The sequence below is a fragment of the Dorea sp. genome (assembly GCF_977044405.1).
The window spans coordinates 115,343-164,536 of record NZ_CDRRQK010000004.1; the positions used below are offsets into that span (position 1 = coordinate 115,343).

A 49,194-nucleotide genomic window follows, 5' to 3' on the forward strand; every position below is an offset into this window, starting at 1 on the left:
TATGTGTAGCCTTAGGATCGATAACTTTATCGTAGCATCCTTCTGTACATCCGATACAACGACGGATATCACATTCACGTCCTTCTTTTGCTTTGTTACACCATTCTGCATCTGCAAGCTGTGCACGTCCTACAGCGATCATGTCAATGTCGCCATCTTCGATCAGCTTATTAGCAAGTTCTGGCATATTAACACGTCCAACACCAATTACAGGAATGTTGATTGCTTTTTTGATCTTTGCGATGTTTTCCATATTGAATCCTGGCTCCAGGTTATATGGTGGTACTTCGTATACGGTTGCAAGACTTCTTGCATTACCTCTTGATAAGTCGATTGCATCTACTCCGGCTTCTTCTGCCCAGTTAATGAACTGGATGGTCTCTTCTACAGTTGTAACCTTTGGAAGCATCTCATCTACTGCATCCAGACGCATCAGTAATGGCATGTCTTCCGGCATATTTGCACGCATCTCACGGATGACTTCAAGATTGAAACGGCAACGGTTCTCAAGGCTCTGGTTACCATATTCATCTGTACGTGTATTCAGTGATGGGTTCATGAATTCGTGTGGCAGATATGTATGTGCTCCGTGGAGCTCCAGTGCATCGAATCCAGCTTCCACTGCAAGTTTTGCAGATGCTCCGAACTGTTTTATGATCTCATGGATACGTTCTACTGTAAGTGTCTCTGGAGTTTCCAGTTTATTTGTCTTATCAAAGAAGTCCGCTGGTACAAAACCGCCGTGCCAAATCTGTACGGCTGCTTTTCCACCATTATCATGGATTGCTTTTGTTACTTTCTTAAGTTCGTCTCTGTGATGCTCATTGTAAAGTCCGAGGTACAGATAAGCATGACATTCTGGACAGATAGATACAAGCTCTACTATATTTAATCCACATCCGCCAGCTGCTCTTGCTGCGTGATATGCAGGCAGGTCATCTGCTACGTCGTGTTTGTTCTTTACCAGCTTTGTGTTCATACCCGGAAGTACGATTCTGTTTTTCAGTTCCAGTCCTCTTAATTTAATAGGTGAAAACAATGCATCATAACTCATTTTCGAAATCATCCTCTTTTCTTTCGTTTTTGTAATTGAAGCCATTGTCCCGAAGATCGGTCCGGTCAGGTACGGGAATTTCTGCCGGTGCTTGCGGAACGTATCTGTTTTACGGTAGTAAATCATTTATATCAGCTTTAATACTGTCTTTCGAAAAGCTTGTCTAAATTTTAACATGTACATATTGCCCATGTCGGAACAAAACAAGAATTATAATGCACAAACAATGTACAAAAAATCAAATTTTCCTGTCACAAATCACTAGTTTTCTTCTGTTTTATTTCATTTCCTGTAGTGAAATTCAAAAAAATGTCTGTATTTTCAGAAGTAATTTCTCATGAATTTCTCAAAAAATGTAGATTATTTAACAAAAAAATGTGAAACATGCCACTCCTTGTTCGTTTATACTTAAACGCAACAGATAAATTTCACAAAAATGTTCAGGAGGAAATAAAATGATCACAGATATGAAAAACGCAAAGCTTTTCAGTCCATTAAAGCTCGGAAAAACAACTTTAAAGAACCGTATCGCAATGGCACCGATGAGCATGCATTATGAAGCAACTAACGGAACTGTACCAAAACAGCTGGCAGATATCTTCGTACGTCGTGCAGAAGGAGGAGCAGGCTACGTAGTAATCGACGCTGTAACCGTTGACCATAAATACTGGTATATAGGAAAAACTACAGCACTTGATAAGGATTCACTGGTACCACAGTTTGCAAAATTTGCAAAACGTGTCACAGATGCAGGAAGCGAACTGATCCCACAGATCATTCATCCAGGCCCGGAATCCATCTGTGCCATGAAGGGAATCACACCGATCGGACCATCTGTCAATACAAATGCAAATGGTGATGTATCAAGACCTGCTACTATTAAAGAAATCCAGAAAGTCATCAAACAGTACGGACAGGCAGCACGCCGTGCAGAAGAAGCAGGATGCGGCGGTATTGCATTACACGCAGCACATGCTTACATGCTTCCAGGTGCATTCCTCTCTCCACTTCGTAACAAACGTATGGATGAATACGGTGGAACCATCGATAACCGTGCCCGTCTGATCCTTGAGATCATCGAAGAATGTCGTAAGAACGTCAGTCCAGACTTCCCGATCATCCTTCGTATCTCTGGTTCTGAGCGTGTAGCAGGTGGTAACGGATTAGATGAAATGTTATACCTTGCTCCAAAATTTGAAGCAGCCGGTGTTAATATGTTAGAAGTATCCGGTGGTGTTCAGTATGAAGATATGCAGGATATCATCCCTTCACACAGCCAGAAGATCGGACGTAACGTATATGAAGCTTCTGAGATTAAGAAAGTTGTTAATATCCCGGTATTCGTTGTAGGTAAGATCAACGATATCCGTTATGCAGCTGATATCGTAGAGCGTGGACTTGTAGATGGTGTTTCTCTTGGACGTCCATTACTTGCTGATCCAGACCTTCCGAACAAAGCATACGAGAACCGCTTTGATGATATTACTCCATGTGCATCTTGTGGTGGACGTTGTATCACACCAAAGGATCCTACACATCCGGTATGTCAGTGCCACATCAACCCACTGATCGGTCATGAATATGACTATCCATTCAATCCGGTTGATGAACCAAAGAATGTTCTGGTTATCGGAGCCGGCCCTGGTGGAATGTACGCTGCTGTTATTGCTGCTGAACGTGGACATCACGTAACTGTATGGGAGAAGAAGAACCAGGTTGGTGGTCAGCTTGCACTGGCTGTAGTATCTCCAGGAAAACAGGAAATGTGTAAATGGCTCTCTCACCTTACATACCGTGCAAACAAAGCCGGTGTTACATTTGAATTCAAGAAAGAAGCTACTGTAGAAGCTGTAAAAGAGTTCGCTCCGGATGCAGTTATCGTAGCAACTGGTGCAAGACCATTTATCCCACCATTTATCAAAGGTCTTACAGACTACCCTGTAACTACGACACACGACATCTTAAGCCGTAAAGTAACCGTACCTAAGGGAACTGTATGTATCTTAGGTGGTGGAGAAGTTGCCTGTGAGACAGCTGAGATGCTGATGACAGATGCACGTCCTGCTTCATTCGTTCAGACAGGAAGCATCGGTGATGTAGAGGTAACTATGGTAGAGATGCAGCCACAGCTTATGACAAATGTATGTCTTCCAAACCGTAATATCCTGATGAACAGCCTCCGCAAGGAAGGCGTTAAGACATATGTCAATGCAAAAGTACTGGAAGTTACTGATCATGATGTTAAGATCCAGCATACAACAGACGGTAGCGAAGAATGGCTCAAAGGATTCGACCACATCGTTGTTGGTATGGGATCAAGAAACTACGATCCACTCTCAGAGGAACTTAAGAAATTTGTTCCTGACGTAAGAGTCATCGGTGATGCAGTAAGAACAGGTCTTGCAAGTAAAGCACTTCATGAAGGATACTTTGCAGGTTACGAGGTTTAAGATCTGCAACACAGGTCCATATAAAATCAGAAGAAAACATAATCTTCAAAATAAAATATTTGCACAAATATATAGAACGATTCGTCTGACATAACGAATTCCTCCCGGTGATCACGGTCTTTATCTGTAACATTTACAGACAGATGGCCGTGATCATCTTTATATACAGATATCAGCCGGCATCCGGATCTCTGGGTGCAGTTTTTCCATATCTTCTACTCTGGCGTTTCGTATAAATATACACTTTTCCTAAGAATACACACCATTATACGGGATTATCTGTGAATCTTTTCACGTTCCGCATTGATTTAAAATCTGGTTTATGATAGTCTATAGTTAACTTATTGTGTTGTTATATCAGGAACAAAAATGCAACGTTTCTGTATTAGATAATTTTAGGGAGTGACTATTAACTTTGAAAAACAAAATTCGTCCTTTATGCGAAACTCCAAGAGACGGCATCTTCTGTGGACCGGACAAATATCTGAAGCTGCAGGAACATATCATTACAGGGGAAATGTTCCCAGTCATGGAGTTTGACAGCTACTTTATCCTCGTCAGGGAAGGACATGGTAGTTTTATTATTAATGGAGAAGAATTCTCAGTACAGCCAGGCTGTGTATCGTGGATTCAGTCTTCCCAGGTACTTACTATCTGTCCAGCATTTGGCGAGCAGTTAAAGATCTGGGTCTGTTCCTACGATTACCAGCTTCTGAGCTACTATTCTTTCAGCAACATTGCTCCTACCAAGGAGCTTGAGATTGTCAACAATCTTCCTGTGATCGGACCTGCCGGAGAAGAAGTAGAACAGATCGGGCATCTCTTTTCCCAGTATCGAAAATTAAGCAAAAAGAATACACATGGTTCCGCAATTATCCGCAGTTCCTACCTTAGAAGAATCGAACTGCTCTATAACCGTTTTGCCCGCAGCATGAAAGCAAAATACAAGTTCAGTTCCCTGCCGCTCAGCCGCAAGGCGAGCCTTTATATTGCAGTTCACAGCACATCGAACCTGACACTTTCCGATGTGGTAGGTGCAGTTGCACCGTCCGTCAGTGAATCCGCACTGAACCACGCACTGCTTGTAGCAACCGGACTTAACTTTAACCAGTATCTGAACCGGATGCGATTATTGCTTGCCATGTCATATTTCCTATATGACAGTCTTCCGTTTGACTACATCTCGTCCATATCGGGATTCAATATGGAGATTACTTTCTTCAGACGCTTTAAAGCGATGACCGGTATGACCCCTCAGACATACCTCAAACGGATGTTAAGTGACGGAAAAGACGGTCACGTATACCGCGGAACCATTATGAACGAGACACTGATCTCTGCGATCAGCTATCTATATGAAAATATGACAGAAACAGTTGACGCCGAAACACTTACAAAAGAACTGTATACTTCCGAAAATATCCTGCGCGTTCAGTTTAAAAACCGGCTGAATTCCAGTTATAAGCAGGTATTATCACAGTTCCGTGTCCGCTATGCAGAAGCACTGCTTACCACAACCCATCTGCCGACCATAGATATTGCGATCGAATCCGGATTCGGTTCTGACCGTACAATGGCAAGAGTCTTCTACAGCATCAACGGAATGTCACCTGGAGAATTCCGCAAAAAACGGAAACTCTCAGAAAAAAAAGACAGGTAAGCCAGCTGCCTGATTCTAGATTACGTTACAACATTACATACAAAGTTATACATATAAAAGAAGGTCAAAAAGAAAATGGCAAAAGATACACAACCATCAGGCGATACCGATAATAACATATCGCAAGATCCAATATCCAGCCGTACCGTATTTTCCGGTGCGCATGATTACTTTATTAATAATGTGCTGCCTGATAACATTCAGGCTCATATAACCAAGATCCAGGCTCCTACTTCTTATGCCAACAACCGCGATCAGACATTCATCCTGGTCCGTTCCGGCAAAGGGAAAGCCCTAATCAATGGTGTAGAATATAACTTAAAACCGAATACACTAATCAACCTCGGACCATTTCACCGTTACCGTTTTCTTCCATCTAAGGAAGCACCTCTGGAAATTGCCGAGGCACGTATGAACAGCAGCACTTACGTATACATGATTGCCAACCCTTATCTGAAATGCGAGCAGATGGTCGTTCCATCCCAGCCTCCGGTTGTGCACTTGAGCGGGTTATCTGCACAGATTGCCAACCAATCCATGGATGGGCTTCTCTATGAGGCAAAGAATAAATCCTCAGATCAGATTCATCTCTGCTTCTGCTATATGATGGATTTTCTCGGAATCATTACGGATCAGATGCCAAAGGAATATTTTTCTCCAACTGAAAAAATAGAGAAAAAGACAAAAACAGAACAAAAGATAGAGAAAAAAGATAAAAAGAAATAGCCCGATCTATCGGAAAGAGCAATTTTTTAACAAAGTTTTTTAGCACAAAAAAGTCTCTGCAGATATTCATTCTGACGGAGACTTTCTTTTTATTTTTATTCTTTTTAGATACTTTGTATACATAATCCGCTCATTTTTCACTTTGTCGGTCGTTTTGACTATAAAATGTCACTTTTTGTCTTTTCAAATAGTAGAAAAAATGAACTCCTAACCCGTTGACACGATTAAAATAATGTTAAAATATTATCAGTCATTGAGTTGACGTATCGGTAGTAAATTTTTCGAAGGAACGGGAATCCTCCGGAAAAGACGTAGAAACTCAAAGCAATTTATAAAGTAAGAAAAAGGAAGGGGATTCTAAACATGTTTGAAAAAGAATTCGAAGGAAAAGTAGTATTAGTTACAGGTGGTAGCCGTGGTATTGGATACGCAACAGTAAAAGCTTATCTTGCAGCTGGCGCTAAAGTATATTTCTTAGGAAAAGAAGGCGAAGACTTTACAGAGCAGATCGCTGAATTAAAATCTATCAATCCTGACTATGACTTCGCTGTAAAAGCAATCGACCTTTGCGATTATAAAGCAGCTCAGGAACTCTATGCTGAGATCGAAGAAAAATGGGGAAGACTTGATGTCCTCGTTAACAACGCTGGTACAGACAGCAGTGTTCCAATCCACAAAATGAAACAGTCTCAGTGGGATTATGTTATGAACACAAACTTAAAAGGTATGTTCAACCTTACAAAATATGCAATCAAATACCTTAAGAAAACAAAAGGATGCATCGTTAACACAGCTTCTGTAGCTGGTATCTACGGAGCAGGATGCGGATGCCCTTATCCAGCTTCAAAAGGTGGAGTTATCGCATTTACAAAATCTATGGCTTGGGAGCAGGCTTACGCAGGAATCCGTTGCAACGCAGTAGCTCCTGGAGTAATTGATACAGACCTTCTTGCTACAATTCCTCCATTCGCTAAGAAGAACCTTGCTAAGGGAATTCCGCTTCGTCATATCGGAAAACCAGAAGAAGTTGCTAATGCTATCCTCTTCCTTTCTTCAAGTGCAGCATCTTACATCACAGGTACTGTAATAAATGTAGATGGTGGATACATTCCAGCTAACGTAGCTAACTAATATTAATTAAAAATCGGAAAAAACAATGGATTGCCGGTCGTAATGCTTCCGGCAATCCCTATATCAATAGGATAAATATCTTGGGGATACTAAAGGGGGATAGTGACCGTGAATACCGCACACTTTAATATATTTAACACTGGTGAAGATAGTTTTTTTACGCCTGGAAGGCAGCTTGCGAATATCGCAAAAGTAAAGCCGGATGCTCCGGCCGTAGTATATATTTCACCGGAAAATAAAGAAACGGTTATGACGTGGCATGCCCTCGAAGTCCTTTCCAATCGTATCGCATGGTACCTTATGGAGCAGGGAATCAAGCCTGGTAAGAGCGTCATTGTCGCTCTTCCTAACATTCCGACACACATCGCACTGGCTTTTGGAATCTGGAAAGCGGGCGGATGTTATGTCCCAATCTCTAACAGAGTTCCAAGACGTAATCTTTTAGAGATCTGTGAATGTGTCGCACCTTCCCTGGTTGTTACCAACCGTTGGAAACCAGATAATTATCAAAGTCTTAGTTCGTCTGAACTAAAAAGTATAAGTGAAAATTATCCGGAAGATATGCCGCCCGACATTCTGGCAATTCCTAACCTTGCCAACTGTTCCGGCGGTACATCCGGTAAAACCAAAGTCATCGAACAGAATATGGCAGCCGGCGAAAGCGACGAAGGTCTTAAGACCTGGTTCACCATCTCCGGTATGCGCTTTGAGATGCGCCAGCTCCTTGCCGGTCCTCTCTTCCACGGCGCTCCGCACTCCGTAGCATTTAACGGACTTTACTGCGGAAATACATTATATATGCCTTCCTGCTTTGATGCAAAAGCAATTGTGGCACTCATTAAGAAATATCAGATTGAATATGTACAGATGGTTCCAACTCTCATGCAGCGTATCATCCGCCTTCCGGATTTTCATCCAGAAGACTTAAGCAGTCTGGAAGTCTTCTGCCACACCGGTGGTGTCTGTTCCGCAGACCTTAAGAGAAAATGGTTCGACATTCTCTCACCGGAAAAAATATATGAAATCTATTCCATGACAGAATGTGTCGGCATGACCTTCATCCGCGGGGATGAATGGCTTACCCATCAGGGAAGTGTCGGACGTATGCCATGTGGGCATATCTCCATAAGAGATGACGCAGGAAACGATCTTCCAACCGGCCAGACCGGAGAAATCTTCATGTCCTGGGGACCAAATATGCCAAAAGTTGAATACAAAAATATCGCCCCGCTTAAGAGTGATGAACATGGGTTCAAAAGCGTGGGTGACATCGGATATGTAGATGATGAAGGCTATCTTTATTTTAAGGACCGACGAAGCGACATGATCGTAACCGGTGGTGAAAACGTATTCGCTGCCGAAATCGAAGCAGTCCTGAAAAAACATAAGAAAATAGACGATGCTGTAGTTGTCGGACTTCCCGACAAAGAATGGGGACACAGGATTCATGCATTTGTAGAATCCAATGAACCAGTCAGTGATAAAAGTCTTATAAAATTTGCACTCAATTATCTGCCTCCTTACAAAATACCAAAATCATTTGAACACATCGACCATATTCCACGTAACGAAAGTGGAAAGGTTGTCCGCAGTAAGATGGTAGAACAATATTTACAGAAAACTTCGGAATAGTGTTCTTCTTCAATTACGAAAGGAGAAAAACATGGAGAAAAAGAAATTCAAGGGCTGGGGCGTCCTTGCTGCTGCCTTTATTATGTCATTCATACCTACAGGAATCATGAGCAACTGCTTTTCGCTGTACATGGCTCCGGTATGTAATAACCTTGGTTTCAGCAACACAAGCTGGTCTTTAGTTAACCTGATTGCCTCTTTCGCCAGTGCTATCGGTGCAATGGTGATTGCAGGAATGTATCAGAAGAAAAATATGAAACTTACCATGACCATCGTCACGATCGGTACCTGCCTTTGCTGGGTAGTTGCAACATTCTGTACAGCAATCTGGCAGTTCTATCTGGTATTTGCCCTGTCCAATATCTTTATGGCAGGTCTTACACAGCTTCCAATCTCTATGCTTGTTACAGCATGGTTTGAAGATAAACGTGCAACAATGATGTCTATCGCCTACGCAGGCGGCGGACTTGGCGGAGCCGTATGGTCACCAGTTATTTCCCACTTTATCTCAGCAAATGATACAGGTTGGAAAACTGCTATGATCTTCTCTGCTGCAGTAGTTGCAGTAGTTATGGTGCTGACAGCACTTTTCCTGGTAAAACGTTCTCCTGCAGAGTACGGAACAGAGCCTTACCGCACAGGTGAAGGTGAAAAAACTGCAAAAACAGAAGAGAACTCCGGCGCATGGATCGGTGTATCTAAGAAAGTAGCTACAAAATCCGGCGCATGGTTCTGTGTTATCGGTGTTGTTATGTTCACAGGTATCCTCTCAGCCGGTGTTACAACTCACGTACCTAACTTCGTAACATCTGTTGCACAGGATGGTGGTAAACTTCAGGGAACTGTCCTTTCTGTATACTCTATCGTATCTATCATCGGTATGGTTGCAGGTGGAGCCCTCATGGATAAGATCGGTATCCGCAAAACAGTTCTCGGAGCAGCTGTCCTTGTTATCATCGGATTAGCAAGCCTTTATGCTTACTCTGTAAGCGGTACTGTAATGCTTGCGTTTGGATACTCTATCTTCTTCGCGATTGCTATGTTCCTTCCTAAGGTACTTCCGGCAGTCCTGATGTCAAAAGTATTCGGAACAAAAGATTACGGCGGAATCTATGCATTTGCCAACTTATTCTTCCTGATCGGTGCAGCCTTTGGTTCTGTACTTACATCAATCATTCAGGGAATCGTTGGATACGGAATTACATGGATCGTCTACATGTTCGTAGCTGTTGCACTGTTCTTATGTGTATCTGGTGCATTAAAAGGCGGCGAAAAACTGCAGGAAAAATATCCTCAGGGCGATGAATAATGATTACTGTCTACGCAGTAACATGATTTTACAAAAAACGAAATATGTCACATATACATTTCAAATAATATAAGAAAGGAAATATGAGATGAAAGAAATCAACAACAAATTAACTCAGAAATTTGGTGAATATCCAGCATTTGGTGTTCTCCAGGGTGTAAAAGTATTCGTGACCGGAACAAATATTGCTGGACCATTCGCAGGATCTCTGATGGCTGAAATGGGTGCTCAGGTACTTCAGGCAGAGGCTCCAACAATCGCGTGTCAGACAAGAGGTACTCTTTCATGGTCTCAGAATCACCGTAATGAATACTCTATCACAGTTAACACAGCTAAGAAATCAGGTCAGAAGATCTTCTTAAAATGTATCGAATGGGCTGACATCTGGATCGAAGCAGGACGTCCTGGATCATACGCAAAACGTGGTCTTACAGACAAAGTTTGCTGGGAGCACAACAAAGCCCTGACAATCGTACACGTATCTGGATACGGACAGTTCGGACCTTCTAAAGACAAACCTTCTTACGACGTATCCGGACAGGCAATGGGTGGATATATGTACATGAACGGTGTATCTCCTACATCCGGACCTATGAAGGTTAACCCTTATCTGTCTGACTACATTACAGCATACAATGCTTGTATCGTTGCATTATCAGGATACATCAGTGCACAGCACACAGGTGAAGGTGATTCCTGCGACGTTGCCCAGTATGATACTATGTTCCGTCTGCTTGATAACTATCCGGCAAACTGGTTCAACAAAGGATACCCGAAACAGGGTGAGCCTGTTCCATACCGTACAGGTAACAAGAGTGATATGGCTTCATGCTTCTCATTCTATGATACAAAAGACGGCGGTGCTATGTTCGTAGCTATCGTAGGTCAGGGACCTGTAAAACGTGGATACCCAATCATTGGTATGGGTAAACCTGGTATAACAAAAGGAATTCCTAAGAACTGTACAGGATTCCCTCTGTTCGATCCACGTGGGAAGAAAGCTGATGAACTCTGTGCTAAGTTCTGTGCAGAGCGTACATGTGATGAACTGGAAGAAATCTTCAACAAAGCTGCTATTCCTTGCCAGAGAGCTTACGGACCAGCAGACATCGAGAAAGATCCACAGTATGAAGCACGCGAGAACATCGTTGAATGGGAAGATCAGTGCTTCGGTAAGATGAAAGGTATCGGACTTACAAACATCTTCAAGAAACATCCTTCACAGATCGTTGCTTCTGCTCCTTGCTTCGGTGAACACAACCGTGAGGTTCTGGAAAACTTCGGTTATACAGATGAAGAGATCGATGAACTGTACAAGAAAGGTGATCTGGTTACATGGACTCCTGCTGATACAGCTAAAATTAAGAACTTCGTTGAGTGGGGATTCTTCTGGGATCCTGAAAATCAGGCTAAACGTATTGGACTTGATTATACTCCGAAGGCTGATAAATAAGATAATAATTGAAAGAGCTGCTCTTAAAAAGGGCAGCTCTTTTTTATTCATTATGACCTCTCATGTCGTGACTGGCTACAATAGTATATTAATTAAATGCTTCTTGTATACTTCTTAAGCCACTCCTGCTCTTCTTCATTAAGATACGGAGCGATTACTTCATATACTTTCGCATGATAATCATTCAGCAGTTTCTTATCTTCTGCTGTCATGATATCCGGATTGATCGCATCCAGATCCATCGGAATCAGTGTGATTGCTTCGAAGTACATAAACTGACCGTATTCGTTCAGTGTTCCCTTTCTGGTCAGGAGTTCGTTCTCCAGACGGATTCCGTGGGATCCTTCGATATAGATTCCCGGTTCGTCCGTGATGATCATGCCTTCCTGTAAAACTTCTGTCTCACCCGGACGGAATTTCCAGCGGAATCCTGCAGGTCCTTCATGGATGTTAAGAAGGTATCCGACTCCGTGTCCTGTACCATGGTTGAAGTTTAAGTCTCTATCCCAGAATGGTTTTCTTGCAAGAATATCAAGAACCATACCTGTAGATCCTTCCAGGAATTTTGCGCTTCCAAGCTGTAAGTTACTGATTGCAACCAGTGTGAAGTGGTCTTTCATGATCTGTGGAACTTCGCCGAGTGCATAAGTTCTGGTAACGTCTGTGGATCCTTCGTAGAATCCGGCTCCTGTATCAGTTAAGAACAACTGGCCTTCTTTTAACTCTACATCCGTCTCAGGTGATGATGTGTAGTGTACGATCGCACCGTGTTCTCCGAACGAAGAAATTGGCTCGAAACTTGGACGGATGAAGTTACCCATCTCTGCACGGAACTCATCAAGTTTATCAGATGCGCTCATCTCTGTGATCTTCATCTTGCCGACATTTTCTTTTAACCATTTCATGAATCTTACATGTGCGACACTGTCTTTGATCTGTGCTTTGCGGATATTTTCGATCTCAACCGGGTTTTTGATCGCCTTCATAAGAATTGCCGGATTTCTCTTTTCTACTGTCTTTACATTTTCCGGAATATTATTGAACAGTGCATAGTTCAGTTTTCCAGGGTCGATCATTGCAACCACGTCGTCGCCGAATTTCTTCACGTCATCGTAAATGTCGTTGTATGGGTGTAAGTTTACACCGTCTTTTGCAAGTTTTGCTTTTAACTCTTCATCTAATTTTCTCTCATCGATATACAGTTCGAAACTGTCCATTGTGATGATTCCGTAAGATAATACCAGTGGGAAGAAGTCGATATCATTTCCACGGATATTCAAAGTCCAGCAGATGTCGTCAATGGTAGATACAACGTGTACATTTGCTCCTGATTCTTTCATCTCTTCACGGATTCTTGCAAGTTTGCTTTCTACAGTCTCTCCGGCATATTTTACATCCAGATCAAATGCAGGCTCTTCCGATAATGCCGGGCGGTCCTCCCAGATTTCATCGATTAAATCTACCTGATAATTCACTTTCGCATTATTTTTCGCTGCGATTGCTGCATATCCTTCACCTTCGCCAACGGATACCACTCTTCCGTCAAATCCAAGAGTCTCTCCTGCCTGCAATACCTCTTCGATGTATGCATTCATCTCCGGTACTCCAGGCTCGCCCATCTTCATAAGTTCTACAGTTGTCCCCTCTAACTGTGCTGCTGCCTGGATAAAGTAACGTCCGTCTGTCCAGAGCCTTGCCTCTGTCTTAGTGATCACAGCTGTTCCTGCTGATCCCGAAAATCCTGTGATGAACTTTCTCGCTTTGAAATGTTCCCCAACATATTCACTCTGATGGAAGTCTGCAGTTGGTATTACATACACATCAATGTTCTTTTCTTCCATACACTTACGCAGTGCGGAAAGTCTTTCTGGTACTGTCATGTTTTTGTTCCTCCTTGATATATACAGTGTATGGATATTATACCGCATTTCTTATAATTAATCTTCTATTAATATAGATAATTTTTCTTATCCCTCATAAATAATTTTACTCATGCCATAACGTAGAGAACTTGTCACCGCCCGGCTTTTCCAAGCTCCACCATCACCGGTGTAAGTCCTGCAATATTCCAGCCCTCGAAGCTGATCATACATAATGCCCGGAATAATAATTTCATCGTATCAGATTCTTCCGTCTGATCTGCATGATACATTTTTGCCGCTATCTGATAAACAGCCATCAGAATCGCATTCTTGAATGCCCCGGTCTCTTCGGATTCTTTCCACAGATTCTCCATATCATAGTCATCCGTGTTGCCGCATGGTGCCGCACAGGTTACACATCCCGGTGAGACTGTATATTTTTCATTTCTTACTTTTTCAAGCATCTCACTCATATCAAAGAGACTTGCCGACCAGTCCCCGCCCATTGTAAGGGCTTCTAAGAATACCCGGTTGGTGTTCTCTGTCTTTTCGTTATTCTCACAGGTTCTTGCAAGACCGATAACTGCACCCGTCAGTTTTTGTCTGATTTCTTCTGTCATGATTCTATTTCCCTCGTTCCCCAAATTGATTTTTTCTATCTCATCTTTATATGTGTTCTTTTATATGTTATTTCTGTGTTTTTGCGGTATTACAAAGATAAATATCATCGAACTCACAAACAACAAAAACGGATAAAACAGCTTCGGCATAATCTGAAAAGCCGAAAGATTATATCCCAGCTCACTCGCCGCTGATATCGCTACCAGCATCTGTGCTCCATAAGGAATGATTCCCTGGAAGATACAGGAAAATGTATCGAGGATTGAAGCTGTCTTTCTCGGTGTGATTCCGTATTCTTTTGCCATATCCTTTGCAATCGGATTTGCCATAACGATTGCTACGGTATTATTCGCGGTTGCGATATCCATCGTTCCGACCAGAAGTCCCATACCAAGCTGACCGCCTTTTTTTCCTTTGAATACCTTATGGATTCCTGCAAGTAATGCATCAAACCCGCCATACTCACGGATCAGTGCGCACATAGCCGCTACCAGGATTGCTACCATACTCGTCTCGAACATTCCCGAAGCTCCGGATCCCATATTCGCCAGCAGATCTGTCGCTGCGATGTGTCCGCCCGCAAGCATAATAGCCGAACCAGACACAATCCCAATCAAAAGTACCACAAATACATTCACTCCAATGATTCCACCGATCAGAACCAGCACATATGGAATAATCTGCACTAAGTTGTAAGACTTACTTACACGTCCTGCGATATCCGTCTGAAATGAAAGAACCAGGATCAACACCAGCGTTCCAACCGCCGCCGGAAGTGCAATACCGAAGTTCTCACGGAATTTGTCCTTCATCTGGCATCCCTGCCCGTTACATGCCGCAATTGTTGTATCCGAAATAAAAGAAAGGTTATCTCCAAACATCGATCCTCCCATGACCGAACCAATGCAAAGTGCCATGTCAAATCCAGACGCCTTAGACACAGCCACCGCAATCGGCGTAATCAATGTGATCGTTCCAACCGAAGTTCCCATAGCCACAGACACAAAACATGCTACAACGAATAATACCGCCACCGAAAATTTTGCCGGAATCAGCGACAACATAAAATAAGCCACACTCTCCGCACTGCTTCTTCCAACCACACCGACAAACGATCCGGCTGTCAGAAAGATCAGAAGCATCGTAATAATATTCTTATCCGCAAGTCCCTGCGCCATAATTCCAAGCTTCTCATCAAAACTCACCTTCCGGTTCTGAAGACACGCCACCAGAATCGCCGCAAGAAATGCGATAATAATCGGGACATTGTAGAACCCCATCGGAATCTTCATCACATATTCGAATAAAATTCCAAGCCCCAGATAAATACACAAAAACACACTAATTGGCAGTAGTGCAACTGCATTTCCTTTTTTCATTCTTTCTTTATCCTCTCATTCTTTTCACACCAGATATCCATAAACATATCCGGTTCTACTTCCAACTATTTTTAACTCAAGATCATATTTCCCAGTATTTCTGCGTGTATCAGAAAAACAATTTCTTGATTTTCTCTCTTCTTTTAACCAATACCTCCAAGAATAATACCAAGAATTAATACTATAAAACATACTGGAACATAGAAATATTTACACACCGTATAATACCATGATACATACGGTTCTTCTCTTCCTTTATTGACCTGTTTTTCCACGAATGCCTTACCACATACCCAGAAGAACATGATACCCGCAAGTCCCGCTCCCAGCGGACAGATGTAGATAGATAAAAGATCCATCCAGTCAGATACAATGCCCTGGATCAGAAGCGATACGATCACACCTGCGACTCCCGTCAATGCACATGCCGGCACTCTTCCAAGCTTTAACCTCTCCTGCACGGTTGCAATCGGAGCTTCATACAAATTGATCAGTGAAGTCATACCCGCAAGCAATACCGCTACAAAGAAGATGATTGCGATCAGCCATCCTCCCGGCATTCCCTTGATCAGATTCGGAAGAAAGATAAAGAGGAGCCCCGGTCCTCCCTGATCCAGCTGTGCTCCTGTTGTCGCCATCGCCGGAATGATTACCAATGCTGCTAACATTGCTGCTATCGTATCAAAAAATGCAACTCTTCCCGCAGATGCCGGAATATCTTCTTCATCAGACAGGTAAGAGCCATAGATCAGCGTTCCATTCCCCGCTACCGACAGCGAGAAGAACGCCTGGCCAAGTGCGAAAATCCATGTCGTCGGATCTGCAAAAGCCTTCGGATCTACTCTGAAAATGTAACGGTATCCTTCGCTCGCTCCAGGCTGAAATCCCACATAGATTCCAAGGATTACAAACAGCACGAAGAATATCGGCATCATGATCTTATTAGCTTTTTCAATTCCACTGCCGACTCCAAGCATCAAGATCAGCATACAGGCCACAAGTGCAATTACCTGCCATATATTATTGCCAAACGCTGATGCCATCTTACCAAACGCAGCTCCAAATTCATCTACATTTTCCGGACGGAGCGTTGCCCCGGTAAATGTCCCCACCGCATATCGTAAGATCCATCCCATCACAACCGTGTAACCGATCGCCATGGCAAGTGAACCAAATACCGGTATCATTCCCAGTGCCACCCCGGCTTTTCTCTTTCCTTTTTTCTCACAGGCAATTCCAAATGCATCGATCGGTCCGGACTTCGCTGCACGTCCAAAGCTCATCTCACCGATCACACCAGTAGATCCGATCAATATTACAAATATAAAATACGGAATCAGAAATGATCCTCCTCCATACAGCGACACTCTGGTCGGAAACATCCAGATATTTCCCATACCGACCGCAGAGCCGATACAGGCACAGATGAATCCCCATCTGCTGTTAAATGATTCTCTTTTATTCATAATTTTTCCTCTCTGCCACGGGGACGGTTCTTTCTGGCTTTTTTACTGTCCCTTCCGGCTCAAACATTCCATACACATGGTTTCTCTATTTTACCATGATAAGCAGTGAGCGTCAAAAAAATAAGGCAGGACCACCTGCCTTATTTTCCATAATCTATATCTTAAATGGCATCCAGCGCATTAGAAATATCCGCGATCAGATCTTCCTTATCTTCCAGTCCCAGACTGATACGGATCAGCTCTGCCGGTACTCCGGCCTCCTTTAACTGCTCATCTGTCATCTGTCTGTGTGTAGATGTTGCCGGATTCAGGCAGCATGTTCTTGCATCTGCCACATGCGTCTCGATTGCTCCAAGTTTTAAAGTCTTCATGAAAGTAGATGCTGCTTCTCTTCCACCTTTTAATCCAAAGGATACAACACCGCATCCACCATTTGGAAGGTATTTCTGCGCTCTTTCATAATATTTATCAGACGGAAGTCCGGAATAGTTCACATATGCTACCTTTGGGTGTGCTTCCAGGAATTCTGCAACTGCCTGACCATTCTCTACATGTTTTGGCATACGTACGTGCAGGGACTCCAGACCAAGGTTTAAGATGAATGCATTCTGCGGTGACTGCATAGATCCAAAATCACGCATCAGCTGAGCGGTACACTTTGTAATGAATGCACCTTCTTTTCCGAATTTCTCAGCATAAGTAATTCCGTGATAGCTCTCATCTGGTGTACAAAGTCCCGGATACTTGTCTGCATGTGCCATCCAGTCAAACTTTCCACTGTCTACAATTGCCCCGCCAAGTGCTGCTCCATGGCCATCCATATACTTTGTCGTAGAATGTGTCACAATATCTGCTCCCCACTCAAACGGTCTGCAGTTAACCGGTGTCGGGAATGTATTATCTACGATCAGCGGTACGCCATGTGCATGTGCCACTTTGGCAAACAATTCAATATCCAGTACTGTAAGCGCCGGATTGGCAATTGTCTCTCCAAACATTACCTTCGTATTCGGCTTGAATGCTTCATTTAACTCTTCTTCTGTTGCATCCGGTGATACAAATGTTACATCGATTCCCATCTTTCTCATCGTCACATCGATCAGGTTAAATGTTCCTCCGTAAATAGATGAAGATGCCACGATATGATCTCCACATTCACAGATATTAAATAACGCAAAAAAGTTCGCTGCCTGACCGGATGAAGTCAGCATAGCTGCTGTTCCACCCTCCATCTCTGCAATCTTGGCTGCTACTGTATCATTTGTTGGATTCTGCAGTCTGGAATAAAAATATCCGGACGCTTCCAGGTCGAATAATTTTCCCATGTCTTCGCTGGTTGCATATTTGAATGTTGTTGACTGTACGATTGGAACCTGTCTCGGCTCGCCATTTCCCGGAGTGTAACCTCCCTGTACGCATTTTGTTCCCATCTTGTATTCGCTCATAATTTTTCCTCCTTGATGCGTGCTTTTTTCATGCATTTCAAAAACATACCTTTTTAGTATACTTTAGCACTGTGAGGATTATTTTTCAAGACAGATCATTAGTTTTCTCGTAAAATATATTTAAATATCTTTTATTTTATGATATACTCGCAATGTTGCCGCCCTCTATATTGGCATAGAAAAACCGAAGGTATTCCGGACCTTCGGTTTTTTGTTACCAATGAAAGATAACATCATATCATTTTGCCTATTGGCATTATAGCATATGTTATTTGGTAATACAATATGTATTTATTTAATTATATATAACAAATACTTGCTAATTTATCGTCTTCTCAAACTTATCATCCTCTGGCGCTGTATCTTGACCGAACCATTTTTTACTAAGTTTCGTGAGTGTTCCATCTGCTTTCAATTCTTTCAGCGCATCATCCAGTTTCTCTCTAAGCCCTTCCTGGTCTTTTGGAAGCACATAATAAGCATACAGATTATCTGCAATCAGTTTTGCTTCATCCTCTGGTATCTCATTTGCCTGGATATCAAGGTTGTATTCATCCTGATATGCCTTATACATTGCCACATCGATAATCGAGAAATCCAGTTCTCCTGACTCTACTTTCTTAAGACCTACAATTGTATCACTTTCAGTATAGTTCAGATCAATTGCCTGATCCGGATTCTTCTCATTCCACGCCTCGATTGCTGTTGTAATACTTACGCCAGCTCCTCCCTGTGTCTTCTTTCCTGCAGCTTCTTCAAATGATGTAATCGGGGTAGTTCCTTTTTTCGTTACAAATACATATCCAATCTTATCATATGGATAAGAATATAAGTATGATTTACCTCTTTCTTCATTATAGGAGAAGTTATTTACACCTAGCTGGTATTTTCCACTGTTCAGTCCTGTAAATACCGAACCGAAATCGGTCGTCTCGATCTTAAGCTTATAACCATCAATCTTATCAAAAGCTGCTTTCAGCACTTCAATATCATATCCAGTTATATCATTATTATCATCTACGAATACATACGGTTTTGGATCCCCTCCGGTTGCTGCGGTAATTGTTACTTCTTTTTTTGATTTATTATCTGCTTTCTCTGCAGATACCTTTTTTCCGCATCCGGTTGCCGATACTCCGATTACTGCTGCCAACGCGATTGCGATGATTCCATTCCATCTTTTCATATCTGTATTTTCCTTTCTTGCTTATTCTTTTATCTTCTGCCCTTTATTTATGAATCAAAAATTTCTGTCCCGGTGTCTTACTTAACTTTCTACGGTTCTGTGGTTCGGACCATTTCTTTTCAAAGTCCGCCTCATTCCAGAATCTCTCATTATACGGTATAAATGCACCTTTTGCAGGCTCTTCCACTCCATAATCTCTTGCCAGATCAGCCAGATAAGTATTATGTTTGAAAGCTGGTATTTCATACAGGTCTCTGCTATATTCCCACAGGTTTTTATATCCACGAAGTCCCTTCTCCACAGGTCCTAAGAACCGGTAATAGCAAGTCTCCAGTCTTACAAGCGTTACAAAAAGCCGGATATCACTGTCTGTCACATAATCACCGAACAGGAATCTCTGTCCTTCCAGACGTTCCTCCAGATAATCCAGTCCACTAAAGAAATCAGCAGCGGCTTCATCATAAGCTTCAACCGATCTTGCGAACATCATCCGGTAAGTACCGTTATTGATATTCGGAAACAGCCATTCATTCAGTCTGTCAATTTCATCTCTCAATTCTTCCGGATACAGATCCGGTGCTCCTTCTTTCTGGAATTCTTTGAAATTCACTTCAAAATAATTCGTCAGATGATGATAATCATTATTCACTACTTTCTTTGTCTTCAGATCTACCAGTGATGGAACCGTTGCCCTTCCGGTAAATCCTGGTAATGCATTCTCATAGAACTCATATAAAAATGTTACTCCCGTCTCTGGATCCGGACCATCTACTGCTGTTGGAAGTTTCCATGCATTTGTTTTTCCGTTAAATTCACTGTCCACAATATCTGCTTCAATCGCATCCTCCAGTCCGAGAAGCTCTCTTACAATCGAAGCCCTGTTAGACCAGTGGCATCCTTTCGCCCAGTAAAGTTTATATCTTCCTGCTTCTGCTTTTAACTCTCCTTCCTTCTCTCCAAATGGTGTCGTAAACAGATTTCCCTGACGGATAAATCTTCCTCTTTCATCAATCTCATTTTTTACATTTGCTTTATATTCACTCATCTTTTATCGCCCTTTCTGGATTGTATTGGTTCTTATTTTTCTCTATTTTCCGTATATCCCCTGATTTCGGGTAAAAAAATAACAGCTACTGTATTCAACAGCACCTGTTCACTCGTCATAGTTCTTTCCTGGTGATCAATCTCAGATCTGAGCATCTCTATCTCTTCTCTCAGGAGTATCTGTTGCATACGAAAAATAAGCTCTATTCTTTTTATCAGACATACAGCAACAACAACACATCATCATCATATTTTTGTCCTTTCCTGTTATTGTTAAATTTCTCATATCAATTCCTCCTTTTCTTATCTTTCTAGTATGTTTACTAGGTTTTATGGGTCTGATTATATTCCAAGTCATTCGGTATGTCAAGTAGGTTTTTGTAAATATTTAGTAAAAACTCTTGTAAAAAAACCTCGCACTAACTGTAATGCGAGGTTTCTTCATATACTAATTTATCAATAACTGATTTATACACGCTCTATGCCTGTTCAAACTCCTTAAGCTCTTTCTCCTTCTCATCCAGATACTTCTTCCATGCTTCTGAATCTATAAATGGATTCTCACCCGGATGCTCCAGCATATATCTTCTTTTATTCAACAAATCTACATTTGCCGTATGATTTCCCATAAAGATATCCACTTTCTGATCCCTTACGCTTGCAAGAGACTGATGATATTCTTTTCTTGCCTCGAATGCTGCATCCCCAATCTCTTTCAGATAATCTGCCTGCAAGGTATTGAATCCGAAACCACCATAATATCCCACACGTTTCTTCTCATTTCTATCTGTCACATCAAAGAAACATGCGATGCAGCCCTTGGTATGTCCCGGAACCAGATGAAATTCTATCTCTGTATTTCCAAATGTCAGAACATCTCCTTCTTTGATGGCTACATCTACATCAAACAACTCGTCCATACAGTTTCCACTCTCCTGGATCAGCGCAAGTTCCGGATTTTCATGAAACATCTTCACATCCGGTTCTCCCATATAGATTTTTGTGTCAAACATCCGCTTAAAGAAGTTCACTGCTCCGAAATGATCTGCATGTCCATGAGATAAGATAATCCACTTTACATCAGCCGGATTGAATCCCATCTCCCAGATGGACTGAACCAGCATTGCAGTGGCTCCGCAGTTACCCGCATCAAACATAAGGAGACCTTCCCCTGTATCTACAATATGTACACATACCCAGCTATCCCCTACATAATAGAGATTCCCGTAGATCTGAAATGGTTTTACATATCTTTCTTCCTGATTCATCCAGAACTTTCCGGTTCTTTTTTCTGATATTGTTTTCTTCTTTTTTAAGTATTCCTGGTAATCTGATTTTATAGACATATTTTCCCGCCTTTCCATCAATACATCTCAAATCTCATTGTTCGATAAATTTATGTATTATTTTTTCATATATATAATACTTGTTTTCTATAAAATTATAATTTTTTTAGAAAAAGCTGTAAAATCGTGGGGTATTTTACAGCTTTCTATCATCAGATACTCTGAAAGGACTTATAATAATATTCCTTACAGATAATGCGGCAGATATAACGCACGACAGGAAGTATAAGAATTCTTATACTTCCGGGTCGTGGTGCAAAGATCCATTCATGGAAACAAACTTAATTTATACAGATCCTTACACATATATAATTAGATTAGAAGAGGAATGCCAGTGAGCTGGCAGTAACTACCACGATTAATATGATTAATAATGGTCCGCCGATCTTAACGAAATCAGAGAATTTATATCCTGCCGGTAAGATCTGCATATTAACAGCTGTTCCGTAAGAAGTTGCAATTGCAAGGTTAGAACAAGCTGCGATTACGATAACCCATGGAATTGGGCTGATACCAAGTGATAATGCCATTGCAATACAGATTGGGCTTAACATTGCTGCTGTTGCATTATTTGACATGAAGTTAGTAAGTACACTTGTAAGTACTGCGATTACGATTGTCAGAACTACTACGGATGCATTCTTTCCACCGAACAGATTCAATACTGCATTAGCGATAAGCGCTCCACCACCGGATACATCAAGACCTGTTCCAAGTCCGCCGATACCACCGATTGTGATAAGTACATCCCATGGAAGTTCTTCGTATGCTTTCTTTACCGGAAGGCATTTTGTTCCAAGTACGATAACTGCTCCGAGCATTCCGATTACACCGATGTTAAAGTGATTCTTGAATGGCTCAAATCCACTTACTACGAAGAGGAAGATGCAAAGGATCATTGTAAATGCTGCGATATTACCTTTTTTCTTTGTCACTGCATCATCTTCATTTTTCTCCTCCACTACAGGAGCATCTGCATACATATTTCCAACGTTAAAATCAGGACTTTCTGGTTTTAATACTTTTTTCAGTAATGTATATCCGATTGTTCCCCAGAAGATAACCTGTACGATAGCTGCCGGGAGCATGATCTTTGACATGTCAAACATTCCAAGACCATCTTCGTATCCTTTGTATCCCTGAAGCACTGCATTAGCTGCAAGCTGTGATGTAGAACCTACCAGTGTACAAGCTCCTCCAATGATGGCTGCTGTACCTGCCGGGAAGATTACCATCTTAGATCGGATACGTCCGTTAGATCCTGCTGCTACAACAGCAATCAGTGGCATCCAGATAGCAACGGTTCCGTTGTTACTCATGAACGCAGACATCAGACAGCATACTGCACTGACTGTGACAATAAATCTTCTCTCTGTTTTAGCCAGAAATGAATTGCCGATTCTGTCGCCGATTCTCTGTGCAACTCCGGTTTCAAAAAGGGCCGCACTTACGATACACATACCTACTACCATTGCCCATCCCGGTGCACTGAATCCGGCATACACTGCCGAAAGATCCATCTCCGGAATGAAGATTCCCATTGCTACGGAACTTCCCATTGCCACAACGCTCATTGGCAATTTGTTCCACATAAATAATACAATTGTAATTGCCGCAATTATAATTGCAATAACACTCGAACTCATAATTTTCTCTCCGTTTCCCCACTTTTTTTATCTGTCGTTATACTTCAGCCCATTCTGCATCTTTCCATTTTTCATGATCATATACAGATTTATCTGCTACGAATGGCCATTTCTTTCCTTCTGTCACTGCCAGGCATCCTTTTACACACATCTGCGCCATCTTAATAACTGCTTCTCTTGTCTGTGCTGCAGAGTGTGGACTTACGATCAGGTTCGGGCAGTTCAGAAGTGGGTCATCTGTTTTTGGAGGTTCGTTACAGAATACATCTGTTCCTGCACCTGCGATCTCACCTGCTTTTAATGCCTCTACCAAGTCAGCTTCATTGATGATTCCTCCACGGCTGCAGTTGATGATAAGAGCTGTTTTCTTCATTTCTGCAAGCTGTTTCTTCCCGATCATATTTCTTGTCTCATCTGTTAATGGTACGTGGATAGATACCACATCACTTGCTTTTAACAGATCCTCATAGTTTTCATAGTATACAGCTCCGTATCCTTCTACCTGCTCTTTGGAAAGGAATGGATCATAAGCCGCAACTTTCATTCCACATCCTTCGCAGATCTTTGCCGTCTCACGTCCGATTGCTCCAAGTCCGAGGATACCAACTGTTTTTTTCTCCAGTTCAAATGCTTTTTTTGCCCCGCGGATTTCCCAGTTACCTTTGCACATTTCCTGCTGTGCTTCTACAAGATTCTTAGACAGTGCGAACATCATTGCTACTGCATGTTCTGCCACACTTCTGTTATTGGCTCCCGGTGTGATAACTACCGGAATTCCATGTGCGGTTGCTGTCTTTACATCAACCGAATCATAGCCTACACCTGTACGTCCGATTACTTTCAGATTCGGGCTGTTCTCAATTGCATGTCCGTCACATTTTGCAATTCTTACGATCAGTGCATCCGCATCCTGCATTTCAGCCAGATAATTGTTCGGATCCTGATTGTCTGCTACATAGATATCAGCAACTCCATCCAGCATCTGTAGACCTTCCGGGCATACTGCCTGCGTCATTACAAATTTCATGTTCTTTTCCTCCATCTTATGTCAAATCCATCGTAATTAATTCATGCCTTTTGCTTTGTTTTCTTCCAGTACTTTTGCTAATGCTTCTACACCTTCATCACACAGATAGTTGAATGGTCTGCGGCAGTCTCCGACTGGATATCCAAGCATCTTGACAGCTTTTTTCACTACTGTGTTTGGATTGCCGTATTTGAATACTGCACGGAAGCTTGCGATGGATTCCTGAGCAGCTTCTGCTTCTTCGATCTTTCCTTCTTTGAAGAGGTTATAGATAGAAGATAACACATGTGGATATACGTTAGAGCATCCTGCGATTCCGCCAAATCCGCCTTCCTTCAATGATGGAAGGATCAGAGAATCATTTCCTGATAATACATAAAAGTCTTTCTCAAGATCCTGTGTCTGATGAATATAAGCTTTTAAATTCTCCCAGTCTCCGCTTGAATCCTTTGCTCCGACGATGATATCAACATCTTTTGCAAGTTTTGCAACTGTTTCCGGAAGGAGTTTGTTACCTGTACGTGCTGGAATATTATAAAGCACGATAGGAGTATCTACATGTTTTGCAACTTCTACGTAGTGATCATATAACTCTTTTTGAGATGCAACTGCAAAGCTAGGTGTAATAATCGACAAAACATCTGCTCCAAGTTCTTCTGCTTTTTTACTCATGCGGATTGTGTCTGCAGTTGAGATGCATCCGGATCCTGCATATACCGGAACTCTGCCTTTCACCTGATCTATTGTTGCTTCCAGTACTTCTACTTTCTCAGCTTCACTTAAGATATATCCTTCACCATTTGTTCCGAATGGGAAGATTCCGTGTACCCCACCATCGATCAGACGCTCAATCTGATTACGAAGTTCTTCTGTATTGACACTTTCATCTTCTTTCATAGGTGTTAAAATTGGTGTAATGATTCCTTTCAGTTCTACTTTTTTCATGATAAGTTCTCCTTCCAATGTTTTCATTTATTATGCTTTTTTAATTACTTTTTCAGCAATCCGGCATAAGATATCTTCTGTTCCGAATCCTCCGGATTTTGAAATTACCTGTACGCTTCTGCCCCCGCTTACGATACTTGAGACAACCACTCCCTGTTCAATCTCACACAATGGTTCAATCTGTGTACAGCCAATCTTTTTCATATATCCCATCAAGGTATCTCCTCCTGTCATCAGGATTGTGACATCTGTCTTCTGGCTGACAATCTCGTCTACGATACATCCATGAGAATCTGATATTCTGAATCTTACTGATTCCTTTGGAATCTGGTGTACTTTTAAGAACTCTTCCTTTGTATCATCCTGATCAAAGGTATCAACAATTACTTTTTTCTTTTCCCTGCAAAGTGCCACTACCGATTCCATGAAGTGCTTTCCTGCAGCCGTTTTATAATACTCTGGTATCAGCTTTTGCTCCATCGTCAGATGGATTCTTTCAAAGCCTCCATTCTTCTGTGCATATTCAACCTGTTTTTCTGTAATCTTATTCAGGCTTCCACATGCAACATACATTCCCTGTGTCTGTTTGAACTTCTGTTCCTTATTTCTTTTTAACTTAATTTTTTCAACCAGCCGGTCCGCAAGCCCTGCACATCCTGCAACTAATTTCAGATATTTCTTTTCCAGAAGTTCATCCAGCCTTCTGTCTATATCCTCTGTGGTAACGGTGTCACACACGATGATACGAGACTCTTTTTCCTTAAGTTCCGGAACAGATTCGTTACTCTGTATGCTTACAACATCTATCGTACTCTGTTCATTTATGATATCTGGTATGTATGATTTTTTCACCGGTTCAAACGGATCATTTCCAAATACACTGTTTTCTAACAATTCACCATCAATATAGTGCATCCCGTTCTTTGTAATTCTATGAATCTCCGGATATCCAGGAATGAAAAATACATTTCCTTCTTCTGCCGCATCCGCAACTGCTTTAAGCTCTGCTCCGATATTTCCACGAAGTGCGGAATCTGTCTTTTTAAAAATGATTCCGATTCCTTTTGAAATTGCCCATCGTGCAATACTTTGAACCTCCAGATACGCTTCCTCTTTAGACAATGGTCTTGATTCACTGTCTATTACAAGAACTTCTGTGTCTGTTTCGATCTCATTATCCTCTATCCTGGTTTTGGTAAAAATTTGTGTACTGATTCCCCGTTTTTTAAACTGGATTCCAGTATCCAACGCACCGGTAAAATCGTCTGCAATAATCAACAGTTTTACCACGTCTTTACCTCCTGCTACTCCTTGTTCTCCGCAAGACGGATTGCATAATCTATGGAATTTACAAGACTGATCTGATTACACTCACCTGTCCCTGCAAGATCAAATCCTGTCCCATGATCTACGGATACTCTGATGATCGGAATTCCTAATGTTACATTAATTCCTGATACTGCATCCCATTTTTTCAGTTCTTTATTATATTTAAATCCTTCTACCTTCAGAGGAATATGCCCCTGATCATGATACATCGCAACCACTATATCATACCATCCCCCAATTGCTTTTGAGAAAATGGAATCCGGTGGTGTCGGTTTCTTTTCCGGGATATTAATTCCTTCTGCAAGTGCTTCATCGATTGCAGGCTGGATTTCTTCTATCTCTTCCACACCAAACATTCCGTTTTCTCCACAGTGTGGATTTAATCCCGCCACTCCGATCTTCGGTTCTTTGATTCCGATTGCTTTACATGCATTGTTGGCAATTCTGATACATTCAAGGACTCTTTCTTTTTTCACTCTGTCGCATGCCTGTCTAAGTGATACATGCGTCGATACATGTACAACTCTCAGGTCATCGTGTGCCAGCATCATGGTATATTTATTCGTGTGTGTGTAGTCTGCATAGATCTCTGTATGTCCGGAATAATGATGTCCTGCCATGTTGATTGCTTCTTTACATATGGCATTGGTTACCGTTGCATCGATTTCATGTTTCATTGCAAGATCAATAACTTTTACAACATACTGGAAAGCCGCTTCTCCACACATCTTAGATACTTTACCGTACATATGCTTTTCCATATCTACCAGCTTCATATCATATACATCAATTGTTCCGAATTCGAACAATGCATCTTTTACATCCTGTACTGCGTGAATCTTGATCTCCTTTTCTTTTCCAAGGATCTTTACTGCCTTTTCCATACAGTTTGCATCACCGATAATAACCGGTCTGCATCTGTCATACACGGATGGATCTGCGAGTGCTTTTACAGATATTTCGGATCCGTTTCCCGCAGGATCGCCCATTGTAATTCCTATGATTGGTTTCTTTGCCATTGTCCTCTTCCTTTCATTACTGTCTGATTATTTTAATACTTTCAGATAGATCTCACGGATATCATCCAGTGATAATTCTTTCATATTGTTAACAAGAAGTCTCTTTTGATCACTTCCTGCCTGTACCAGGAAGTCAAGATCTTCCATCTTTACCCCAAACTCATTTAAGTCTGTCGGAATATTTGTTACTTTTACGATGTCCGCAATCTGTTCAATCATGTAATCCGCTTTTTCATCTACGCTCTTTGTTGCAAGTTCCGGGAACACTCCGTCACATAATTCTGCAAGTCTTTCTTTACATGCATCTTTATTGAATTCCATTACATGGGCAAATAAAATTGCATTTGATACACCATGTGCAATGTGATACTTACCACCTAATGGATAAGACAATGCATGTACTGCTGTTGTTCCGCTTCCTGTGATTGCCACACCACCGTAAAATGCTCCAAGCATCATATTACTCTTTGCTTCCATGTTATCTGCATCGTTGTAAGCTTTTCTGATGTTGTGGAAGATCAGCTTTGCACCTGCCATTGCATATGTATCAGAAAATGGTGTTGCTTTCTTTGATGTAAAACATTCTACTACATGAGCTAAAGCATCTACTCCTGTCGCTGCAATGATGGATTTTGGAAGTCTTCTGATCATCTGTGAATCCAGGAATACATAATCCGGAATCATATTATCATTTACAATTCCTTTCTTTGACTGTTCTTCCGGGATTGCTACGATAGCATTACAAGTTGCCTCTGATCCGGTTCCACAGGTCGTTGGAATCATCAATGTCTTTATCTGTTTTTCAGCAATCCCTGGATCTTTGAGAAGATCTTTAACTGTGTAAGAAGCACCTTTTAATACGCTGCAAAGCTTTGCTGCATCCATGACGCTTCCTCCACCAATTGCAATGATGAAATCTCCTTCATACTGATCGGCTTCATCCATAACTCTTTCTACATCCTGATAAGCCGGTTCCGGAGTAAGATCATCAAAGATCTTATATTCTGCATCTGTCGTATCAAGAATCTTAGTCAGTACATCCAGAAGACCTGTTGCTCTGATTCCTTTGTCAGTGAATACCATAATCTTCCTTGCATGCTCTTTTTCGATGATGGATGGAACATTTTCAATGCATCCTTCTCCTCCGCAAGTGTATGATGGGATTTTAATCTGATAACTCATTTTTATTCCTCCTGTGTTTTATTTTGAAACATTTTGTTTGTTATTTGCTTTCTTCTTCTATATAATACTTTCTTTTTATCCCTCTCTCAATTTTATTTTCTACTTTTTTCGTTTTATTTTGAAACTTTCTACATATTTTTCCGTTGCATTTTGAAACAGTTCATATTACAATCATATATAATGATGTGAGTGACATGGGTAAATTTCCCCCGCTCACGGATTTATCCGGATTGCGAAAGCATATCAGGCTCTTTATAAACACATACCCCAGGCAATATACAGGAGGATTTTTTATGCAGAAAACCAAAATACTTGCCGTCGCTCCTTATGAAGGAATGGCTGATGCAATCTCTGCCATTGCCCAGACACGCGACGATATTCAGATGACCGTCCAGATCGGTGATTTAGATACCGGAAGAAAAATTGCCATCGAACTGGCGCATAATAACTATGATGTCATTCTGTCCCGTGGTGGAACCGCCGAATTGATACGTTCTACCGTCGAACTTCCGGTCATTGACATCCCGATCTCTGTCTATGACGTCTTGCGTACCATCAAGCTGGCAGAAAATTACTCTGGCAAATTTGTCATCGCCGGTTTTTCTTCTATTACAAACTGCTCCAGAGTGCTCTGCGATCTGTTACAGTATGATATAGATATCATTACATTTACCAATGAAAGCGACGCCAGGCCTTCACTTCGTAAGGCCATGAAAGATGGATGCACCCTTGCATTATGTGATATGGCAGGATCAAAAGCTGCACAAAGCCTTGGAATGAATTCGCTTCTTATCTCATCCGGCACAGAAAGCATCACATCTGCAATTGAAGAGGCAATCAAACTCGTACATTCTTCTCAGCATGTACATAAGCAAAAGGATCTCTTCCAGGCACTTCTCTCAGATGAAGAACGTGAATTCCTGATCTATAATCCGGCCGGCACTTTATGGTTTTCAAGTCTTGCTGATGATGACCGCAACATTGCTCTTATGAATCTGGTACAGACTTATCTGAAAGCATTCTTAAAAGTTCCGGATCAGACGGTAACCAGACAGATCCGCGATAAAGTATATATCCTTACCAATCGTCATCTGATCTATGACGACCAGAAATATACCGCTATAACCATCCGCCAGCAGGAAGCGTTATTCTCCGAGGAAAGCTCTGCGGTCATGATCTATAATCATCTTGACCAGTCACCTTCTGATTACTCCGGCGAATACAGCAGTTCACATCAGATTGGTAATACGGCCCACCTGATTCAGGAGTATTCCCAGAATAATCTCCCAGTATTGATCGTAGGCGAACCTGGAACAGGAAAAGACAAGATTGCCAAACAGCTATATGAAAATGGACTGTATAATTCTGCCCCTCTTTATATCATCAACTGCGAACTGATGGGAGAAAGAAAATGGAATTCTCTGCTGAACAATGACGATTCTCCTTTTACAAGTGTCGGTACTACTATCTATATCAAGAACCCGGGTGCGCTTTCTAAAAGTCAGCTTGATAAACTCTTTTCCTATATCGAGAATTCAAGACTGACAAAAAGAAACCGAGTCATCTTCTCTTTAACACTTGATAACACTACAGATTCTCAGGAGAACTTATGCCGTTCTTATCTTGAAAACAAATTATGCTGCCTGACCTTAAGACTTCCGCCTCTGCGCGAGCGTATTCAGGATCTTCCAAGTATTGCTGCCCTTTACATTCACCGCATGAATGTCTCTACAGGCAAGCAGATCATCGGCTTTGAGACAGAAGCCATGGAACTTATGAGCGCATTTTCCTGGCCACATAATCTTGATCAGCTGCATCATATTATCAAAGAACTGGTCATTGTAACAAAGACACCTTATATTACCTGTCAGGATGTAAAAGATGCCCTGGAAGCCGAGCCTGATCATAAAACAGACGATGCTACATCCGGTTTTGATTTTTCAGGAACACTTGACGAGATGAATTACCAGATCATCCAGATGGTTTTAAGCGAAGAACACGGCAATAAAGAAAAAACCGCCAGGCGGCTCGGCATTAGCCGAAGCACGCTCTGGCGGATCTTGAAGAAATGATAATTAATTATTGAAATGTCATATTTACTCAATCGCATTCGTCTCGATTACGAATTTCACATTTCCATCCATGGCATCATCTCTGCCGCTGAATGTATTATATTTGCAGTCATCAGAAGTCAGGACATCGATTCTGTCAAGTACGTCACCGAATTCATCTTCTACGGTGCTCTTTAACTTACTTGTACCTTCTTTATCGAATTTGTCCATTCCGTCTGCCAGTTCTCTGGCACCTGACTGAAGTTCGGATGCTCCACTTCTGAGTGCGCTGCTGTTTGCTGCAAGTGTTGCAGATCCGGATGACATCTGGCTTCCAAGAGTATTCAGTCCACTTGCGAGCTGGTTTGTTCCACTCTGAAGAGTGTTCACACCGGCTACCAGTGTCGGGCTGTTTTCTTTTAATTTGTTTGCTCCACTTACAAGTGAAGTATTGTATTCTCCCAGCTGTGCAAATCCTTTATTCAGTGCTGTGATTCCCTGGATTGCTGTCGGGAACTGTGTGGATGTTGCCTGATTGAGCTGTGCAAGGTTGCTGTGGAGTGTTCCGACTGCTCCGTTTAATCCCTGCATTCCTGCATTTAACTGATCTATGCTTGCTGTCAGTGTATTTAACTGGCTTGCCTGTGCAAGCACTCCTTCTGCCTCTTCGATACTCTTTAACTGAGCCTCTAATTCTGGAAGCGCTGCCTGCAGTTTTGGAAGTGCAGTCTGCAGTTTTCCTGCGTTTTCGATGATTGTATTGGCATTTGCTTTTAATGTTTCTGTATCAATCTGTGGCATTGCGCTTGTATCTACACCTGTCAGTTCACTTAAGTTCTGAACAGAATCCGTAGAACTCTTTGCAGAGTTCAGTGCGCTGATCGCACTCTGTAATGCTGCTGCCTCTGCAGAACTCTTATCTTCGATTGCGTTATATTTTTCTGTCAGTGTTGCAATAGAGCTTGCAATCTGTGCAGAGCTTGCGGATGCTGTCTGTTTTGCGTTCTGGATGATCTGGTTATCCTGTGCTACTGTTGTGTTAACACTTACGCATGCCTGCTGAATGGCTTCCTGTGCACCGTCGATGCTGTCTAATGCTCCCTGCATATTCTGAAGTGTTGCTGCAATCGTTGTGATCGGTCCTGCAATCTCGTTCTGAAGTGTATCGCCAAGTGCCTTTGTCTCTTCCAGAAGTTTATTTCCTGTTGTTACCATGGAATCCACCTGGCTCATCAGCTGTTTGACTTCTTCGGTTCCAAGCGCAGCCTTTAACTGGGCTGTTCCGGCTGCCAGTGCCTGGGATGCTGCCTGCAGGTCTTCTGTCTGGCTTCCTTCACCATCTGTTGCTGCTTCTAACTGTGCTACTGCACTCTGTACCTGTTTCAGTCCGGCACTTAATTTGTTCAGTTCAGAAGCACCGGCTGCCAGCTGCTGTTCTCCTGCCACGTAGCTGTTCACTCCATCTGCAAGTGTATTCACTCCGCTTGTATAATCCTGTACGCCTTTGACTACCTTATTCACACCATTGACGTATTCTGTTACACTTCCACTTAACTCTCCGCCAGCTCCTAAGTATTTCTGGATTCCGGCATTTAATTCATCCACACCGTCTGTATAGCTGTTCACTCCGTCTGCAAGTGTTCCTGCTCCATCTGCGAGAGTGTTCGAACCGCTTACCAGTTCCAGTGCCGCATCTTCCAGCTCATCCAGTGAATCCTGTAACGAATCCACATCCACGATACTATCCATATCTACATCGTCCAGAAGATCGGACATTGCAACGGTATAAGTAGATGACATGGTAAAATCTGTCACATCCGCTTCGATGTTCAGACTCTCCGGAATCGTTACTTTATCTGTCACATCATCACTTAAGTTCAGGCTGTCTTTTAATCCAGGCATTCCAAATCCAAGTACGATATTCTTATTTCCATCGGATACGATCTTACCGTTATCAATTGTTACATTACTGAATGTCTCATTCGGAAGGATCATTCCTGTCATCATGACAAATGGTGTATAGACTTCTGTCTGTTTTCCGTCTACGTCGACGGTCTTCTTCTCGTTATTCTTATAATCTACCGTAATCTTCAGATGTCCACTCTTACCTTTTAATTCAGACGGTTTTACTTTTTCCCCGTCCAGATAATAAGTCAGTTTTACAGATACCGGCAGCTTCTCCTTCGATGTTCCCTGATAGTAAATGTCTTCGCCATCTGTACTCCATGTAAGCTTATCTCCATCTGCAGTATAGGTCTCATCACCTTTTACGTTCTTGATATTTTTCAGATTACTTTCATCTGTAAGATCTCCTGATACACTTCCGGAATTCTTAAGCCAGTTGGAAACAGTGATCTTCGATGTCTTACCGGTTGCCTTTGCATTTACATATACGGTTTCTTCTTTGGAAACGGCGTTATCTGCGGTTCCATCTGCTGCCAGAACCGGTGTTACTCCCATCATTACGGACATTCCAACTGCTACAGATGCTGCAATTTTTCGTTTCATTTTTCTATTCTTATTCATAATTTCTGCTTCCTTTCTTCTCTTTCCTTTTTACGCTTTGCTCTTTGCTTTGCTTCCAAGAAATCCAATGGAAGTTTTGCAGATTAACTTGTCAAATATCATGAACATTGCCGGTAATACCAGAAGAACTACTACCATACTGATAATCGCTCCTCTTGCAAGCAATGTACAGATCGAACCGATCATCTCAACCTGTGAATAGCAGGCTACACCAAATGTTGCTGCAAAAAAACTAAGTCCGCTGCTGATGATGGATGGCATGCTCGTTTTATGTGCAATGCTGATTGCTTCCATCTTCTCTTTTCCAAGACTTCTTTCCTTCTGATATCTCGTCGTCATCAGGATCGCATAATCAACGGTTGCTCCAAGCTGGATCGCACCGATTACGATACTTGCCACGAACGGGAGGCTGATTCCCCGATAATACGGGATCGCCATATTGATCATGATTGCAAATTCAATAACAGCTACCAGAATCACCGGCAGTGAGATTGATTTGAAAATGATCAGGATGATGACAAATATTGCTGCGATCGAGATAATATTTACATTTACCAGATCGACATCTGTAACATCCTGCAAATCCTTCATCAGAGGTGCTTCTCCGATGACCATTCCGGATTTGTCATATGATTTTACAATCTTATCAATCTTCTTAATCTGTGTATTGACTTCATCCGTTGCAGATTCATATTCCGTACTTACAAATGCAAGCTCATAATCTTTACTCTGCATCATCTTACGGACATCCTTTGGAATCATGGAATCAGGTACGGTAGGCCCGATCAGTGTGCTCATGCTGATCGTCCATTTTACACCTTTTACTTTATCCACTTCTTCGAACATCTTCTGTTTTTCTTTAGCACTCATGTTCTTATCCATCATGATAATGTGCATGTTACTTGTTCCAAAATCATCTTTTACTTTTTTGATTGATACATTACTGTTCAGTGTGGACGGTAATGAATCTGCAATATTGTAATAGATCTTTGTATGATTATTTCCATATATTGCCGGTAGTAATAATACAAGGAACGCTACAATCCATACTTTATAATGCTTTGTAATAAATGCTGACGGACAGTCCATGTTGCTTAAGAGCAGTTTGTGTCTCGTCTTTTCAATCGGTTTGTCAAATACAAGGATCAGTGCCGGAAGAATCGTTACACAACAGATAACTCCAATCACAACTCCTTTTGCCATTACAATACCAAGGTCACGTCCAAGGGCAAATGTCATAACACACAGTGCAATGAATCCGGCTACTGTAGTTACGGAACTTCCGACAACTGACTTAAATGTATTGGCAATCGCATGACCCATGGCTCTTTCTTTTTCAGCTGGGAATCTCTTCTTATTCTCTTCGTAACTGTTCAACAGGAAGATTGAATAATCCATCGTTACACCAAGCTGTAACACCGCTGTCAGTGCCTGTGTAATATAGGAAGTTTCACCAAGTATGATATTACTTCCTAAGTTATACAGGATCGCAAGTCCGATACTTAACAGGAACAAGAACGGAACTACAAATGATCCCGATGTAATCTCCAGTACAACCAGACTTAACAGTGCTGCGATCACAACGTAGATTGGAAGTTCTTTCATCGCGATATTTTTAATATCTGTAACAATACCTGTCATTCCACTGATAAAGCACTGCTTATTTGCAATCTTACGAAGCTGTGTCAGAGCTTCCATTGAATTGTCGGATGATGTCGTATCATCGAATAATACCAGCATCATCGTCGCATCACCATTGATAAATGCTTTTCTGATGTCTTTTGGGATCATCTCAGTCGGAAGACTGATGTCTGCTACATCGTCATACCAGAGTACATCCTGGACATGTGGAACTTTTTCAAATTCCTGTTCCAGCTTTTGTACATCCTTCATATCCATATTCTCCACCGCGACCATGGAGAATGCACCCATTCCAAACTCATCTACCAGTATATCCTGTCCTTTTACCGTCTCCAGGTGATCCGGCAGATAACTAAGCAGATCATAATTTACTTTTGTTTTTGCTATGCCTATTACTGATGGTACGATCAATAGAACGCCTATGATCAGCATCAGTATTCTGTGTTTGGCAATCCATTTGCCAACTTTGACCATCTCTTCCATCTCCTCTAACTTCTTTATGCATTTATCATTATAGTACAAAATGACCACTAGTCAATATTTTGTTCAAAATTAATTCTTTTTTTATTTTTCCAAATTATATATACATAGAACCTGCCACTTGCAGTTTCTCTTGCATACTTAGGTATAAAAAATACTTTCTGCAAAATATACCGTAAAGTGAAGTGTGCAAATTGTAGAAATGATTTTTCAAACACACTCCGGCATTCGTATGTTACAATTGGTTTATCTTAATTACAAGAATTTTTACACATGGAGCATTCGATATGAAACGTACACATAAGAGAGGACGACGGTTCTTACGCAGGAATTTAATTCATCACTTTGGATAACCGGACCTACATAAAAAGCAACCAGCTCTTTCTGTGCCACTCCGTCATGGTAGAGTGGCTCAGAAAGAGCTGGTTGCTTTTTATTCCGTGTATATCGAATGCGTAAGATATGATGAATGAAACGAAGAGTGTAACCGTGAGCGGTTACGCCCTCCAACTATTTCATACACTTTCGGCTCCAGTCACGACATGAGAAAGCGCTGGTATCCTGTTTGAAGCGCTTTCTCATGGACCGAAAGGCCACAACAAAATAGTGTATTAAACAGCTTCTTTCACTTCCCCAACCGTCTTTCCCTGACGCTTATCATGCATTGCAAATAATCCGGCAAGTAATGTTCCTGAGATGGAATGCCATGTGCATGATACCGCGCAGATGATTGCTGATTCTGGTGTGGATGCGAACTGTGCAGTTGTTGTTGCAAGGTTTGTTGCAAGTCCTGCATTCTGCATACCAACTTCGATAGAGATTGTTCTCTTCTTAGAAGTATTCATACCAACCAGTCTGCCGGCACCATATCCAAACAGATATCCAAGTCCGTTATGAAGTAATACTGCAACAAAAATCACAACACCTGACTGGAAGAATTTCGCTCCCTGTGAAGATACAACTCCACCTACGACACATGCAAGTCCAAGTACTGCGATACCCGGCATGATCTTCTGAAGTTCACGGAATGTCTGTTTCTTTCCAAACAGGTAGTTCAATAAGAATCCAACACCTACAGGAAGGATAACTGTCTCAATGATCGATACGAACATCGGAAGTCCTTTGATCGTAATCTGTGTTCCACTTGCAAGGAATGATACCATAAGCGGTGTCATAACTGGTGAAAGAAGTGTAGATACTGTTGTCATACCTACCGAGAAAGCAACATCTCCTCCGCACAGGTAAGACATAATGTTCGATGACACACCACCAGGACAGCATCCTACAAGAATCAGTCCCAGTGCAATACCATCTGGAAGATTCAGTGCTTTTGAAAGTCCAAATGCAAGAAATGGCATGATCAGATACTGTGCAATCGCACCAACACAGATATCAAACGGGCGCTGTGCCAGAATCTTAAAATCCTCTGTTGTAAGTGTAAGTCCCATACTGAACATGATAATACCAATGATAATAGACTGGCAGGTGAACTTATTCGATACCATATCTGTAAAAAGTGCCAGGTTGACCCAGCCCATCATAGATGGAAGGAAAAATGTAACCACTGCGATTGCGATTACAACAATTGATGTGTAGTCTGATAAAAATTTGCTTGCTTTTTGTAATGTTTTCATTACTATCTTCCTCCTTTAAGCAATCACTGTTCACCAAATTTCTCTTTTTATAACACCTTCAAAACCGCGAACCACGATTTCATACGAAATTTTTGAGTATAAAAAAATCCCTCTTCAGATAAACTCTGAAAAGGGACGAATATAATCCGCGTTACCACCCTAATTCTGCAGAATAAAAATACTCTGCAACACTCTATAACGTACCATCATACGCTTTCCCTGTAACGGGGGATACCGGCGAGGTTTACTGATATTGCTTTCAACCCGCTTCTTAGAGAGGATATCCTTATCTGCTTATTACCTGCTTCCACCAACCGCAGGCTCTCTGTGAAATAACGATAGATACGGCATTGTTCTCATCAACGAATTTCGGTGAACCATATGTTTTTGTATGCACTTATTATAAACCTGTCATTTTAAATGTCAAGCATAAATTTTCACATTTCTTGCATAATATTTCATGCAATCTCTTCCATTTTCTCTTTCAGCTTCGGCTGTATCTCCACCAGTGTCTCCAGTAAAAGCGGGTTAAATGTACCACATTCACCATTCACGATCATCTCAAGTGCCTTCTCATGAGAGAATGCTTTCTTATACGCACGCTCACTGATCAGTGCATCATAAACATCTGCAATGGATACGATCTGCGCCGATATCGGGATCTCTTCTCCAAAAAGACCATCCGGATATCCACGTCCGTCATAACGCTCATGATGCCAGCGACAGATCTGATATGCGATCTTGATCAGTGGTTCATCTTTGTAGCGATCCATCTTATCAAGCATAGATGCACCAATCAGTGTATGCTGCTTAATCTGTTCGAATTCCTCCGGTGTCAGTTTTCCCGGCTTATTCAATATCTTTTCATCAATTCCGATCTTGCCGATATCATGGAACGCCGATGCAGTTGCGATCATGTGGCATTCATCCGGTGACAATTCGTATTTGTCCGTTTTTTGTACCAGATATTCCAGTAACATTTCCGTCAGGATCTTAATATGCAGTACATGAAGACCACTTTCCTCATTACGGAATTCTACGATCTGGCTTAACACCTCAACCATCATCTGGTTATTTTTCTCTTTTTCTAGAATCTGGTCTGATACCAGTGTCATAAGCCTGCGCTGCTTTGCATACAGCTTGATCGTATTAAACACACGCTGGTATACGATATCACAGTCAAACGGGCGGCTGATATAATCCGATACCCCAAGGTTAAATGCCTTTCTTATGAAGCCTTCTGACTCCTCACTCGATATCATAATGACCGGAATGTCTTCAATCCAGTGATTCCTGTTCATCACCGAAAGCACTTCGAATCCATCCATGACCGGCATAACAATATCCAGAAGTACGACCGAAAGTTTCTTTCCATATTTTCTAATCTTATCTACTGCTTCTTTTCCGTTTTCTGCCTCTATGATATCAAATTCCTCTTTCAGCATCTCGATCAATATCCCACGGTTCAGCTCCGAATCATCTACAACCAGGATCTGCTGTTTTTGCACCTCAGACGCCGTATCATCGTATTCCGTCACGACCATATTCTTCTTTTCCTTGGCCTGATACATCAGATGATCTGCATGCTTCACTGCCGTTTCGATCGTTCCCCCATTATTTAATACCCCGCCGACACTGATCGTCAGCTGGATCTTTGAATAGCCCGGAATAATCGTCTTATTGACCTTCTGCTGGATCATCTGCAGCTTTTTGATAAATGCATCTTCTTCTATGCCAGGCATTACCAGAAGGAACTCATCCCCTCCAAAACGGATCAGACGGTCAGATTTTCTGATACTTCCCTTTATGACATCTGCCACTGTACAAAGTGCCACATCTCCTGCATTATGTCCATAAGTATCGTTATATAATTTGAAATCATCCAGATCGATCAGCGCAACCCCTGCATTGTCTTTTTTCTCTTTGATCTCATCTTCATAATAACGTCTGTTATAAGTATCTGTGATTGCATCTTTATACAACTTATCATTGTAATTCATGAACAGATTCACCACTTTTTCATGATCGATCTGTCCAATCTTCCAGTCACTGTCAAGCCCTCTTACCAGCTCCATGACATATGGTTCTCCTTCAATCTCCATATATCTGGTAATCAGCTGATAGAGCTTTCCTTCGAATATTTCGATTTTCCCTTTTTCTTCTTTTGTGTCAAAAGTTTCCTGCACGATACAGTCATCACAATTTTTGCTGATATTACGTAATTTCTCAGGTCCGGATATTTCGACCTTACACACTTCTTTTTTCTTAGTCTCTGTATTCAGACGAAACAGACGTACCATCTCAAATATCTTTTTAAAATGATATATTTCCTCCTCAGCCTGTTCCATTGTCATGATATCAATCACTCCAATACCTCCCTTTTACGAATATCTATTCTCCATAACTACCGGATTCTTGGCAGATTCCATCTGTAATGTGCTGCCAGAAAACGAATTACCATAACGACTACGGAAGACACTACCATTGCCAGCAATTCTCCAAAATCCCTATACACAAGCACACACACCCATGCCCCGATAATCGAAGCACACGCATAGATATGTTTTACAAAAATGTACGGTGCCACTCCCGCCATCGTATCCCGCAGAAGTCCGCCTCCAACTCCGGTCATTGTTCCCAGAAATACTAATAAGAATGTATTATCGATGTATCCGCAGCTGATTCCTTTCGTTACTCCCATCGCCGAGAAAATTCCAAGTCCTACGGAGTCCATTGCTAACATAACTTTATCATAAAACTCTCCAAACCCATCCTGCAAGTATTTTCTTCGAAAATATATAATAGCAAATACAAAAATAGCTGCAACTACGGCATAGATCACATACACCGGATGCATCAGTGCCGATGGGATCTTCCCAAGTATGACATCACGTATCATTCCACCGCCCACTGCAGTCGAAACCCCAAGTACACATACACCAAATATGTCCATTCCACACTCAATTCCTACCATTGCTCCTGAAGCTGAAAATGCAACTGTTCCGATCAGCTCAATCACAAATATAACCCAATCCTGAATATCCATTTTATTTCCCCATTCCGTCATATTTTTACTGTTCACACACCTTGCACCCAGTAACTTATATTCTTCTATTCTTTTCGTTCGCAACATTCCACTCTTTGCTGCTTTATTTCTCCTCTCTCAGATCCTCCAGCATCTCTCTGACTGTCTTCCCATATACCGGATGTCTCTTATACGGAGCGATTTCCTCTAACGGCTCCAGTACGAATTCTCTCTTATGCATCTCCACATGCGGAATACATAACTCGTCTTTTTCCATTACAAGGTCATCATAAAATATAATATCCAGATCCAGTGTTCTTGGTCCCCAGTGGATAATCCTCTCTCTTCCGGCTTCTTTTTCAATCCGGTTCAGTTCTTTTAATAATTCTTCCGGATACAGGAGAGTCCGCAGTCTCAGACATCCATTTAAGAAATCCGGCTGATCCGTCACACCATACGGCGGTGTTGTGATGAATCCCGATACTTTTTCAACCTTGGTATTACGCACTTCATCCAGTGCTTTTACTGCTTCGTCCAGGTATTTCTGGCTGTCACCCATATTAGATCCCAGTGCAATATATGCTGTATGCCACTGTCTCTCAATCTCGACGCTTACCGTCTTAAGCGGAAGACCCACAGGGGCCCATGGTTTTTTAATCTCCAGTTTTACTTTCTGTAACCCCTCAACCTTAAGCAGCATCTCTTCGGCCAGTCCTTCTGCAATCTTCTCAAGCAGCTTAAATGTATGACTCTTTAAATACTCTGTAATAAATGCACTTACTTCCCCATAATGGATCGATGCACTTAATTCATCCTCAAGCCCTGCTTTTCTGGTATCTGTATACAGGACAGCAGACACCACGAACTTCTGCCCCAGTACATTTTCCTCCGGAAATACACCGTGATTGGCGAATACTTCCAGATCCTCTATCTTAATCTTGTCCCATTCCATGTTATAAACCTCACACTCTTACTTATCATAACTTCAGAATCCTGCATCTCATACTTCATGCTTTCTCATGATCGCCTTTGTCATCTGGATGGCTCTTTTATTCTTCTCTACATCGTGAACTCTGACAAATGCGCATCTTTTCTGGACTCCATAGACGGTTGTAACCATCGTTCCTTCTTCTCTTTGATCTACCGGAAGATCGAGTGTCAGACCGATCACGGATTTCCTGGATGTTCCAAGTAATACCGGGTAGCCCAGTTCATTTAAGATTTCCATCCGGTCAATGATTTCCAGATTCATCTCATATGTTTTTCCAAATCCTACACCCGGATCCAGGATGATCTGGTCATCTGCAATGCCTGCATTCTTTGCAATCCTTACACATTCTTTCATATCATCCATAAAATCTTTCAAAAAATTCTGATATTCTGCCTTCTCACGGTTATGCATCAGACAGCATGCCACATTATATTTTGCGATCACATCTGCCATCTTCTCATCATATTTTAGTCCCCAGATATCATTTACCAGGTCTGCCCCCGCCTGAATGGCTGCTTCTGCCACATGACTCTTATAAGTATCGATGGATACCGGCACGTCAAATTCTTTTTTCAGCGCCTCGATGACCGGTGTCACTCTTGCAATCTCTTCTTCATCTGTGATCTGTATATGCCCCGGACGTGTAGACTCCCCGCCTACATCGATGATATCCACGCCTTCTTCTACCATCTGTCTGGCATGTGCCATCGCTGCATCCATGCCGTTAAATTTTCCACCGTCAGAAAAGGAATCCGGTGTTACATTCAGGATTCCCATAATATATGTGTTATTCTTTGTGTCAAATTCTCTTCCACCTATAATCATATCGTAATCTCCATATTCTTTTCTTCTTTGTCCCAGTTGCATTTCTTTTCTGCTGCGCAGGACAGACACATTCTGGATCTTTTGTCACTTTCGTAAAAAAGCTCCTCTATCTGCTGCATCCCCTCATGTCTTCTTCTGTGTCCTTTTACCGCCAGACAGATCAGTTCTTTTTCCTCATCTGTGAAGTTCACTTCCTCCGGGAGCGAATCCAGAATCCTTCTTGCCACCTTTTCCCCTGCTATCTCATGTGGGATCTGTTCTCTGTACTGGAACGATTTGCCAATATCGTGAAGAACTGCTGCCGTGTAGATCAGTTCCTTTTCATAACCCAGACCTTCTTCCAGATTCTTAATATATGCAATCCTTGCCACATCCAGGAGATGATTCATCTGATGACAGCAAAAGATCCGGTCCGTCTCACAGGATCGGATTCTTTCATAATATTTCTGATATAACTCGTGATTTATAACCGCGTTCAGCCGCGGCATCTTATCTCTTTTCTTTATTTCTTTTTTCATATCTTTACGTTTTTCTGTTTTATTTTAACTCTGTTACAGCTCATACGTTATACCAACCGTAACATTCATCTGTTCTTTATCTGCCAAGAAGCCGGAAGAATCTCTCTTCCAGTGCCGGATCTTCTTCAAATACACCGCGTCTTGCGATTGTAACGGTCTGGCTTCCCGGCTTCTTGATCCCGCGCATCGTCATACACATATGCTCGGCCTCAATCATGACCAGTGCGCCTTTTGGCTGCATATGTTCCATCAGTGCATCTGCAATCTGACCGGTCAGCTGCTCCTGAAGCTGCAGTCTTCTGGCAAATACCTCCACCGTCCGTGCAAGCTTACTAAGCCCGACAACCTTACCATCCGGAATATAGGCAATGTGCGCCTTTCCGTAAAATGGAAGAAGGTGATGTTCACAGGTAGAATAAAAGGTAATATCTTTTTCTACCACCATCTCCTGGCTGTCTACCGTAAATGTTTTGGAAAGATGCGTTCCGGCATCTTCATCCATACCTCCATATATCTCTTCATACATTCTGGCAATACGGTCCGGCGTATCAATCAGGCCTTCCCGGTTCACATCTTCTCCCATGCCTTCCAGGAGAAGGCGCACTGCCTGTTCTATCTTTTCATGATCAATCATTTTCTTCCTCGTCTTTCTTTATGACTCTTTCTTTGCAGAATTTACTCTTCGTATATCCTCAATTATTGTCTTCCGGTTCCTGATTCATTGTACTCATATCTGTTGTAATAATCCTTCACAGATTCCTGATTCAATACCGGTATGTATTACATTTTCATATCTTTCACACACTGAATTACTTCACTGAGATAGGACAACGAACCACAGGCAACCACTACTCTGTTTTCTGCATCCTCTTTTGCATAATCATACGCTTTTGCCACAGCCTCTTCTATACTCTTTTCAGCTGTTACTGCCAGGAACTTTCCTTTATTCTTCCGGCATGTTTCTTCTTGACATCCACCTGCTATATCCGGTATTTTTTTCTCATCTGTTATTGATTTCTGCGCCGTATTTCTGATGCATTCTGCCAGTTTTTCTCCGGGCAGAGTACGTTCTTTATTCGGAAGATCCACCGTATAGACTCTCGATGCCAACGGACTTAATATCTGCACAATCTTTTCGTATTCTTTATCTTTGAATACACCCATGATAAATATGATTTCTTTTTCTTTAAAATACCGTTCCAGTGACGTTCGCAATTTCTTCGCCGCATCTTCATTATGTGCACCATCCACGATCACTACCGGTTCTTCCGACAGACAGGTGAACCGTCCGGCCCATCTCGTCTCACGGATGCCATCCCGCACTGCCTCTTCCGTAATCTCATACCCCAGATCCTTAAGGCTATTGATTACTTCCAGTGCTGCCGCCAGATTCTCTCTCTGGCATTCTCCGGCAATCTGACTTTGCATATGCAGATATTCCTTATATGAAAATGTAATTCCCTTATAGTCATCTGCCTCTATCTCCATAAGCTCCGGTTCTGCTTCTACGTAAGCACATCCAAGACTTCCGGCCTTTTCCTGCAAAATCTTGCTTATACTTTCCTTCTGTCTTGCCGATACTACTTTACATCCCGGTTTTATAATTCCTGACTTTGTCTGCGCAATCTCCTCAAGCGAATCGCCAATCATGCCCAGATGGTCCACACTGATGGTTGCAAATGCCGCACATACCGTATTCTTTACAATATTCGTCGCATCCGTCTCGCCGCCAAGACCAGTCTCTAATACAACCAGATCACAATTTTTCTTTTTAAAATACAAAAAAGCCATTGCCGTCTCTGTCTCGAACACCGTCGGGACAGGCTGTTCTTTGCTCTTTAGCCGGTCAATCGCTTCTTTTACCTGTTCTGTTATATCTGCAAATTCAGTTTCGGAAATCCATTCTCCATCTACCTGAATCTTTTCCAGATACGAGATTACTGTCGGTGAAACATATCGTCCGGTTTTATATCCTGCCTTACTTAAAATCGTTGAAGTGTATGCAAGCACAGATCCTTTTCCATTCGTTCCTGCAATATGTATGAACTTTAAGTCATCCTGCGGATTTCCCAGCTCACGCAACAGACCTCGAATCGTATCTAAGCCAAGTACACTTCCGTATTTCGACATTTCGTCCAAATATACCCTTGCTTCTTTATAGGTCACGTTCTTATTTTCCTTTCATTTCCATACAGAGAACCTGCCACTGACAGCTTCTCCCATGTTCTAAAAAATAATGCTGTCAACCGGATATTCCCGATTAACAGCACTATCATACCACTATTCGATTACTCTAACAAGTAATTACCTGCGTATTTATAGAAATCACTTCTATACAAACAACATCATTTTTTCCAACGTATAGTAAGTCAGACGGATATTCGCAATCTGCTTCGTTACTTGATTCGCCTAAATATTCAATAAGTCACTGAATACTTTCAGTGCTCCGTCTGTCTCATGCGCCAGTACTCGTTTTGCAAGTACTTTACCAAGCTGAACACCTTCCTGGTCGAAGCTGTTCACGTTCCATACGAATCCCTGGAACATTACTTTGTTCTCGAAGTGTGCAAGAAGTGCTCCAAGAGATCCCGGATTTACCTGCTCTCCGATGATGATGCTTGATGGACGTCCACCTTCGAAGTTCTTATTGCGGTTCTCATCTGCCTTACCACATGCAAATGCTACGATCTGGGCAGCTACGTTTGCACACAGTTTCTGCTGACTTGTGCTGTCTTGAATTACAACATCTGTTGCCATCTGGCTGTTCTTGTATCCAACAAACTGTAATGGCACAATGTCTGTTCCCTGATGCAGTAACTGATAGAATGAGTGCTGTCCGTTTGTTCCAGGTTCTCCGAAAATAACCGGGCCTGTAGGATAATCAACCGGCTCTCCGAAACGGTTTACAGATTTTCCGTTAGACTCCATATCTAACTGCTGTAAATGTGCCGGGAAGCGGCTCAATGCCTGAGAATACGGAAGTACTGCCGTACTTGGATATCCCAATACATTTCTTTCATATACACCGATCAATGCATCCAGCATTGCAGGGTTTTTGAATACGTCTTTGTTCTTAGACAGTACATCTTCCTTTGCTGCACCTTCCAGGAACTGTGCAAATACTTCCGGACCAAATGCCAGGGATAATACCGCACCTCCAACTGCAGATGTAGAAGAATAACGTCCACCGATATAGTCATCCATGAAGAATGCGGCAAGGTAATCATCACTCTTAGCCAGTGGAGATGTCTCACTTGTAACAGCGATCATGTGCTTAGAAGCATCCAGTCCTGCGTTCTTCAGGGCATCTTTTACGAATGATTCATTGGTCAATGTCTCAAGTGTTGTACCTGATTTTGATACTAATACAAAGATAGAGTGCGCCACATCGATAGAATTCAGTACGGCTGCAGCATCATCAGGGTCTACGTTACTGATGAACTTTGCTTCCATCTTAAATGTATCATTTTTCTTTGCCCAGTTTTCAAGTGCAAGATACATTGCACGAGGTCCGAGGTCACTTCCACCGATACCGATCTGAACAACTGTCGTGAATTTTTCACCGGCTCCGTTCGTAATCTCTCCTGCATGTACTTTATTTGCAAAATCTGCAATCTTAGCCTGCTGCTCTGTATAGAATGCACGCTTGTCCACGCCGTCAGCTTCTACAGCTTCTCCGAGCTGTCCACGTGTCATGTGGTGAAGTACAAGACGTTTTTCACCTGTGTTGATCACTTCTCCGTTATACAGTGCTTCGAATTTGTCTACCAGCTGTGCTTCGTCTGCTAATTTTGCAAGTGCAGCCAGTACTTTATCATCAACCTGCTTTGCAGCATAGTTATAAGTAAGTCCTTCTGCCATCGGAACGCTGTAATTCTTTACACGTTCTGCTCCGCTTTCTCCTGTCATTGCTTCTACAAGATTTACACGTTCTACATTCTCAAGTTCTTTGAATGATGTAAGGGTATCTAAGTTGTTCCAGGTAATCATAGTATTAGATTCCTCCTTAATAAATATAAATATGTTCTTTCCAGCCTGTTAATTCAGACCGTATTCTATATAGATAGTAGCATATTTTTTCAATAATAACAATTATTATATCCTGTATATACTATGAATGATAATCTTTTATTGAACCACCGTTTATTCAATGCTATACTAAAAGTAGCGAGTCTGCAAAGGTCTTTTGTAGAGAAAGGACGTTATTTTTATGGTAGAAAATATATTTTTAAAAGACCAGAAACCAATCAGTTTTGCTGATTATCTGTATTATAATCCGGACAGCCGTGAGAATCTTGGAGCTGAGCTTCCGGTTATGGTATACCGCATGCTTGAGTACTCTCTGAAAGACGAACTGATCAAACGTTACGGAAAAGAAGAACAGGTAGAAATCTTCCGGAATGCCGGACGTACTGCCGGTGAATTCTTCGCCAAACAATTCCTTAATATGGACCAGTCACTGGACAAATTTGTCGGTGAGCTTCAGGACCGTATGCAGGAATTAAAGATCGGTGTTCTCCGTATCGAAAACGTAGATGAAGAAAGTGGTAAGATCATCCTGACCGTAGCAGAGGATGCCGACTGTTCCGGGCTTCCGGTTCTTGGCGAAACTGTATGTAATTATGATGAGGGATTCATCTCTGGAATTCTTTCTGTGTATTCCGGAAAACCATACACCGCAATTGAAGTTGACTGCTGGGCAACCGGCGACCGTGTCTGCAGATTTCATGCTGCAGTTGAAGATACCGAATAATCCGGCAACATGTCTGCCCGCACAGTGAGATGATGTTGCAGATGCTTTGCATTTTCATTCTGTTTTGAAAGATTATTTTGCAAGTTATTATTTCAGGAGATACATTTATGGAAGATAGAAACTGCCAATTATTATTTGAATATCTGAGGAGCATTTTATATGATCCAAAACCCGCATCCCTGGATATTGAGCTTCTGGACGAACCTTTCCAGAAGCTTGGAATGGGGCTTCAGTATCTTGATCACGCTGTCCGCGAGATGAAGACGTATTCTGCTGCGCTCTCCAATGGTAATCTGACAGATTTTACTCCTTCCAGAGATAACTTTTTATGTGAGAATCTCAAGAACATCCATGCCAATCTGAATCATCTGACCTGGCAGGCCAAGCAGGTTGCAAAAGGTGACTACTCTCAGACGGTATCTTATCTCGGAGAATTCTCTGAAGCATTTAACACCATGACAAAGCAACTCCATGAACGTGAAGAATTTTTAAAAGAAGAAGCAGAACGTGAAAAAAATCATGCAGATATGGTCGATAACTACAACGGACTTCTGCTTGACCTGATCAAACGCAGTAAAGAAGATATCCTCGTTACAAGTATCAATGACCCACGAATTCTTTATTCCAGCCGCAATAATATTGAAAAGCTTCAGAACTATGAGCTCTATAAGATCTTCCTTGAGAAACAGAAAGCCGGTCAGTTAAAAAAAGCTTCTGATGAAGCCTCCTATGAATGGACCTGGGATGCTGAAGATTCCTCTCATCACTTTTACCGTATCACAACTGCTTTGATGGAATGGCAGGGGGAAGAAGCCTATGCACACATCATTCTGGAAGTTACCAAAGATAAGCTTGAACAGGACAAGCTCGAACAGGAAGCTTACTTTGATACTCTGACCCAGATTGGTAACCGGTGTTATTTCCAGAAGAAGCTCGATGAACTATTAGACACCGGCAATGATCTGATCTTCTGCTACTGTGACCTGGATCATCTGAAATATGTGAACGATACCTATGGCCATATGGAAGGGGACTGGTATATCTGCCACTTTGTTGATATTGTAAAACACAATATCCGTGAACATGATGTATTCGCCCGTGTCGGCGGTGATGAATTCTGTATTATCCTGAAAGGATGTCCGGAAGACGTCGCACAAAAAAAGATCCGGAAGATCCAAAAGGACTTTATCGCCGAATCCACCAGACCTTATGATAAGAACTTTAGCTTTGGTATTGTAAAGCTTTCCAACGATCAGAAAGCTATCGGCATTGATGCCATCTTAAAACAAGCCGATGCGGCTATGTATATACAGAAAAAAGAACATAAAAAACAACATAAAAAACAACTTCTTATGAATACTTAAGTACCTGAAAGACCTGCCACTGGCAACTTTTTCTGCATACTTTATGCGTTCAGAAAGGATCTGACACCGACAGCTTCTTTTCTGAACACATGGCGATCTAAAAAAGCGCTGGTTAACCGGGCTATACCGTTTCCAGCGCTTTTTTACTCTGTCGTATATCTGTTATCTCTGTTGTACCGTATGACTACCGCATTTTCTCCTGTCAGCTGATCAAAGCTCCCAATATTTCTTCCAGTTTCTGTATGTTCACAGGCTTTGACAGATGTCCGTTCATTCCACTTGCAAGTGACCGTTTTACATCAACAAAAAAACAACCAACACATGTTGATTGCTTCTTATCTTTCATATACCTTCAAAACTGCATACAAGAAATATTTTCTTTCATCCTACCTATCACCTTGCTTGGTCATGCCCTCGACCGATTAGTATCAGTCAGCTCCATACATTACTGTACTTCCACCTCTGACCTATCTA

General features: G+C 41.9%; 38 protein-coding genes and 1 other annotated feature (1 of these 39 running past the window's edge). Of the genes, 10 read left to right on the forward strand and 28 right to left on the reverse strand.

Annotated features, from left to right (window positions below; translation table 11 throughout):
• Positions 1–1,054, reverse strand: partial view of an oxidoreductase gene (locus ACWJAF_RS03260; RefSeq protein ID WP_448862184.1) — the 5' portion only. It extends 869 nt beyond the left edge of the window; only the first 1,054 of its 1,923 coding nucleotides appear in the window; the start codon lies at positions 1,052–1,054; its stop codon lies beyond the left edge, outside the window.
• Between the two features lie 455 nt (positions 1,055–1,509).
• Between ACWJAF_RS03260 and ACWJAF_RS03265 the strand changes: the two genes are divergently transcribed.
• From ACWJAF_RS03265 to ACWJAF_RS03295, 7 genes are all read left to right on the forward strand, one after another.
• On the forward strand, positions 1,510–3,504 hold the full coding sequence (locus ACWJAF_RS03265; RefSeq protein WP_296031340.1) for an oxidoreductase: 1,995 nt from the start codon (positions 1,510–1,512) through the stop codon (positions 3,502–3,504).
• Between the two features lie 415 nt (positions 3,505–3,919).
• Entirely contained in the window at positions 3,920–5,164 is a 1,245-nt protein-coding gene (locus ACWJAF_RS03270; RefSeq protein ID WP_448862186.1) for a helix-turn-helix domain-containing protein, read from the forward strand.
• A 75-nt stretch (positions 5,165–5,239) separates the two neighbouring features.
• Positions 5,240–5,890: a hypothetical protein gene (locus ACWJAF_RS03275; RefSeq protein ID WP_448862188.1), complete on the forward strand. Its 651-nt coding sequence runs from the start codon at positions 5,240–5,242 to the stop codon at positions 5,888–5,890.
• A gap of 363 nt (positions 5,891–6,253) precedes the next feature.
• Positions 6,254–7,021, forward strand: a complete 768-nt coding sequence (locus ACWJAF_RS03280; RefSeq protein ID WP_296031332.1) for an SDR family NAD(P)-dependent oxidoreductase — start codon at positions 6,254–6,256, stop codon at positions 7,019–7,021.
• Between the two features lie 108 nt (positions 7,022–7,129).
• Positions 7,130–8,653, forward strand: coding sequence for a bile acid--CoA ligase BaiB (baiB, locus tag ACWJAF_RS03285; protein ID WP_296091754.1), 1,524 nt, complete (start codon positions 7,130–7,132; stop codon positions 8,651–8,653).
• Positions 8,654–8,684: 31 nt separating this feature from the next.
• Entirely contained in the window at positions 8,685–9,962 is a 1,278-nt protein-coding gene (locus ACWJAF_RS03290) for an MFS transporter (RefSeq protein WP_296031326.1), read from the forward strand.
• An 88-nt stretch (positions 9,963–10,050) separates the two neighbouring features.
• On the forward strand, positions 10,051–11,415 hold the full coding sequence (locus ACWJAF_RS03295) for a CaiB/BaiF CoA transferase family protein (protein ID WP_448862191.1): 1,365 nt from the start codon (positions 10,051–10,053) through the stop codon (positions 11,413–11,415).
• Between the two features lie 92 nt (positions 11,416–11,507).
• On the opposite strand, the gene ACWJAF_RS03300 is transcribed toward ACWJAF_RS03295, so the two are convergent.
• The 15 genes from ACWJAF_RS03300 to ACWJAF_RS03370 form a co-directional block, all read right to left on the reverse strand.
• Entirely contained in the window at positions 11,508–13,295 is a 1,788-nt protein-coding gene (locus ACWJAF_RS03300; RefSeq protein ID WP_448862193.1) for an aminopeptidase P family N-terminal domain-containing protein, read from the reverse strand.
• Positions 13,296–13,429: 134 nt separating this feature from the next.
• The gene (locus tag ACWJAF_RS03305) at positions 13,430–13,897 is read right to left on the reverse strand and encodes a hypothetical protein (protein ID WP_296091758.1); all 468 of its coding nucleotides are present in this window, start codon (positions 13,895–13,897) and stop codon (positions 13,430–13,432) included.
• Between the two features lie 60 nt (positions 13,898–13,957).
• Positions 13,958–15,277 carry a Na+/H+ antiporter NhaC family protein gene (locus ACWJAF_RS03310; RefSeq protein ID WP_448862195.1) on the reverse strand — a complete coding sequence of 440 codons (1,320 nt, stop codon included), beginning with the start codon at positions 15,275–15,277 and terminating at the stop codon, positions 13,958–13,960.
• Between the two features lie 143 nt (positions 15,278–15,420).
• Complete coding sequence (locus ACWJAF_RS03315) at positions 15,421–16,743, reverse strand: sodium-dependent transporter (protein ID WP_448862197.1); 1,323 nt, start codon at positions 16,741–16,743, stop codon at positions 15,421–15,423.
• A gap of 161 nt (positions 16,744–16,904) precedes the next feature.
• Complete coding sequence (locus ACWJAF_RS03320; RefSeq protein ID WP_296031296.1) at positions 16,905–18,188, reverse strand: O-acetylhomoserine aminocarboxypropyltransferase/cysteine synthase family protein; 1,284 nt, start codon at positions 18,186–18,188, stop codon at positions 16,905–16,907.
• Between the two features lie 319 nt (positions 18,189–18,507).
• On the reverse strand, positions 18,508–19,374 hold the full coding sequence (locus ACWJAF_RS03325; RefSeq protein ID WP_448862199.1) for a transporter substrate-binding domain-containing protein: 867 nt from the start codon (positions 19,372–19,374) through the stop codon (positions 18,508–18,510).
• 43 nt (positions 19,375–19,417) lie between these two features.
• Positions 19,418–20,419 (reverse strand): glutathione S-transferase C-terminal domain-containing protein, encoded by a 1,002-nt coding sequence (locus ACWJAF_RS03330; RefSeq protein WP_448862201.1) that lies wholly within the window; start codon positions 20,417–20,419, stop codon positions 19,418–19,420.
• A gap of 141 nt (positions 20,420–20,560) precedes the next feature.
• Positions 20,561–20,704: a hypothetical protein gene (locus tag ACWJAF_RS03335; RefSeq protein WP_296031290.1), complete on the reverse strand. Its 144-nt coding sequence runs from the start codon at positions 20,702–20,704 to the stop codon at positions 20,561–20,563.
• Between the two features lie 193 nt (positions 20,705–20,897).
• Positions 20,898–21,686 (reverse strand): MBL fold metallo-hydrolase, encoded by a 789-nt coding sequence (locus tag ACWJAF_RS03340; protein WP_448862203.1) that lies wholly within the window; start codon positions 21,684–21,686, stop codon positions 20,898–20,900.
• Positions 21,687–22,081: 395 nt separating this feature from the next.
• Positions 22,082–23,410, reverse strand: coding sequence for an SLC13 family permease (locus ACWJAF_RS03345; protein ID WP_296091771.1), 1,329 nt, complete (start codon positions 23,408–23,410; stop codon positions 22,082–22,084).
• A 37-nt stretch (positions 23,411–23,447) separates the two neighbouring features.
• Positions 23,448–24,437: a hydroxyacid dehydrogenase gene (locus ACWJAF_RS03350; protein ID WP_448862205.1), complete on the reverse strand. Its 990-nt coding sequence runs from the start codon at positions 24,435–24,437 to the stop codon at positions 23,448–23,450.
• A gap of 36 nt (positions 24,438–24,473) precedes the next feature.
• Positions 24,474–25,382, reverse strand: a complete 909-nt coding sequence (gene dapA, locus ACWJAF_RS03355; protein WP_296031279.1) for a 4-hydroxy-tetrahydrodipicolinate synthase — start codon at positions 25,380–25,382, stop codon at positions 24,474–24,476.
• A gap of 30 nt (positions 25,383–25,412) precedes the next feature.
• Positions 25,413–26,672, reverse strand: a complete 1,260-nt coding sequence (locus tag ACWJAF_RS03360) for a four-carbon acid sugar kinase family protein (protein WP_448862207.1) — start codon at positions 26,670–26,672, stop codon at positions 25,413–25,415.
• A 14-nt stretch (positions 26,673–26,686) separates the two neighbouring features.
• Positions 26,687–27,730 carry a 4-hydroxythreonine-4-phosphate dehydrogenase PdxA gene (pdxA, locus tag ACWJAF_RS03365; RefSeq protein WP_296091774.1) on the reverse strand — a complete coding sequence of 348 codons (1,044 nt, stop codon included), beginning with the start codon at positions 27,728–27,730 and terminating at the stop codon, positions 26,687–26,689.
• Between the two features lie 27 nt (positions 27,731–27,757).
• Positions 27,758–28,912, reverse strand: a complete 1,155-nt coding sequence (locus tag ACWJAF_RS03370; protein ID WP_296031270.1) for an iron-containing alcohol dehydrogenase — start codon at positions 28,910–28,912, stop codon at positions 27,758–27,760.
• Between the two features lie 293 nt (positions 28,913–29,205).
• Between ACWJAF_RS03370 and ACWJAF_RS03375 the strand changes: the two genes are divergently transcribed.
• Positions 29,206–30,984 carry a PrpR N-terminal domain-containing protein gene (locus ACWJAF_RS03375; protein ID WP_448862210.1) on the forward strand — a complete coding sequence of 593 codons (1,779 nt, stop codon included), beginning with the start codon at positions 29,206–29,208 and terminating at the stop codon, positions 30,982–30,984.
• 24 nt (positions 30,985–31,008) lie between these two features.
• Here ACWJAF_RS03375 and ACWJAF_RS03380 read toward each other — a convergent pair whose 3' ends face one another.
• From ACWJAF_RS03380 to ACWJAF_RS03430, 11 genes are all read right to left on the reverse strand, one after another.
• Positions 31,009–33,489, reverse strand: a complete 2,481-nt coding sequence (locus ACWJAF_RS03380) for a hypothetical protein (RefSeq protein ID WP_448862212.1) — start codon at positions 33,487–33,489, stop codon at positions 31,009–31,011.
• Positions 33,490–33,519: 30 nt separating this feature from the next.
• A complete protein-coding gene (locus tag ACWJAF_RS03385) occupies positions 33,520–35,604 on the reverse strand; it encodes an efflux RND transporter permease subunit (protein ID WP_448862214.1) in 2,085 nt (694 codons plus the stop codon).
• Between the two features lie 617 nt (positions 35,605–36,221).
• Positions 36,222–37,244 (reverse strand): bile acid:sodium symporter family protein, encoded by a 1,023-nt coding sequence (locus ACWJAF_RS03390; RefSeq protein ID WP_296033812.1) that lies wholly within the window; start codon positions 37,242–37,244, stop codon positions 36,222–36,224.
• A 128-nt stretch (positions 37,245–37,372) separates the two neighbouring features.
• Positions 37,373–37,616, reverse strand: a binding site (T-box leader).
• A gap of 86 nt (positions 37,617–37,702) precedes the next feature.
• Positions 37,703–39,610 (reverse strand): diguanylate cyclase, encoded by a 1,908-nt coding sequence (locus ACWJAF_RS03395; RefSeq protein WP_448862216.1) that lies wholly within the window; start codon positions 39,608–39,610, stop codon positions 37,703–37,705.
• 38 nt (positions 39,611–39,648) lie between these two features.
• Positions 39,649–40,290, reverse strand: coding sequence for a trimeric intracellular cation channel family protein (locus ACWJAF_RS03400; protein ID WP_296091803.1), 642 nt, complete (start codon positions 40,288–40,290; stop codon positions 39,649–39,651).
• A 103-nt stretch (positions 40,291–40,393) separates the two neighbouring features.
• The gene (gene folK, locus ACWJAF_RS03405) at positions 40,394–41,221 is read right to left on the reverse strand and encodes a 2-amino-4-hydroxy-6-hydroxymethyldihydropteridine diphosphokinase (RefSeq protein WP_448862218.1); all 828 of its coding nucleotides are present in this window, start codon (positions 41,219–41,221) and stop codon (positions 40,394–40,396) included.
• Positions 41,222–41,269: 48 nt separating this feature from the next.
• Positions 41,270–42,085 (reverse strand): dihydropteroate synthase, encoded by an 816-nt coding sequence (gene folP, locus ACWJAF_RS03410; RefSeq protein WP_296091805.1) that lies wholly within the window; start codon positions 42,083–42,085, stop codon positions 41,270–41,272.
• Positions 42,082–42,603 carry an HD domain-containing protein gene (locus ACWJAF_RS03415; protein WP_296033808.1) on the reverse strand — a complete coding sequence of 174 codons (522 nt, stop codon included), beginning with the start codon at positions 42,601–42,603 and terminating at the stop codon, positions 42,082–42,084. Before ACWJAF_RS03415 ends, folP begins: the two co-directional genes overlap by 4 nt.
• Positions 42,604–42,679: 76 nt before the next feature.
• Positions 42,680–43,237: a GTP cyclohydrolase I FolE gene (folE, locus tag ACWJAF_RS03420; protein WP_296033807.1), complete on the reverse strand. Its 558-nt coding sequence runs from the start codon at positions 43,235–43,237 to the stop codon at positions 42,680–42,682.
• 146 nt (positions 43,238–43,383) lie between these two features.
• Positions 43,384–44,769: a bifunctional folylpolyglutamate synthase/dihydrofolate synthase gene (locus ACWJAF_RS03425; protein WP_448862220.1), complete on the reverse strand. Its 1,386-nt coding sequence runs from the start codon at positions 44,767–44,769 to the stop codon at positions 43,384–43,386.
• Between the two features lie 243 nt (positions 44,770–45,012).
• On the reverse strand, positions 45,013–46,593 hold the full coding sequence (locus ACWJAF_RS03430; RefSeq protein WP_296091787.1) for a glucose-6-phosphate isomerase: 1,581 nt from the start codon (positions 46,591–46,593) through the stop codon (positions 45,013–45,015).
• Positions 46,594–46,813: 220 nt separating this feature from the next.
• On the opposite strand from ACWJAF_RS03430, the gene ACWJAF_RS03435 reads away from it, so the two are divergent.
• Both ACWJAF_RS03435 and ACWJAF_RS03440 read left to right on the forward strand, forming a co-directional pair.
• Positions 46,814–47,356 carry a V4R domain-containing protein gene (locus ACWJAF_RS03435; protein ID WP_296033802.1) on the forward strand — a complete coding sequence of 181 codons (543 nt, stop codon included), beginning with the start codon at positions 46,814–46,816 and terminating at the stop codon, positions 47,354–47,356.
• 107 nt (positions 47,357–47,463) lie between these two features.
• Complete coding sequence (locus ACWJAF_RS03440) at positions 47,464–48,720, forward strand: sensor domain-containing diguanylate cyclase (RefSeq protein WP_448862223.1); 1,257 nt, start codon at positions 47,464–47,466, stop codon at positions 48,718–48,720.
• 202 nt (positions 48,721–48,922) lie between these two features.
• Here ACWJAF_RS03440 and ACWJAF_RS03445 read toward each other — a convergent pair whose 3' ends face one another.
• Entirely contained in the window at positions 48,923–49,066 is a 144-nt protein-coding gene (locus ACWJAF_RS03445; protein ID WP_448862225.1) for a hypothetical protein, read from the reverse strand.
• Positions 49,067–49,194: the final 128 nt, after the last annotated feature.

Excerpts from the sequence above, each read along its gene's own strand:
- ACWJAF_RS03265 (WP_296031340.1), top strand. The coding sequence starts at position 1,510 with ATGATCACAGATATGAAAAACGCAAAGCTTTTCAGTCCATTAAAGCTC.
- ACWJAF_RS03275 (WP_448862188.1), top strand. The coding sequence starts at position 5,240 with ATGGCAAAAGATACACAACCATCAGGCGATACCGATAATAACATATCG.
- ACWJAF_RS03280 (WP_296031332.1), top strand. The coding sequence starts at position 6,254 with ATGTTTGAAAAAGAATTCGAAGGAAAAGTAGTATTAGTTACAGGTGGT.
- ACWJAF_RS03290 (WP_296031326.1), top strand. The coding sequence starts at position 8,685 with ATGGAGAAAAAGAAATTCAAGGGCTGGGGCGTCCTTGCTGCTGCCTTT.
- ACWJAF_RS03295 (WP_448862191.1), top strand. The coding sequence starts at position 10,051 with ATGAAAGAAATCAACAACAAATTAACTCAGAAATTTGGTGAATATCCA.
- ACWJAF_RS03300 (WP_448862193.1), bottom strand. The coding sequence starts at position 13,295 with ATGACAGTACCAGAAAGACTTTCCGCACTGCGTAAGTGTATGGAAGAA.
- ACWJAF_RS03305 (WP_296091758.1), bottom strand. The coding sequence starts at position 13,897 with ATGACAGAAGAAATCAGACAAAAACTGACGGGTGCAGTTATCGGTCTT.
- ACWJAF_RS03310 (WP_448862195.1), bottom strand. The coding sequence starts at position 15,277 with ATGAAAAAAGGAAATGCAGTTGCACTACTGCCAATTAGTGTGTTTTTG.
- ACWJAF_RS03315 (WP_448862197.1), bottom strand. The coding sequence starts at position 16,743 with ATGAATAAAAGAGAATCATTTAACAGCAGATGGGGATTCATCTGTGCC.
- ACWJAF_RS03320 (WP_296031296.1), bottom strand. The coding sequence starts at position 18,188 with ATGAGCGAATACAAGATGGGAACAAAATGCGTACAGGGAGGTTACACT.
- ACWJAF_RS03325 (WP_448862199.1), bottom strand. The coding sequence starts at position 19,374 with ATGAAAAGATGGAATGGAATCATCGCAATCGCGTTGGCAGCAGTAATC.
- ACWJAF_RS03330 (WP_448862201.1), bottom strand. The coding sequence starts at position 20,419 with ATGAGTGAATATAAAGCAAATGTAAAAAATGAGATTGATGAAAGAGGA.
- ACWJAF_RS03335 (WP_296031290.1), bottom strand. The coding sequence starts at position 20,704 with ATGAGAAATTTAACAATAACAGGAAAGGACAAAAATATGATGATGATG.
- ACWJAF_RS03340 (WP_448862203.1), bottom strand. The coding sequence starts at position 21,686 with ATGAATCAGGAAGAAAGATATGTAAAACCATTTCAGATCTACGGGAAT.
- ACWJAF_RS03345 (WP_296091771.1), bottom strand. The coding sequence starts at position 23,410 with ATGAGTTCGAGTGTTATTGCAATTATAATTGCGGCAATTACAATTGTA.
- ACWJAF_RS03350 (WP_448862205.1), bottom strand. The coding sequence starts at position 24,437 with ATGAAATTTGTAATGACGCAGGCAGTATGCCCGGAAGGTCTACAGATG.
- dapA (WP_296031279.1), bottom strand. The coding sequence starts at position 25,382 with ATGAAAAAAGTAGAACTGAAAGGAATCATTACACCAATTTTAACACCT.
- pdxA (WP_296091774.1), bottom strand. The coding sequence starts at position 27,730 with ATGGCAAAGAAACCAATCATAGGAATTACAATGGGCGATCCTGCGGGA.
- ACWJAF_RS03370 (WP_296031270.1), bottom strand. The coding sequence starts at position 28,912 with ATGAGTTATCAGATTAAAATCCCATCATACACTTGCGGAGGAGAAGGA.
- ACWJAF_RS03375 (WP_448862210.1), top strand. The coding sequence starts at position 29,206 with ATGCAGAAAACCAAAATACTTGCCGTCGCTCCTTATGAAGGAATGGCT.
- ACWJAF_RS03380 (WP_448862212.1), bottom strand. The coding sequence starts at position 33,489 with ATGAATAAGAATAGAAAAATGAAACGAAAAATTGCAGCATCTGTAGCA.
- ACWJAF_RS03385 (WP_448862214.1), bottom strand. The coding sequence starts at position 35,604 with ATGGTCAAAGTTGGCAAATGGATTGCCAAACACAGAATACTGATGCTG.
- ACWJAF_RS03390 (WP_296033812.1), bottom strand. The coding sequence starts at position 37,244 with ATGAAAACATTACAAAAAGCAAGCAAATTTTTATCAGACTACACATCA.
- ACWJAF_RS03400 (WP_296091803.1), bottom strand. The coding sequence starts at position 40,290 with ATGGATATTCAGGATTGGGTTATATTTGTGATTGAGCTGATCGGAACA.
- folK (WP_448862218.1), bottom strand. The coding sequence starts at position 41,221 with ATGGAATGGGACAAGATTAAGATAGAGGATCTGGAAGTATTCGCCAAT.
- folP (WP_296091805.1), bottom strand. The coding sequence starts at position 42,085 with ATGATTATAGGTGGAAGAGAATTTGACACAAAGAATAACACATATATT.
- ACWJAF_RS03415 (WP_296033808.1), bottom strand. The coding sequence starts at position 42,603 with ATGAAAAAAGAAATAAAGAAAAGAGATAAGATGCCGCGGCTGAACGCG.
- folE (WP_296033807.1), bottom strand. The coding sequence starts at position 43,237 with ATGATTGATCATGAAAAGATAGAACAGGCAGTGCGCCTTCTCCTGGAA.
- ACWJAF_RS03430 (WP_296091787.1), bottom strand. The coding sequence starts at position 46,593 with ATGATTACCTGGAACAACTTAGATACCCTTACATCATTCAAAGAACTT.
- ACWJAF_RS03435 (WP_296033802.1), top strand. The coding sequence starts at position 46,814 with ATGGTAGAAAATATATTTTTAAAAGACCAGAAACCAATCAGTTTTGCT.
- ACWJAF_RS03440 (WP_448862223.1), top strand. The coding sequence starts at position 47,464 with ATGGAAGATAGAAACTGCCAATTATTATTTGAATATCTGAGGAGCATT.
- ACWJAF_RS03445 (WP_448862225.1), bottom strand. The coding sequence starts at position 49,066 with ATGAAAGATAAGAAGCAATCAACATGTGTTGGTTGTTTTTTTGTTGAT.